The sequence below is a fragment of the Synechococcus sp. CCAP 1479/10 genome, from assembly GCF_019038515.1.
Lineage (GTDB): Bacteria > Cyanobacteriota > Cyanobacteriia > PCC-6307 > Cyanobiaceae > Cyanobium.
The window spans coordinates 1-54590 of the sequence record NZ_JAFKRJ010000026.1 but is presented as its reverse complement, the minus strand read 5'-3'; the positions used below and the strand labels follow the sequence as shown (position 1 = coordinate 54590).

General features: G+C 71.3%; 58 protein-coding genes and 1 tRNA gene (1 of these 59 running past the window's edge). 26 read left to right on the top strand and 33 right to left on the bottom strand.

Annotated elements, in window-relative coordinates; all coding sequences use genetic code 11:
• From KUG39_RS08505 to KUG39_RS08455, 11 genes are all read right to left on the bottom strand, one after another.
• Nucleotides 1-1084, bottom strand: the 5' portion of a protein-coding gene (locus KUG39_RS08505; RefSeq protein ID WP_216914657.1) for a DNA polymerase III subunit alpha. 2447 nt of this gene lie to the left of the window's left edge; only the first 1084 of its 3531 coding nucleotides appear in the window; its start codon is at nucleotides 1082-1084; its stop codon lies off the left edge, out of view.
• A 95-nt stretch (nucleotides 1085-1179) separates the two neighbouring features.
• The gene (locus KUG39_RS08500) at nucleotides 1180-1626 is read right to left on the bottom strand and encodes a hypothetical protein (RefSeq protein WP_216918285.1); all 447 of its coding nucleotides are present in this window, start codon (nucleotides 1624-1626) and stop codon (nucleotides 1180-1182) included.
• Nucleotides 1627-1632: 6 nt separating this feature from the next.
• Nucleotides 1633-2031, bottom strand: a complete 399-nt coding sequence (locus KUG39_RS08495) for a YybH family protein (RefSeq protein ID WP_190609311.1) — start codon at nucleotides 2029-2031, stop codon at nucleotides 1633-1635.
• A gap of 82 nt (nucleotides 2032-2113) precedes the next feature.
• Entirely contained in the window at nucleotides 2114-3586 is a 1473-nt protein-coding gene (gene gatA / locus KUG39_RS08490; RefSeq protein ID WP_216914489.1) for an Asp-tRNA(Asn)/Glu-tRNA(Gln) amidotransferase subunit GatA, read from the bottom strand.
• 44 nt (nucleotides 3587-3630) lie between these two features.
• Entirely contained in the window at nucleotides 3631-3882 is a 252-nt protein-coding gene (locus KUG39_RS08485) for a DUF1816 domain-containing protein (protein ID WP_094584478.1), read from the bottom strand.
• Between the two features lie 63 nt (nucleotides 3883-3945).
• Entirely contained in the window at nucleotides 3946-5769 is a 1824-nt protein-coding gene (gene rlmB, locus KUG39_RS08480; protein ID WP_286193061.1) for a 23S rRNA (guanosine(2251)-2'-O)-methyltransferase RlmB, read from the bottom strand.
• Nucleotides 5766-6173, bottom strand: a complete 408-nt coding sequence (locus tag KUG39_RS08475; RefSeq protein WP_216914487.1) for a Mini-ribonuclease 3 — start codon at nucleotides 6171-6173, stop codon at nucleotides 5766-5768. Before KUG39_RS08475 ends, rlmB begins: the two co-directional genes overlap by 4 nt.
• Nucleotides 6174-6189: 16 nt before the next feature.
• Entirely contained in the window at nucleotides 6190-6573 is a 384-nt protein-coding gene (locus KUG39_RS08470) for an STAS domain-containing protein (protein ID WP_094585891.1), read from the bottom strand.
• Nucleotides 6574-6641: 68 nt separating this feature from the next.
• The gene (gene carA, locus KUG39_RS08465; protein ID WP_286193060.1) at nucleotides 6642-7838 is read right to left on the bottom strand and encodes a glutamine-hydrolyzing carbamoyl-phosphate synthase small subunit; all 1197 of its coding nucleotides are present in this window, start codon (nucleotides 7836-7838) and stop codon (nucleotides 6642-6644) included.
• Nucleotides 7835-8875 (bottom strand): anthranilate phosphoribosyltransferase, encoded by a 1041-nt coding sequence (gene trpD / locus KUG39_RS08460; RefSeq protein WP_216914485.1) that lies wholly within the window; start codon nucleotides 8873-8875, stop codon nucleotides 7835-7837. Before trpD ends, carA begins: the two co-directional genes overlap by 4 nt.
• A 183-nt stretch (nucleotides 8876-9058) precedes the next feature.
• Entirely contained in the window at nucleotides 9059-9367 is a 309-nt protein-coding gene (locus KUG39_RS08455; protein WP_216914483.1) for a DUF3288 family protein, read from the bottom strand.
• Between the two features lie 68 nt (nucleotides 9368-9435).
• Between KUG39_RS08455 and KUG39_RS08450 the strand changes: the two genes are divergently transcribed.
• From KUG39_RS08450 to KUG39_RS08420, 7 genes are all read left to right on the top strand, one after another.
• Entirely contained in the window at nucleotides 9436-11184 is a 1749-nt protein-coding gene (locus KUG39_RS08450) for an ABC transporter ATP-binding protein (protein ID WP_216914481.1), read from the top strand.
• A gap of 98 nt (nucleotides 11185-11282) precedes the next feature.
• Nucleotides 11283-11564 (top strand): hypothetical protein, encoded by a 282-nt coding sequence (locus KUG39_RS08445; protein WP_094585894.1) that lies wholly within the window; start codon nucleotides 11283-11285, stop codon nucleotides 11562-11564.
• A 24-nt stretch (nucleotides 11565-11588) separates the two neighbouring features.
• Nucleotides 11589-12305: a peptide-methionine (S)-S-oxide reductase MsrA gene (msrA, locus tag KUG39_RS08440; RefSeq protein WP_094585895.1), complete on the top strand. Its 717-nt coding sequence runs from the start codon at nucleotides 11589-11591 to the stop codon at nucleotides 12303-12305.
• Between the two features lie 11 nt (nucleotides 12306-12316).
• Nucleotides 12317-12625 carry a hypothetical protein gene (locus tag KUG39_RS08435; protein WP_094585896.1) on the top strand — a complete coding sequence of 103 codons (309 nt, stop codon included), beginning with the start codon at nucleotides 12317-12319 and terminating at the stop codon, nucleotides 12623-12625.
• Nucleotides 12622-12801 (top strand): hypothetical protein, encoded by a 180-nt coding sequence (locus KUG39_RS08430; RefSeq protein WP_094585897.1) that lies wholly within the window; start codon nucleotides 12622-12624, stop codon nucleotides 12799-12801. Before KUG39_RS08435 ends, KUG39_RS08430 begins: the two co-directional genes overlap by 4 nt.
• The gene (locus tag KUG39_RS08425; protein WP_094585898.1) at nucleotides 12798-13154 is read left to right on the top strand and encodes a hypothetical protein; all 357 of its coding nucleotides are present in this window, start codon (nucleotides 12798-12800) and stop codon (nucleotides 13152-13154) included. Before KUG39_RS08430 ends, KUG39_RS08425 begins: the two co-directional genes overlap by 4 nt.
• A 14-nt stretch (nucleotides 13155-13168) precedes the next feature.
• Nucleotides 13169-13242, top strand: a tRNA-Pro gene (locus tag KUG39_RS08420).
• Nucleotides 13243-13361: 119 nt separating this feature from the next.
• Here KUG39_RS08420 and KUG39_RS08415 read toward each other — a convergent pair.
• Both KUG39_RS08415 and KUG39_RS08410 read right to left on the bottom strand, forming a co-directional pair.
• The gene (locus tag KUG39_RS08415) at nucleotides 13362-13616 is read right to left on the bottom strand and encodes a hypothetical protein (protein WP_216914479.1); all 255 of its coding nucleotides are present in this window, start codon (nucleotides 13614-13616) and stop codon (nucleotides 13362-13364) included.
• Between the two features lie 121 nt (nucleotides 13617-13737).
• A complete protein-coding gene (locus KUG39_RS08410; RefSeq protein ID WP_216914653.1) occupies nucleotides 13738-14676 on the bottom strand; it encodes a 3'-5' exonuclease in 939 nt (312 codons plus the stop codon).
• Nucleotides 14677-14810: 134 nt separating this feature from the next.
• Between KUG39_RS08410 and KUG39_RS08405 the strand changes: the two genes are divergently transcribed.
• Nucleotides 14811-15275: a peroxiredoxin gene (locus tag KUG39_RS08405; RefSeq protein WP_094585901.1), complete on the top strand. Its 465-nt coding sequence runs from the start codon at nucleotides 14811-14813 to the stop codon at nucleotides 15273-15275.
• Nucleotides 15276-15309: 34 nt separating this feature from the next.
• Nucleotides 15310-16053, top strand: a complete 744-nt coding sequence (locus KUG39_RS08400; protein ID WP_216914477.1) for a DUF1350 family protein — start codon at nucleotides 15310-15312, stop codon at nucleotides 16051-16053.
• Between the two features lie 24 nt (nucleotides 16054-16077).
• On the opposite strand, the gene acs is transcribed toward KUG39_RS08400, so the two are convergent.
• Nucleotides 16078-18051 carry an acetate--CoA ligase gene (gene acs / locus KUG39_RS08395; RefSeq protein WP_216914475.1) on the bottom strand — a complete coding sequence of 658 codons (1974 nt, stop codon included), beginning with the start codon at nucleotides 18049-18051 and terminating at the stop codon, nucleotides 16078-16080.
• A gap of 79 nt (nucleotides 18052-18130) precedes the next feature.
• On the opposite strand from acs, the gene KUG39_RS08390 reads away from it, so the two are divergent.
• The 3 genes from KUG39_RS08390 (at nucleotide 18131) to KUG39_RS08380 (ending at nucleotide 19684) form a co-directional block, all read left to right on the top strand.
• Nucleotides 18131-18583 carry a TspO/MBR family protein gene (locus KUG39_RS08390; protein ID WP_216914473.1) on the top strand — a complete coding sequence of 151 codons (453 nt, stop codon included), beginning with the start codon at nucleotides 18131-18133 and terminating at the stop codon, nucleotides 18581-18583.
• Nucleotides 18584-18698: 115 nt separating this feature from the next.
• Nucleotides 18699-19010: a hypothetical protein gene (locus tag KUG39_RS08385; RefSeq protein ID WP_094585905.1), complete on the top strand. Its 312-nt coding sequence runs from the start codon at nucleotides 18699-18701 to the stop codon at nucleotides 19008-19010.
• Nucleotides 19011-19024: 14 nt separating this feature from the next.
• Complete coding sequence (locus tag KUG39_RS08380) at nucleotides 19025-19684, top strand: HAD family hydrolase (protein ID WP_216914471.1); 660 nt, start codon at nucleotides 19025-19027, stop codon at nucleotides 19682-19684.
• A 7-nt stretch (nucleotides 19685-19691) separates the two neighbouring features.
• Here the strand turns inward: KUG39_RS08380 and sds are convergent, their stop codons facing one another.
• The 5 genes from sds to KUG39_RS08355 all read right to left on the bottom strand — a co-directional run bounded on the left by sds (nucleotide 19692) and on the right by KUG39_RS08355 (nucleotide 24264).
• Nucleotides 19692-20663: a solanesyl diphosphate synthase gene (gene sds / locus KUG39_RS08375; protein WP_159817217.1), complete on the bottom strand. Its 972-nt coding sequence runs from the start codon at nucleotides 20661-20663 to the stop codon at nucleotides 19692-19694.
• 37 nt (nucleotides 20664-20700) lie between these two features.
• Nucleotides 20701-21525, bottom strand: coding sequence for a glutamate racemase (murI, locus tag KUG39_RS08370; protein WP_094585907.1), 825 nt, complete (start codon nucleotides 21523-21525; stop codon nucleotides 20701-20703).
• Nucleotides 21522-22622, bottom strand: a complete 1101-nt coding sequence (locus KUG39_RS08365; RefSeq protein WP_216914469.1) for an N-acetylmuramoyl-L-alanine amidase — start codon at nucleotides 22620-22622, stop codon at nucleotides 21522-21524. The genes murI and KUG39_RS08365 overlap by 4 nt, the downstream gene beginning before the upstream one ends.
• A gap of 6 nt (nucleotides 22623-22628) precedes the next feature.
• On the bottom strand, nucleotides 22629-23447 hold the full coding sequence (locus KUG39_RS08360; RefSeq protein WP_094585908.1) for a carbon-nitrogen hydrolase family protein: 819 nt from the start codon (nucleotides 23445-23447) through the stop codon (nucleotides 22629-22631).
• A 61-nt stretch (nucleotides 23448-23508) separates the two neighbouring features.
• Nucleotides 23509-24264: a 2-phosphosulfolactate phosphatase family protein gene (locus KUG39_RS08355; protein WP_094585909.1), complete on the bottom strand. Its 756-nt coding sequence runs from the start codon at nucleotides 24262-24264 to the stop codon at nucleotides 23509-23511.
• A gap of 126 nt (nucleotides 24265-24390) precedes the next feature.
• Between KUG39_RS08355 and KUG39_RS08350 the strand changes: the two genes are divergently transcribed.
• Nucleotides 24391-25905 carry a UbiD family decarboxylase gene (locus tag KUG39_RS08350; protein ID WP_216914651.1) on the top strand — a complete coding sequence of 505 codons (1515 nt, stop codon included), beginning with the start codon at nucleotides 24391-24393 and terminating at the stop codon, nucleotides 25903-25905.
• The gene (locus KUG39_RS08345; protein ID WP_094585910.1) at nucleotides 25905-26351 is read left to right on the top strand and encodes an RrF2 family transcriptional regulator; all 447 of its coding nucleotides are present in this window, start codon (nucleotides 25905-25907) and stop codon (nucleotides 26349-26351) included. The genes KUG39_RS08350 and KUG39_RS08345 overlap by 1 nt, the downstream gene beginning before the upstream one ends.
• Here KUG39_RS08345 and ubiG read toward each other — a convergent pair.
• Nucleotides 26320-27105, bottom strand: a complete 786-nt coding sequence (gene ubiG / locus KUG39_RS08340; RefSeq protein ID WP_286193059.1) for a bifunctional 2-polyprenyl-6-hydroxyphenol methylase/3-demethylubiquinol 3-O-methyltransferase UbiG — start codon at nucleotides 27103-27105, stop codon at nucleotides 26320-26322. The genes KUG39_RS08345 and ubiG overlap by 32 nt on opposite strands.
• Here ubiG and KUG39_RS08335 point away from each other — a divergent pair.
• Nucleotides 27080-27823 carry a TIGR04283 family arsenosugar biosynthesis glycosyltransferase gene (locus KUG39_RS08335; RefSeq protein ID WP_216914467.1) on the top strand — a complete coding sequence of 248 codons (744 nt, stop codon included), beginning with the start codon at nucleotides 27080-27082 and terminating at the stop codon, nucleotides 27821-27823. The two genes, ubiG and KUG39_RS08335, sit on opposite strands and share 26 nt — an antisense overlap.
• Nucleotides 27824-27854: 31 nt before the next feature.
• On the opposite strand, the gene KUG39_RS08330 is transcribed toward KUG39_RS08335, so the two are convergent.
• Nucleotides 27855-28541: a DUF547 domain-containing protein gene (locus tag KUG39_RS08330; protein WP_094585913.1), complete on the bottom strand. Its 687-nt coding sequence runs from the start codon at nucleotides 28539-28541 to the stop codon at nucleotides 27855-27857.
• 96 nt (nucleotides 28542-28637) lie between these two features.
• Here KUG39_RS08330 and KUG39_RS08325 point away from each other — a divergent pair, with 96 nt between their 5' ends.
• The 6 genes from KUG39_RS08325 to KUG39_RS08300 all read left to right on the top strand — a co-directional run bounded on the left by KUG39_RS08325 (nucleotide 28638) and on the right by KUG39_RS08300 (nucleotide 33693).
• A complete protein-coding gene (locus KUG39_RS08325; RefSeq protein ID WP_094585914.1) occupies nucleotides 28638-28967 on the top strand; it encodes a DUF2605 family protein in 330 nt (109 codons plus the stop codon).
• A 120-nt stretch (nucleotides 28968-29087) separates the two neighbouring features.
• Complete coding sequence (gene aroA / locus KUG39_RS08320) at nucleotides 29088-30395, top strand: 3-phosphoshikimate 1-carboxyvinyltransferase (RefSeq protein WP_216914647.1); 1308 nt, start codon at nucleotides 29088-29090, stop codon at nucleotides 30393-30395.
• On the top strand, nucleotides 30370-31296 hold the full coding sequence (locus tag KUG39_RS08315; protein WP_216914465.1) for an MnmC family methyltransferase: 927 nt from the start codon (nucleotides 30370-30372) through the stop codon (nucleotides 31294-31296). Before aroA ends, KUG39_RS08315 begins: the two co-directional genes overlap by 26 nt.
• A 29-nt stretch (nucleotides 31297-31325) precedes the next feature.
• Nucleotides 31326-32702 (top strand): bifunctional UDP-N-acetylglucosamine diphosphorylase/glucosamine-1-phosphate N-acetyltransferase GlmU, encoded by a 1377-nt coding sequence (gene glmU, locus KUG39_RS08310; protein WP_216914463.1) that lies wholly within the window; start codon nucleotides 31326-31328, stop codon nucleotides 32700-32702.
• A gap of 47 nt (nucleotides 32703-32749) precedes the next feature.
• Nucleotides 32750-33124: a VOC family protein gene (locus KUG39_RS08305; RefSeq protein WP_094585918.1), complete on the top strand. Its 375-nt coding sequence runs from the start codon at nucleotides 32750-32752 to the stop codon at nucleotides 33122-33124.
• Nucleotides 33121-33693, top strand: coding sequence for a tryptophan-rich sensory protein (locus tag KUG39_RS08300; RefSeq protein ID WP_216914461.1), 573 nt, complete (start codon nucleotides 33121-33123; stop codon nucleotides 33691-33693). Before KUG39_RS08305 ends, KUG39_RS08300 begins: the two co-directional genes overlap by 4 nt.
• Here the strand turns inward: KUG39_RS08300 and KUG39_RS08295 are convergent.
• Nucleotides 33655-35847 (bottom strand): dihydrolipoyl dehydrogenase family protein, encoded by a 2193-nt coding sequence (locus KUG39_RS08295; protein ID WP_216914459.1) that lies wholly within the window; start codon nucleotides 35845-35847, stop codon nucleotides 33655-33657. The genes KUG39_RS08300 and KUG39_RS08295 overlap by 39 nt on opposite strands.
• The gene (locus tag KUG39_RS08290) at nucleotides 35844-37091 is read right to left on the bottom strand and encodes an NAD(P)/FAD-dependent oxidoreductase (protein ID WP_216914457.1); all 1248 of its coding nucleotides are present in this window, start codon (nucleotides 37089-37091) and stop codon (nucleotides 35844-35846) included. The genes KUG39_RS08295 and KUG39_RS08290 overlap by 4 nt, the downstream gene beginning before the upstream one ends.
• 369 nt (nucleotides 37092-37460) lie before the next feature.
• Between KUG39_RS08290 and KUG39_RS08285 the strand changes: the two genes are divergently transcribed.
• Nucleotides 37461-37973, top strand: a complete 513-nt coding sequence (locus KUG39_RS08285; RefSeq protein WP_216914455.1) for a DUF3122 domain-containing protein — start codon at nucleotides 37461-37463, stop codon at nucleotides 37971-37973.
• A gap of 66 nt (nucleotides 37974-38039) precedes the next feature.
• On the opposite strand, the gene KUG39_RS08280 is transcribed toward KUG39_RS08285, so the two are convergent.
• Complete coding sequence (locus tag KUG39_RS08280) at nucleotides 38040-39227, bottom strand: FAD/NAD(P)-binding protein (protein WP_216918283.1); 1188 nt, start codon at nucleotides 39225-39227, stop codon at nucleotides 38040-38042.
• Nucleotides 39228-39437: 210 nt separating this feature from the next.
• On the opposite strand from KUG39_RS08280, the gene KUG39_RS08275 reads away from it, so the two are divergent.
• The gene (locus tag KUG39_RS08275; protein ID WP_286190914.1) at nucleotides 39438-40481 is read left to right on the top strand and encodes a formamidase; all 1044 of its coding nucleotides are present in this window, start codon (nucleotides 39438-39440) and stop codon (nucleotides 40479-40481) included.
• Nucleotides 40482-40512: 31 nt separating this feature from the next.
• On the opposite strand, the gene KUG39_RS08270 is transcribed toward KUG39_RS08275, so the two are convergent.
• The 5 genes from KUG39_RS08270 to thrS form a co-directional block, all read right to left on the bottom strand.
• Complete coding sequence (locus KUG39_RS08270; RefSeq protein ID WP_216914451.1) at nucleotides 40513-42627, bottom strand: M3 family metallopeptidase; 2115 nt, start codon at nucleotides 42625-42627, stop codon at nucleotides 40513-40515.
• A gap of 61 nt (nucleotides 42628-42688) precedes the next feature.
• Entirely contained in the window at nucleotides 42689-44281 is a 1593-nt protein-coding gene (locus KUG39_RS08265) for an NAD(P)H-quinone oxidoreductase subunit 4 (protein ID WP_216914449.1), read from the bottom strand.
• 93 nt (nucleotides 44282-44374) lie between these two features.
• Nucleotides 44375-45349, bottom strand: coding sequence for a homoserine kinase (gene thrB, locus KUG39_RS08260; protein WP_094585926.1), 975 nt, complete (start codon nucleotides 45347-45349; stop codon nucleotides 44375-44377).
• Between the two features lie 36 nt (nucleotides 45350-45385).
• Nucleotides 45386-46417, bottom strand: coding sequence for a glucokinase (locus KUG39_RS08255; RefSeq protein WP_216914447.1), 1032 nt, complete (start codon nucleotides 46415-46417; stop codon nucleotides 45386-45388).
• The gene (gene thrS / locus KUG39_RS08250; RefSeq protein ID WP_286193058.1) at nucleotides 46414-48261 is read right to left on the bottom strand and encodes a threonine--tRNA ligase; all 1848 of its coding nucleotides are present in this window, start codon (nucleotides 48259-48261) and stop codon (nucleotides 46414-46416) included. The genes KUG39_RS08255 and thrS overlap by 4 nt, the downstream gene beginning before the upstream one ends.
• 131 nt (nucleotides 48262-48392) lie before the next feature.
• Between thrS and KUG39_RS08245 the strand changes: the two genes are divergently transcribed.
• Nucleotides 48393-48926 (top strand): TM2 domain-containing protein, encoded by a 534-nt coding sequence (locus KUG39_RS08245; RefSeq protein WP_286193057.1) that lies wholly within the window; start codon nucleotides 48393-48395, stop codon nucleotides 48924-48926.
• A 6-nt stretch (nucleotides 48927-48932) separates the two neighbouring features.
• Here the strand turns inward: KUG39_RS08245 and KUG39_RS08240 are convergent, their stop codons facing one another.
• From KUG39_RS08240 to KUG39_RS08225, 4 genes are all read right to left on the bottom strand, one after another.
• Nucleotides 48933-49583, bottom strand: a complete 651-nt coding sequence (locus KUG39_RS08240) for a glycoside hydrolase family 24 protein (RefSeq protein WP_190609293.1) — start codon at nucleotides 49581-49583, stop codon at nucleotides 48933-48935.
• A gap of 303 nt (nucleotides 49584-49886) precedes the next feature.
• Nucleotides 49887-50924 carry a tryptophan--tRNA ligase gene (gene trpS, locus KUG39_RS08235; RefSeq protein ID WP_216914442.1) on the bottom strand — a complete coding sequence of 346 codons (1038 nt, stop codon included), beginning with the start codon at nucleotides 50922-50924 and terminating at the stop codon, nucleotides 49887-49889.
• Entirely contained in the window at nucleotides 50921-51493 is a 573-nt protein-coding gene (locus KUG39_RS08230) for a DUF8668 family protein (RefSeq protein ID WP_216914441.1), read from the bottom strand. The genes trpS and KUG39_RS08230 overlap by 4 nt, the downstream gene beginning before the upstream one ends.
• Before the next feature lie 15 nt (nucleotides 51494-51508).
• Nucleotides 51509-52093: a hypothetical protein gene (locus KUG39_RS08225; RefSeq protein ID WP_353617362.1), complete on the bottom strand. Its 585-nt coding sequence runs from the start codon at nucleotides 52091-52093 to the stop codon at nucleotides 51509-51511.
• Nucleotides 52094-52231: 138 nt separating this feature from the next.
• On the opposite strand from KUG39_RS08225, the gene KUG39_RS08220 reads away from it, so the two are divergent.
• Together KUG39_RS08220 and KUG39_RS08215 are read left to right on the top strand one after the other, a co-directional pair.
• Nucleotides 52232-53647, top strand: a complete 1416-nt coding sequence (locus KUG39_RS08220; protein WP_353617361.1) for a DUF697 domain-containing protein — start codon at nucleotides 52232-52234, stop codon at nucleotides 53645-53647.
• 170 nt (nucleotides 53648-53817) lie between these two features.
• On the top strand, nucleotides 53818-54590 hold a 773-nt coding region (locus KUG39_RS08215; RefSeq protein ID WP_216914437.1), incomplete at its 3' end, for a photosynthetic reaction center family protein.

Genomic DNA, 54590 nt, shown 5'->3' with positions numbered 1-54590 from the left:
TCTCGCGGGCGAAGCGGATGTAGTCCCACACCACCAGGAAGTAGGTGGGGAAGCCCATCTGCTCCATCACCTGCAGCTCGAACGCCAGCCGCTCCCCGTAGGCCGGATCGATGGCGGCATCGGCAGCGATCCCCAGCCGGTCCCGCAGGCCCTGGTGGGCCACCTCACTGAGATAGCTGACGGCGGTGTGGCCCTCGGGGATCGGGAAGCGGGGCATCTGGTAGCGCCCCAGGATGTCGTAGTCCTCCACCTTTTCGGCCACCCGGGCGGTGGTGGCGATGGCGTCGGCAATCACCTCCGGCTCGAGGTGGTCGCCGAAGAGCCGGGCCATCTCCGCCTCGCTCTTGATGTATTCGGTGCCGGTGTAGCGCAGGCGCTTCTCGTCACTGATCAGCTTGCCGGTGAGCACGCACAGCAGGGCGTCGTGGGCCTCGACGTCGTTGCTGGTGAGGTAGTGGGCGTCGTTGGTGGCGATCAGGGGGATGCCCAGCTCGGCGCTGATCCGGGCCATCTCGACGTTGACGATGCGGTCCTCGAGGCCGCCGTGGTCCTGGATCTCCAGGTAGAAGTCGTCACCGAACACCTCCCGGTACCAGCTCGCCACCTCCCGGGCCACCTCCGGGCGACCGCGCAGGATCGCCTGGGGAATCTCACCGCCCAGACAGGCGGTGGCCACCATCAGCCCTTCGCTGTACTGGCGCAGCAGGGCTTTATCGATGCAGGCCCGCGAGAAGATCCCCCGGCCACGCATGCCGCGCAGGTGGCTGATGCTGGTGAGCTTGACCAGGTTGCGGTAGCCGACGGCATTCTTGGCAAGCACCACCAGGTGGTAGCGACGCTCCTTCTTCGGCTGCGGATCCTCGATCGAGCCGTTGATGACGTACATCTCATTGCCGATGATCGGCTTGATGCCCGCCTTGGTGCAGAGCTTCAGCAGCTCGATGGCGCCGTACATCACCCCGTGGTCGGTGAGGGCCAGGGCCGGCATGCCCAGCTCCACGGCCCGCTGCACCATCGCCGGCAGCTGGGAGGCCCCGTCCAGCAGGCTGTAGTCGCTGTGGTTGTGGAGCGGAACGAAGGCCACGGCGTCGGCGGGCAGCGCCACCACATGAGGTGCCCACCTTACCGGGGGAAACACCAGATCTGGTGCCCCGGCGGAATCAGCTCGCCATGGACGGCCTAGGGCGGTGCCCAGCTGCAGCGGCCGACCTCCAGGACATCGGCATCATCGACGAATCTGACGATCCTTCCATCGTTGTCGATGTAATGGAAATCATCGATCAGGGCGCCTTGGTTGGTGTAGACAAAGCGCCCTGCGGAAGCCGGGGCCGTCACTTCCATCCACTGCGTCTCGAACTCCGATGGCCTTCCCCCTTCGACCCGCCTGAGCTCGGTCACCTTCAACAGTTTCAGGGGGATGGGGCCGGGACTCCCCTGGTAGAGGGCGTAGGCGCTGGAATCACTGTTGGCTCGAAGGCCGAACTGAAGTCTCTGAAGAGGCTCCACCCCGATGGATCGCAGACAGCGGACATTGTCCTGATCAGCCCGGACAGGCGAGGCTGCGGTGAACAGGACCAGCAGGACGGCCAGGCAGCGCTTCCTCTGGATCTCGATGGCGGCTCGCACGATCAATCAGCCTCTTTCGATCGGTTTGGAGACGTGCTGGTGGGCAACCTTCCATTGCCCATCACCCTTGCGCAGGCAGAACGTGATGCGGACGGTATCGCTGAACGTCTGTCCGTCCGGGAGTGTCCCCCCGCATTGGAGCAGACCAAAGGCATAACCCACATCAGCTCCCGCCTCGACAGCGAGATCCTGCAACGCGAAGGTCAGGGGGCCCAGGGCGTCCGGCTGCCAGGACTCCCAGCTGTCCCGGTATTGCGCCGCCGAGGTGTACCGCAGCGGCGACAGGACATCGAAGATCACCAGATCGTCCTGATGATGGGCGAGAACGTCGTCCTGCCGACCTTCGCGGGTGGCCTCGGCCCACCGATCCAGCACGTTGCGGATCGCCGCTTCGTCCGGGTTCATCGCCGGCGACACCCGATCAAGACAGCAACCTTACGGTCGCGTCCCCTGGCCCATCCAGCAGGGTGGGGATGCTGCCTCCCGCTCAGGCCACCAGCGCCGCCGCGGGCCGGGCGTCCATCACCCGGGCCGCCTGCTCGTACTGATGGGCCACCCGCAGCAGCTTGGGCTCCTCCAGCACGCCGGTGATCAGCTGCAGGCCGATCGGCAGGCCCTGGGCGTCGAAGCCGCAGGGCACGCTGATGGCCGGCAGGCCGGCCAGGTTGGCGGGGATGGTGAGCAGATCGGCCAGGTACATGGCCAGGGGATCGCCGGCGTGGGCGCCGCTGGGGAAGGCGGTGGTGGGCGAGGTGGGGGTCAGCAGCACGTCGACGGTCTCGAAGGCGCGGTCGAAATCGCGACGGATGAGGGTGCGCACCTGCTGGGCCTTGCGGTAGTAAGCATCCACGTAGCCGGCGGAGAGGGCATAGGTGCCGATCAGGATGCGCCGCTGCACCTCCTCGCCGAAGCCCTCGGCCCGGCTGCGGGCGGTCATCGCCGCCAGCCCATCGCTGCCGGGCTCGCCGGGAGCGGCCCGGAAGCCGTACTTGACGCCGTCGTAGCGGGCCAGGTTGGCGGACGCCTCCGAGGGGGCGATCACGTAGTAGGTGGCGATGCCGTCGTTGAAACGGGGGCAGCTCACATCCACCAGCTCACAGCCCAGGGCCTCCAGCTGGGCGGCGGCCGCCAGCACCGAGGCCTTCACAGCAGGGTCCAGCCCCTCCTGGTCGAAGCACTCACGGATCAGCCCCACCCGCAGGCCCTTGATGGGCTTCGCCAGGTCGGCGCCGTAATCGGGAACCGGCGCCCGCAGACAGGTGGCATCGCGCGGGTCCTCCCCGGCGATCACCTGCAGCAGCTCGGCGGCATCGGCCACGCTGCTGCTGAACGGGCCCACCTGGTCGAGGGAGGAGGCGAAGGCCACCAGTCCCCAGCGGCTCACCCGGCCGTAGGTGGGCTTGAGGCCCACCACCCCGCAGAAGCTGGCGGGCTGGCGGATCGAACCGCCGGTGTCGGAGCCCAGCGAACCGATGCATTCACCGGCGGCCACGGCGGCCGCACTGCCGCCGGAGCTGCCGCCGGGCACCCGATCCGGATTCCAGGGGTTGCGGCTGGCACCGAAGGCCGAGGTCTCGGTGGAGCTGCCCATGGCGAACTCGTCGAGGTTGGTCTTGCCCAGGAGCACCGCACCGGCCCGCCAGAGCCGCTCGGTCACCGTGGATTCGTAGGGGGGAACGAAGTTCTCCAGCATGCGGCTGGAGCAGGTCGTGCGGATCCCCTTGGTGCAGAGGTTGTCCTTGATGGCCAGGGGAATGCCGGCCAGGGGGGGCAGGGGCTCACCGGCCGCCCGTGCCGCATCGATGCGATCGGCATCGGCCCGCGCCCGCTCGGCGGTGACCTCCAGAAAGGCATGCACGGTGGGATCCACCGCCGCGATGCGCGCCAGGTGGCGATCCGTGAGCTCCCGGGCCGACACCTCGCCCCGCTGAAGCTGCTCCCGCCATTCGGCGATGCCCATCCAACCGCTAGCCAGCTGCGATGGACGCTATCAGTCGGCCAGAATCAGCCGGCCAGATCGGAAAATTCGGTGAACGGCTCGCTGCGACCGGTGCGCAGGCACTGGTGCTCCAGGGAGGCCGGTGACTCCGCCCGAAGGTCGTCCAGGAAGGCGGGCAGCGCCTGCTCCAGCGTCCGCCGACGCACGAAGGGCCCGAACCAGTACACCGCGTCGGGGGAGTGGGTCTCCACCCGCGCCCACCAGGCCAGGCCCAACCCATTGGCGATGCCGCGCGTGGGCCAGAGCAGTGGGTTCATGAAGGGGAGGGGGAGGCGAGGTGGCCATTCTGGGGGGCGGCTGGGCCGCCCCCTCCGGTGCCATCAGAGGCGGATGTCACCGTCGAAGCCCGGCTGGGCCGATGGCAGATAGGGCAAGGGCTCCAGGGGGTTCGCCTGGGGCTCGGCGAGCGGCGCAGGCGACGCTTCCGGCATCACCGGGAGGTCTTCCGGGTCGGGTTCGGCGGCGGTCGGTTCGGCCGACTCGGTGGCTACCGATTCGGCCAGCTCGGTGGCTACCGGTTCGGCCTGAGCCTCCTGGTGGCTCCAGGCAGGGCCGTTGTCACCATCGAGCTCCTCGTCGAGCTCCTCGTCGAGCTCCTCAGCCGCTGCTTCGTCCAGGAACGGGGCATCCAGTTCGGCCATGACCTCCGCGTCCGGGGCACCCTCCACGTCCGGCATGGCCTCCGTCTCCGGCAGCACCACAGCTTCGGGCCGGGTCTCCGGCTCGGGGTCGGGGGGCGCCGGCATCGAGGGCCGCACGATCCTGGGGGCGGGGGCGGTGCCCGTCAGGCCCCGCATCCAGCCGCGCCGAGCGACTTCGTAGAGCAGCAGCGCCGTGGCCACGGAGGCATTGAGGCTCGGAGTGGCGCCCCGCAGGGGAATGCGCACCAGCTGGTCGCAGGAGCGGCGGGTGAGCAGCGACAGGCCGTCCCCCTCCGAACCGGTGACCACCACCAGGGGACCCTCCAGGTCCACCTCCTCCAGGCTGACCGTGCCCTCCTCGGCCAGACCTACCACCCGATAGCCCTCCTGCTTGAGGGTGTCGAGGGAGCGGTTGAGGTTCACCACCCGCGCCACCGGCAGGTGCTCGAGGGCGCCGGCCGCCACCTTCGCCACCGAGCCGGTCAGGCCGGCATTGCGTCGCTGGGGCAGGACCATGCCATGGGCCCCCAGGGCTTCGGCGCTGCGGACGATGGCGCCGAGGTTGTGGGGATCGGTGAGGCCGTCCACCGCGATCAGCAGGGGCGCTTCACCGATGCTGCGGCAGCCTTCGATCAGGCTGGTCAGGTCGAGGGTCTCGGCGGCGGCGGGCTGCAGCACGATGCCCTGATGCACGGCCCCCCCGGTGAGCTGGCCCAGGCGCGCCCAGGTCACCTCCTCCACCAGCACGCCGGAGGCCTTGGCATCCCGAAGCAGCTGCAGGAACCGGGGGTTGAAGCGCATCTCGGGCGTGCACCACACCCGGTGGATCGGCCGGCCGCTCTCCAGGGAGGCCTGGGTGGTGTGACGGCCCCAGATCAGGTCGGTGGGGGCGGAGGCGGCGAAGGCCTCCGCCGCGCCACGGAAATCGACATCGGAGCCGTCGGACTCCGGCCGCTCGGGGCCGCTGCGGCCCTGGAAGGGGCGCGGGGCGCGGTCAGCGTCCCGGAACAGGGCCGGGCCGCGGCGGGCCGGCCCCGTCCGCGACGGGATGGGACGGCCGCTGGTCGGGCGTCCGGCGCCGGAGCGGCCGGGGACGGGGCGGCCGAAGGAGGGGCGGGCGGGGACGAAGCGGTCCCCAGGGCGCCGATCGCGGGTCGGCCGGCCGCCGCCGCCGCGGGAGTCGTCGGGGCGATCGGCGCCGGGGCGGCCCTCAAAGGGTCGACGGCCATAGGGGCTGCCGCCGGCTCGATCGGGGGCACCTGAGCGCTCGCCACCCCGCTCACCGCCCCTCTCAACGCCACGGTCCCGATCGAAGGTGGGCCTGTCACGGCTGTAGCCCTCTCCGGGGCGGCGGGGGCGGGCGGAGCCGGAACCGCGGCTGACGGGGCGCCCGCCGGCACCGGAGCCGAGACGCCGGGGGGTCCGGTCAGCGCCGGGGTCGGAGCGGCGGTCAGGACGACGGTCGGGGCGACGGTCGCCGCGGCGGTCAGGGGAGGGACTCATGGGCTGGCGGATGGGGAACGGGGTTCGGTCTTCTCGAGATGGTCCAGCAGCTCAGCCAGCCGTCTGGGGTCCTGCAGAAAAAGCCATCCCAGCATCGTCTCAAATCCCGTGGCCTGCCCATAGGCCTGGGGCGCGCCGCGGCGGGGACCCCGGCCGGCCTGGTTGCGACCGCGCAGGACCAGGCGGCGCTCCGCGTCGCTGAGCAGGGGATCCAGTCGCTGCAGGGCCTCGGCCTGGGCTTCGGCCTGGACCTCGGCCACCACCGCCCGGTGCAGATCGGCGGCCCGGGCCGGCTGGCGGCAGTGGCGCAGCCGTTGGTGCAGTTCCCAGACCGCATCCCCCAGCCAGGCCAGCTGGGCCGTGGCGAGTTCCGTGGATGGTGCCTGGGGGGGCACGGAGGCCATCCAGTGGCCGGGCCCCTCAGGCGGGGGCGAGGCTGCCAAGGGCGGACTCCAGATCGGGTTGCAGGTGCAGGAAGGCTTCCAGGCGCACCAGCTTGACCGTCTGGACGACCCGGGCGTTGCCGACGACGATGAACTGGCGGGAGCTGTCGTTGAACAGTTTGGCCAGCTGCACCAGGGCGCCGAGTCCGGAGGAGTCGATGAAATCGATCCGGCTCAGGTCGATGACCACCGGGAGGGTCTCTCCCTTGTGGCGGTCCGTGATGAATTCGGTGAACTGCTTGTCGGAATAGGCGTCCAGCTGCCCCGTGAAACTGAACAGCAGGCACGCATCCCGCCGTTCGCTGCCCCCTCTCAGGGAGACGGTCAGTCGCTGCAGGTCGGTGATGGCCCCAGTCCTCAAGGAGTTGAACGCGCCGAACTGTAGAGACCCCGATCCAGAATGCGGGAACCGCAACGAAACGTGCCGATTCAGCGACGTTCCGCCATCAACGCCACGAACCGGGCGAAGTGGTGGTCGGCGTCGTGGGGACCGGGGCTGGCCTCCGGGTGGTACTGGACACCGAAGACGGGCTGGTGGCGCAGGGCCAGGGCCGCCACGGTGCGGTCGTTGAGGTTGAGGTGGGTGATCCGCACCCGCTCGGCCGGAAGGGAGGCCGCATCGAGGGCGAAGCCGTGGTTCTGGCTGGTGATCTCCACCGAACCGGGCGAGCCGCAGGGGTGGTTGAGGCCGCGGTGGCCGTAGCCGAGCTTGAAGCTGCGGCCCCCCAGGGCCAGGCCGAGGATCTGGTGACCCAGGCAGATGCCGAAGACGGGCAGCTGGGGCTGCAGCAGCAGGTCCCTGGCCAGGGCGATGCCCTCGGCCACGGCGGCCGGATCACCGGGTCCGTTGGAGAGGAACACCCCCTCCGGCTCCAGGGCCAGAACCTGCTCCAGGGTGGCGTCCGCCGGCAGCACGGTGACCGCACAGCCATGGGCCACCAGGCGCTCGAGGATGGCGCGCTTGATGCCGAAATCAATCGCCACCACCCGGTAGGGACGGTCGGGAGAGGCCTGGAACCTGGCGTCGAAGGCGGCCGCGCAGCTGCGGTCCCAGGTGTAGGGCTCCCGGGTGCTCACCTGGGCGGCCAGGTTGAGTCCGTCCATCGAGGGGGCGGCCCGCACCCGCTGCAGCAGCGCGGCTGGGTCGGTGCCGTCGCTGGCGATGGCGCCGTTGAGGGCGCCGCCTTCCCGCAGGTGGCGCACCAGGGCCCGGGTGTCGACGCCACGGATGCCCACCACCCCCTGGCGGACCAGCCAGTGGTCGAGGGTCTCCTGGCAGCGCCAGCTGCTGGGCGTGGGGGCGAGCTGGCGCAGGATGCAGCCGCGGGCGTGGGCGTGGTCGGCCTCCAGGTCCTCGCCGTTGACGCCGGTGTTGCCGAGTTCCGGGTAGGTGAAGGTGATCAGCTGGCCGGCGTAGCTCGGATCGGTGAGCACCTCCTGGTAGCCGGTCATGCCGGTGTTGAAGACCACCTCGCCGCAGACGCTGCCGCGGGCGCCGCAGGCCAACCCCCGCAGCACGGTGCCATCGGCCAGAACGAGCACGGCCGGCGTGTCGCCGTCGCTGCGGGGGGTCTCGGGGGCCGCCTGTGGGGTGTCCAGGGGGGCGTCGGCAGGAATCCCGATCATCCTTCAGAACCCGCCAGGGCGCCGCGCAGCGCCTCCAGCCTGGCCCAGGCGCTGCCGTCGCCCAGGGCCTGGCGGGCCCGTTCCAGACCCGCGGCGATGGACGGCTCCAGCCCGGCGGCCCAGAGCACCAGGGCGGCGTTCAGGGCCACCACATCGGCCTGAGCCCGGGTGCCGCCGCCCTGCAGGACCGCCTCGAGGATGGCGCGGTTGGCGGCCACATCCCCGCCCCTGAGGGCCTCCAGATCCGCCGGGGCCAGCCCCAGCGCCGCGGGGTCGAGCCAGTCGCTGCGCACCTCACCGTCCTCCAGCAGGCGCAGCTCGCTGGGACCCGAGAGGGTGGCCTCATCGAGGCCGCCGTGGCCGTGGACGACGACGGCCCGCCGCTGGCCGAGCCGGCGCAGGGCGTCGGCCATCGGATCGAGCAGGTCGGGGCGGGCCACCCCGAGCACCTGGGCCTCGGGCGTCAGGGGATTGACCAGCGGTCCGAGCAGATTGAACACGGTGCGCACACCGAGGGTGCGGCGCAGGGGGGCCATGCCCACCAGGGCGGGATGCCAGCCCGGGGCGAACAGGAAGGTGACGCCGGTGCGCGGCAGGGCCTCCACCACCGTGGCCAGGGGAGCCCCCAGGTCGAGGCCCAGGGCCTCGAGCACGTCGGCCGAACCGACCCGGCCACTGGCGCTGCGGTTGCCGTGCTTGGCCACATGGGCACCGCAGGCGGCCGCCGTGAAGGCCACGGCGGTGGAGATGTTGAAGCTGTCGGCCCCGGCCCCGCCCGTGCCGCAGGTGTCAATCAGCTCCAGGGGCGGCCGCTCGCCCGGCAGGGGGCAGGCCTCCCGCAGGACGGCGGCCATCGCCGCCAGTTCCTCGCCGCTGGTGCCCTTGGCCCGCAGGGCGGCCAGCAGGCCTCCGGTGAGCACCGGATCGATGCTCCCGTCCAGCCAGCCCCGCATCAGGGCGGCGGCCTGGTCGGCCTGGAGATCCCGGCCGTTGAGGAGCTGCTCCAGCAGCTGGGGCCAGGTGGGGGAGGCGGACATCACCGAACGCTGAAGCATCAGCGGCAACTTACGGGAGTCCGGCCAGCGACAGGAACGGGGGACAGGAGCGCAAGAAAAAAGCCCGGGTGCAGAGCACGCCGGGCCGGGTGATGGGGACGCCCCCACTATCGCCCGAAGTGGGCCGTTCTGACCAACGGGGTCCAACCGTCCCGCCGCCGCCCCTCAGCCGGCGTCGTCGGAGGCGGTGTCGAAGCCCGAGCCCACCGCTTCGGCCACCGGTGCGGCACCGGGCCGGAAGCCTGCCGCCCAGATGGCCCGGGTGCGGGCGTGGAGCGCGCCGACCTCCAGACCCCAGAGCCGCAGGACCCGCTCGAGGTCGTCGCGGATGTCGGCGGCTCCGGGGAAGCCCGCGTAGCGCATCTGCAGCCGGGCCGCATCCACCAGGTGGCCGTCCTCAGGCCGCTCCACCGCCAGCAGCCGGTCGACTGTCTCCCGGTCGATGGCATGGAGGGGATGGTTCTGGTCGTCCATGGCCCGGGCGGCCCGGGGGCCAGGGGAGTGATGCCTAGGTTAGGGACCCCCTTGCCCCGCCTTCCTGCATGGCTGCCCTGCGGCTGGATCTGATCGGGCGGTACCTCCGGCCCCACAGACGCACGGTGCTGGTGGGGGCCGCCGCCCTGGTGGTGGTGAACCTGCTGGGGGTGGCGATTCCGCTGGTGGTGCGGCAGTCGATCAACGAGCTCAAGCCCGGCTTCGTGCTGGCGGACGTGCTCGGCGTGGCCGGACTGATCATCGTGATGGCCACGGTGATGGGGGCCACCCGGCTCTATTCCCGGATGCTGGTGTTCGGAGTGGGCCGCCAGGTGGAGGCGAGCCTCAAGGAGCGGATCTTCGACCACGTGCTCACCCAGGACCCGGGCTGGGTGCAGACCACCGGCAGCGGCGAGGTGATCAGCCGGGCCACCAGTGATGTGGAGAACATCCGGCGGCTGCTGGGCTTCGCCCTGCTCAGCCTCACCAACACGGTGCTGGCCTATGCCCTCACCCTGCCGGCGATGCTGGCGATCGATCCGCTGCTGAGCCTGGCGGCGGTCTCCCTCTATCCCGGCATGCTGATGGTGGTGCGCCTGTTCGGCGGCCGGATGATGAAGCAGCAGCGGCGCCAGCAGGAGGTGCTGGCCAACCTCAGTGACCTGGTCCAGGAGGACCTCAGCGGCATCGGCGCCATCAAGATCTACGGCCAGGAGGCCACCGAGGAGAAGGCCTTCGCCGACCTCAACAAGGTGTACCTGGACGCCCAGCTTTCCCTGGCGCGCACCCGCAGCACCCTGTTCCCGATGCTGGAGGGAATCGCCTCCCTGAGCCTGCTGCTGCTGCTGGCCCTGGGCAGCGGCCAGCTGGAGAGCGGTCGGCTCAGCATCGGCGATCTGGTGGCCCTGATCCTGTTCGTGGAGCGCCTGGTCTTCCCGACGGCCCTGCTGGGATTCACCCTCAACACCTTCCAGACCGGTCAGGTGAGCCTGGAGCGGGTGGAATCCCTGCTCAGCCATCCCCCCGCCATCGTCTCCCCCGCCGATCCCCTGCCCCCGGCCCGGCCGGCGCTCGGGGCCGTCTTGGCCCGGGGGCTCACGGTCCGCTACCCGGGGGCGGGGCAACCGTCCCTCGAGAACCTCAGCTTCACGATCCACCCGGGGGAGCTGGTGGCGGTGGTGGGTCCGGTGGGCTGCGGCAAGACCACCCTGGCCCGGGCCCTGGGGCGGATGGTGGAGGTGCCGCCCGACCAGCTCTTCCTCGACGGCGTCGACGTGACGCGGCTGCGGCTGAGCGACCTGCGCCGGCAGGTGGCCCTGGTTCCCCAGGAGGGTTACCTGTTCACCGCCAGCCTGGCCGACAACCTGCGCTACGGCGACCCGGAGGCCGGCATGGACCGGGTCGAGGAGGCCGCCCGTCAGGCCCGCCTGGAGGGGGACATCAAGGGCTTCCCCGACGGCTACCGCACCCTGGTGGGGGAGCGGGGCATCACCCTCAGCGGCGGTCAGCGCCAACGCACCGCCCTGGGGCGGGCCCTGCTGGTGGACGCCCCCCTGCTGGTGCTCGACGACGCCCTGGCCAGCGTCGACAACACCACCGCCGCGGGCATCCTGCGCTCTGTGCGCGAGGAGCAGCGGCGCACGGTGGTGATGATCAGCCACCAGCTCTCGGCGGCGGCGGCCTGCGACCGGATCCTGGTGCTGGAGGCGGGCCACCTGGTGCAGGAAGGCCACCACAACGACCTGCTGCAGCAGGAGGGCACCTACCGCCGGCTGTGGGACCGGGAGGAGGCCGTCCGCCAGCTCCAGGCCGCCTGAGGCGGTTTCTAACAGTTGTTGAGCAGCCCGCATCCAGGGCGCCGGCTGGGCTTATCTGGAAACGCCGTGGTTTCCCCAACGCCTGCCACGCCGTCCCCATGGCCCCCACCCCGTCGTTCCTCAGCCAGCAGCCTTACAACATCCGCTGCACCCTGACCTTCGGTGACATCTACGGCCAGGTGTTGGTCTGGATGGCGGTTATCTTCGTGAGCCTGGCGGCGGGTCTGGCCCTGATGGGGGCGAGCCGGCCCCTGTTCGCCCTGGTGGGGGTGGGGCTGATCCTGGTGCTGTCGCTGCCCTTCCTGCTGTTCGCCTTCATCACCACCCTGCTGAACCACATCGCCCTGGTGCCGCAGCAGGACCAGCAGGGCGCTGCCTAGGCTGGTTTCCCCGCAAAAACCCCCTTGTTCGGCCTCTTCAGCAGCCCTGCGAGCGACACCAGCCCAGCCGGCAGCGGCAGCCTGCATGCGGTTCTCGGCACCCCCCTGACGGCCCCGCCGGCGGCGGGCCAGGCGGAGGCCCAGTTCGGCTGCGGCTGCTTCTGGGGGGCGGAAAAGGGCTTCTGGCGGCTTCCCGGGGTGGTCAGCACCGCCGTGGGATATGCGGGCGGCCAGCTCGCCTCCCCCACCTACGAGCAGGTCTGCAGCGGCCGCAGCGGCCACGCCGAGGTGGTGCGGGTGGTCTGGGACACCGCCCGGGTCTCCTTCGCCGACCTGCTGAAGCTGTTCTGGGAGTGCCACGACCCCACCCAGGGCAACCGCCAGGGCAACGACCGGGGCAGCCAGTACCGCTCGGCCATCTACGTCGACGACCCGGCACTGCTCGCCCTGGCCGAAGCCAGCCGCGGTGCTTACCAGGCCGCCCTCGCGGCCGCCGGCGGAGGCACCATCACCACGGAGATCGCCAGCGGCCAGCGCTTCCACTTCGCCGAGCCTTACCACCAGCAGTACCTGGCCAAGCCCGGCAGCCGGCCCTACTGCTCCGCCCAGCCCACCGGGATTCCCCTGGGCGACTTCCCCGGTGCCACCTACCTCCTTCCCGCCCGCGTGTGGGAAAGCTATGACTGGGCCATCCCCCATTGCGTCCTTCGCGGCGACAATGCGCCGATCGCCCTCGCCTGACCGGTTCCGCCATGGCCGCCCCCCCGCTGCTCGCGCTCGGACTCCTGCCGCTGCTGGCGATGCAGTCCCCGTGGTGGGAGAACTACGACATCCGCGAACGGTTCCTCTGCGGTGACCGTTTCTCGGTGGTCCTGGAGCGCAACGCGTCCCAGGCGTCCCTGATCGCCGGCCGCACCCGCGCCACCCTGTTCCGGGAGGCGTCCGACGCGCCGGGCCTGCGCTACCAGAACGAGTCCCTGCGGGTGATCCTGCGGGGCGATGAACTCACCCTCGAGCAGCTGCCCACCAAACGGGTCTGCGTACGCAGCGAACAGGTATGAAGCCCCTCTCCGATCGGGTCGTGATCGTGGCCCTGATCGCCGCGGTGGGGATCTGTTTCGCCCTGGCCTTCTGGACCGTGCGCCTGAACCCCTCCGGCGAGCCTCCGCTGCAGTGGCGCCAGGGGGGCCCCAGTGCCCTGCTGCCGGGAGCCCCGGCGCCGGCCTTCCTTTCGTGAGAGACCCCGCCGAGGAGCAGGAGCAGCCGAAGCGCCAGTTGCATCCGCTGCCCAGGGGGCTGGTGGAGCTCTACGGGCTGCTGGCGGTGCTGTTCGTCCTGGTGCCCGAGTGGATGGCCGGTGGGGCCCTGAAGGGCTTCCCGGAGGGGCGTGAAGGCTCCGAGCTGCCCCTGCCGTCGATGGCCTGGCAGCGGCTCCCGGAACTGCAGCTGGCCTCGATGGGGCTGGCGGAACTGCGGCTGCTGGCCCGTCGCGAGCGCCTGCGGGGGTACACCACCATGGGTCGCCAGCGGCTCACGAACCGCCTGATGCGACGGCTCTCCAGGCGGCGCGGGACCCCCAGGACGCTGTGATAGCTTCATTCCGCCGGGGCGTAGCGCAGCTTGGTAGCGCACCACTTTGGGGTAGTGGGGGTCGTGGGTTCAAATCCCGCCGCTCCGATTCAGCCGGTCCTCCGAACGTTCGCCTCCCGCGAACACCGGTGGTTTTCCTTCCCGTCAGCTGATCCTGTCAGCTGATTTTTTTTGCCCATCTCCAGTGTCCCGGGGCCTCGCCGGGCCTCAGCGCAGGCGGGTGACCACGTTGAAGCGCACCAGCCAGAGGTTGACCCGGCGCCGCAGCCGGGGGGGCACCTCCTGGACCAGCTGGAACAGCTCCTGGGAGGCCAGCCGACGCAGGGCCCGCACATCGACCCGCCAGAGGGCTTCCGCCTCCCGGATCAGCCGGGCCCACGTGCGGGCCGTCTGCCAGCGGCGCACACTCTGCTGGGCGGGGTCAACGCCATCCACGGAGCCGATCGGCGGCCGGGTGACCATGACTCCGACGCCGAAGAACACTCCAAGGGTGGGGAGGCTGGGCTGGAGCGCCCAGGATCCCCGGTTCTGCTTCAAGCATCGAAACAAAAACGGAAGATTCCCGGCCGAACGGCCGCCGGCCTCAGGCGCTGTGGGCCAGCCCCTCGGCGGCGATCGGGTCCGCCACCAGTTGGACGGGGAAGGGCAGCGCCTCCGCTTCGCGCCGGCTCAACCGGCGGCTCCAGGCCCGCGGCACCGCCTCGTTCCAGCGGAAACCGGCCTCCCTGGCCCGGTGGCGCTCGGCGTAGGGAAGGTCCGCCCGGTAAAGGCTGCGGGGCTCCAGGGCGGTCAGCAGCAGCGCCTCCAGGTCGCCGCAGCGCTCGAACACCTGGGCCAGGTAGATGCAGTCGGTGAGGGCCCGGTGGGCGGCCCACACCGGCACCCCGTAGGCCAGGGCCAGATCACGGACCGAGGGGGCACTGCGCAGCTGGCGCTCGGCCGGCCAGCGGATGTCCTCCATCGAGCAGATCCAGGGGCGATCCAGGGACGGCAGGGGCCCCAGACCGAACCACTGGCGATCGAAGGCGGCGTTGTGGGCCACCAGGGCGTCACAGGCGGCAACCATCGCCAGGAAACAGTCCAGGGCCTCCTGCCGGGGCTGCTCCAGCCGGGTCACGGCGGCGGGAATGCCGTTGATGGCCTCGGCGGCGTTGGCCGGGCAGGGCAGCAGGAAGGACACCTGGGAGAGCACCGCCCTGTGGGGCACGTGGAACAGGATCGCCCCCACTTCGATGCACTGCCCCTGGAGGGTGGAGAGGCCGGTGGTCTCCGTGTCCAGGATCAGCAGGGTCTCGGGCCCCCGCGGCAGGGCCCGCTGGGGACGGCCTGCGCAGGCGGGAAGGGAGATGGGCACCGGGCGAGGCGGTTCGATGGGGACCTGGGGGGCCTGGGAAGCCGATGGGGCTGGCGGAGGCCCGGGGGGCGGCACCGGGGCAGCCGCGGGCGCAGGGGCAGCTGCGGGCTCCGGGGCGGCCAGGCCCAGCAGGTCGTTCTGCTGCCAGAGACCGGGTTGCTCCTGCATCGGCGTCATGCGCTCGCTGATCCATGGTCGCAAGCCGGGCAAGGTCCCATCGCCCCCATCCCCCCGACCCCGTGCCCGTCCTCGCCGGTGCCGGCTTCCTAGGGTTGGCGGATCCTGCCTGCGTCCCCCGCTCCGTGGCCCCAGCCCTCGCCCCCGGCGACACCGCCCCCCTGATCGCCCTCCCCGACCAGGACGGCAGCGAACGCCGCAGCGACCGGCTGGAGGGCAAGGCCCTGGTGCTGTTCTTCTATCCCAAGGACGAGACCCCCGGCTGCACGATGGAGGCCTGCGCCTTCCGGGACAGCTACGCCGACCTGCAGGCGCTCGGGGCCGAGGTGTGGGGCGTCAGCGGCGACGATGCCGCCAGCCACCGGCGCTTCGCCAACCGCCACCGGCTGCCCTTCCCGCTGCTGGTGGATGGGGGCAACCGGCTGCGCAAGGCCTTCGGTGTGCCCAGCGTGCTGGGGCTGCTGCCGGGCCGGGTCACCTACGTCATCGACGGGACGGGGGTGATCCGCCACGTGTTCAACAACCTGCTGGACGGGCCGGCTCACCGGCGCGAGGCCCTCGACGCCCTGCGCGGCCTCCAGGCCTCCTGAGGCCGCTCGCGATCCAGCACGGGGGGAGAGGACGATGACGGCGTGGCGACAGCAGGGGGAGCTCTGGCGGCTGGAGCCCACGGGCCGGCCCCGGGGGCTGATCGAGTTCATCGGCGGCAGCTACCTGGCGGCCTCCCCCCAGCTGAGCTACCGCCGCTGTCTCGAGGCCCTTGCAGCCCGGGGCTGGCGCATCCACGCCTGGAGCTACGTGCCCGGCTTCGACCACCAGGCCCAGGCCAACGCCGCCTGGCGGCTGTTCCGCCAGCAGCGGGAACGGGAGCTGGAGCCGCTGGCCCCCGACGGGGCCGCCTCCCCCCTGATCCGGCTGGGCCACAGCCTCGGTTGCAAGCTGCATCTGCTCGCCCCCGACGGCGGCCGCCGCTGCGATGGCCTGGTGGCGCTCAGCTTCAACAACTTCTCGGCCGAGCGGTCGATCCCCTTCCTGGCGGAGCTGGGCCAGCAGTTCCGCTTCCGCAGCGAGTTCAGCCCCTCCCCGGAGGACACCCTGCGGCAGATCGGCAGCAGCTACAGCCAGCCCCGCAACCTGGTGGTGCGCTTCAGCCGCGACACCATCGACCAGAGCGGCCGCCTGATCGGCGTGCTGCAGGCCAGGGCCGGTGATGCCTCCACCCTGCTGGAGCTGCCGGGGGACCACCTCACCCCGGCCAGCGGCGGCCTGCGCAAGCAGTTCCTGGGGGAGTGGGCCGATGATCCGGCCCGCCAGCGGTCCATGGAGCGGCTGGCGGAGCAGATCAGCGCCTGGTCCGGGACGGCCTGAGGCCACCCGGCCAGGCCAGGGCGCTCACACCCTCAGGGCATCGAGCACCGAACGGTCCTCCAGGGTGGAGGTGTCGCCGCTGACGTCCTCCCCCGCCGCCAGGGACCGCAGGATGCGGCGCATGATCTTGCCGCTGCGGGTCTTGGGCAGGGCATCGGTGAAGCGGATCACGTCCGGCCGGGCGATCGGACCGATCTCCAGCCCCACGTGGCGGCGCAGCTCGGCCTCCAGGGCCGCATCGCCGTCCACCCCCACATCCAGGGTGACGAAGGCGACGATCCCCTCCCCCTTGAGCTCGTCGGGCCGGCCCACCACGGCCGCCTCCGCCACCGAGGGGTGGCTCACCAGGGCCGATTCGATCTCCATCGTGCCCAGCCGGTGGCCGGAGACGTTGATCACGTCATCGACCCGGCCCATCACCCAGAAATAGCCGTCGGCGTCGCGGCGGGCGCCGTCGCCGGCGAAGTAGAGCCAGCTGCCGTCGGCGGGGCGGATGTGCTCCCAGTAGCTGCGCCGGAAACGCTCCGGGTCGCCGTGGACGGTGCGCATCATGCCCGGCCAGGGCCGCCGCACCGCCAGATAGCCCCCCTGCCCCGTCGGCACGCTGTTGCCCTCCAGATCCACCACGTCGGCGGCGATGCCGGGCAGGGGCAGGGTGGCGGAGCCGGGCTTGGTGGGGGTGGCCCCGGGCAGGGGGCTGATCATCACCCCACCGGTCTCCGTCTGCCACCAGGTGTCCACCACGGGGCAGCGGTCGCCGCCGATCACATCCCGATACCACATCCAGGCTTCGGGATTGATCGGCTCACCGACGGTGCCCAGGATCCGCAGGCTGCCCATGTCGTACTGGTCGGGCACCGCGCGGCCGCTCTTCATGAAGGCGCGGATGGCGGTGGGGGCGGTGTAGAAGATCGTCACCCGGTGCTTCTCGATCACTTCCCAGAAGGCCCCGGGCCTGGAGGGGCGCGGCGCCCCCTCGTACATCAGCGTGGTGGCGCCGTTGGAGAGGGGCCCGTAGACGATGTAGCTGTGGCCGGTGATCCAGCCGACGTCGGCGGTGCACCAGTGGATGTCGTCCTCACGGATGTCGAAGATCCACTGAAAGGTGAGGTGGGCCCAGAGGTTGTAGCCGGCGGTGGTGTGCACCACCCCCTTGGGCTTGCCGGTGGAGCCGGAGGTGTAGAGCACGAACAGCCGGTCCTCGCTGGCCATGGGCTCGGCCTGGCAGTCGGCGCTCTGGCCGTCCACCAGCTCGTGCCACCAGACATCGCGGCCGGTCTCGAAGCCGGTGGCCTCGCCGGTGCGTCGCACCACCAGCACGTGCTCGACGCTGGGGCACCCCTCCGCCAGGGCCTGGTCCACGGCGGGCTTGAGCGCCACCGCCTTGTCCTTGCGGAAGCCACCGTCGGCGGTGATCACCAGCTTCACCTGGCCGTCGATCAGGCGGTCGCGCAGGGCCTCGGCCGAGAAACCGCCGAACACCACCGAGTGGGGGGCACCGATGCGGGCGCAGGCCAGCATGGCGATGGCCGCCTCCGGCACCATCGGCATGTAGAGGGCCACCAGATCGCCCTTGCCGACGCCGAGGGCCTTGAGGGCGTTGGCGGCGCGGCAGACCTCGGCGTGCAGCTCGCGGTAGGTGAAGGAGCGGCCGTCGCCCGGCTCCCCCTCCCAGATCAGGGCCGTCTTGTCGGCGCGGGGGCCGTCCAGATGGCGATCCAGGCAGTTGTAGGAAAGATTCGTTGTGCCCCCCTCGAACCAGCGGGCGAACGGGGGGTTGCTCCAGTCCAGCACCGTGTCGAAGGGCTCGAACCAGTGCAGCTCCCGGCGGGCCGCCTCGCCCCAGAAGCCGTCCGGATCGGCCGCGGCTTGCGCCGCCAGGGCGTCGTAGGCCGCCATCGAGCCGATGCGGGCCTCGGCGGCCAGCGCCGGCGGCGGGGCGAACTGCCGCTCTTCCTGGAGCACCGACTCGATGGTGGGCGAGGAGTCCTGGGTCATGGCAAGGCCTGCCGGGCAGGCTGGGGCATGGTGCATTCAACCGCAGCCGGGCCACGCTGGAGGACTCCGCCCCCCTCCCATGCCCGCCTGGCTGACGATCCTGCTGGTGATGGGCCTGGTGATCGCCGTCCTCACCCCGAGCCGCCAGCAGTTCGCCTGGTTCCTGCGGCTGCGGCGCCCCCGCTGGCTCACCTTCGAGCGCTGGATCCCGCTGATCTGGTCACTGATCTACCTCTGCTTCTACGCCTCGGCCCTGCTGCGCTGGAGAGCCGGGGGGGCGGCGGCGCCGCTGGCCATGGCCGCCTACCTGGTGCTGCTCGTCCTGGTGCAGAGCTACACGCTGCTGATCTGCCGCACGCGCCGAGTGGCCTGGGGAACGGCGGCGGGCCTGGCCGGCTGGATCTGGGGGCTGGCCCTGACCCTGGCGACGCTGACCATTTCCCCGACAGCCGCGCTGCTGCTGGTTCCGTTCCTGCTCTGGAGCCCGATCGGCACGTTCGTCACCTGGCGGATGCAGCGGCTGAACCGCTGAACACGGGGCGTTCAGGAGCGCCTGGCCGGGCGATCAGGGCTGCTCATCCCTGCTTGGCAAGATCGGCCGGCGGCGTTAGCCAGGGAACGACCCCACGGGACTGGAGCGGAAGGCCATGGAGGAGCAGCCGATCACGCCCCATGCCGGCCCGACGCTCGACGCCGACGGCAACCTCACCTACGTGGGGGACGACGGTCGCCGCTACGTGGTGGGTCTGCCGCCGGACATCGATGAGGACAACGTCGAGAAGGTGATGACCCTGCTGCGGGGCGGCACGGCCCTGTTCCAGCAGATCGAGGGGCTCTGCCAGCGCTGGATCAGCGAGGTGAGCGGCAGCGAACTCGATGAGCGGGCCGCCCTGGTGCTGCTGCTCACCACCCTGGAGACCGCCCTGGAGGATCGCTACCCCGAGACCGATCCGTCCTGATGCAGGCTGGTGGGATGCCCCAGCGACCCGCCGCCTGCCTGTTCGATCTCGACGGTCTGCTGCTGGACACCGAGCCCGCCCATGCCCAGGCCTGGCAGGCGGCGGCCAGCCGCTTCGGCCGGCCCCTCGATGACGCCGAACTGCTCAGCCTGCGCGGCCGCCGACGCCGCGACTGCGCCGGCCAGGTGCGCCAGTGGATCTCCGCCGCGGGCGGGCCCCGCCTGAGCGAGGAGGAGCTGCTGGCGGTGCGCCAGCCCATCGCCGAGGCCCTGCTGGCCTCCGCCCCGGCCATGCCCGGTGCCGAGGCCCTGGTGCGGCGCTGCCGGGCCCTGGGCATCCCGATGGCGCTGGCCACCAGCAGTGCCCTCCCGGCGGTGGCGATCAAGGTGGCCCCCCACCCCTGGATGGACCTGATCGACGTCAGGGTCCATGGCGACGATCCGGAACTGGGGGACGGCAAGCCCGCCCCGGATGCCTTCCTGCTGGCGGCCCGGCGCCTCGGTGTGGCAGCGACCGCCTGCTGGGCGTTCGAGGACTCCAGCGCCGGTGTGGCCGCCGCCCTGGGGGCCGGCTGCCGGGTGCACGTGCTGCCGCCGCCGGGGGTGAGCTGCCGGGCCTATCCCGAGGGGGTCATCTGCCTGAACTCGCTGGAGGAGGTCCGGCTGGATCCCTAGAGCCGGATCAGTAGAGGCGGCTGAGGACGAATTCCGGCAGGGCCCGCAGGGCGCTGCGGGGCTCGGAGGGGGGCAGCCACTCGATCGCCTCGTGGGCCTCCCGGGCGAAGCCTTCGGCCAGGGCCCGGGAACGGCCGATGGCCTCGCAGCCGCGCACCATCGCCAGGGCCTGGTCGAGGTCGCCGGCCTCGCAGAATTCGCGCTCGATCAGCCCCGCCAGGGCGGGCCGCTCCTCGAGCGCATAGAGCACCGGAGCGGTGAGGTAGCCGGAGGCCAGGTCGCTGGCGGCGGGCTTGCCGAGCTGCTGGTCGCTGGCGGTGAAATCGAGGATGTCGTCGACCACCTGGAAGGCCAGGCCCAGCTGGCGCCCGAAGCGGTAGAGGGCATCCAGGCGCGGCTCGCTCAGGCCGGTGAGCACCCCGGCCGCCCGGGCGCTGTTGGCAATCAGGGAGGCGGTCTTGCAGTAGCTCTTCTCGAGGTAGGTCTCGAAGCTCTGGCCCGTGTCGTAGCGGAACAGGCCCTGGCGCACCTCACCATCGGCGAGGTCCATGATCACGCGCGAGAGCAGCTTGACGACATCGAGGTCGTCGAGGTTGGCGAGGTGCCAGCTGGCCTGGGCGAAGAGGAAATCACCGGCCAGCACCGCCACGCGGTGATTGAAGCGGCTGTGCACCGTGGCCACCCCCCGGCGGGTGGCTGCCCCGTCGACCACGTCGTCGTGGACGAGGGAGGCGGTGTGGATCATCTCGGTGATCTCCGCCAGCCGCCGGTGGCGGGGGCTGAGCCCACCGTCGGGAGCGATGGCCCGAGACAGCAGCAGCACGATGCCCGGCCGCAGCCGCTTGCCGCCGGCCGCGAACAGGTGCTCGGCGGCCGCCTGCAGAATCGGATGGCCGGCGCCGATCAGGCTGCGCAGGTCGGCCAGCAGGGCATCGAGGTCGGACTCCACCGGCTGGAGCAACTCTGCAACCGTCGCCACGTCACCTCCACGATGAAAGGATCCTAGGGGCCGTGCCTCAATAGGCGCGGGTGGGCGACTGGAGGCTGACGCTGCGCACCGCCGGCCGGCTGCCAAGCCAGGCGGCGGCCGCGCTGGCAAAGGCGTCGGCGGGGCCGGTGACACAGAAGCGGGTGCGCTGCAGGGGCGGCCGCACCGACTCCCCCGCCTGGTCCACCTCGGGGGAATCCCCCAGGCTGGCCAGCAGCGGTCCGAGGCGCTGGGCGGCCGCCAGGGCCGGGTCCACCAGCTGCACATCGGGGGGCAGCAGCTCGGCCAGCAGCGCCCGCAGCAGCGGGTAGTGGGTGCAGCCGAGCACGATCGTGTCCACGTTCGCCGCCAGCAGCGGGGCCAGGTAGCCGGTGGCGGCGGCCCGCAGCTCCGGAGCCTGCAGGTCGCCCGCCTCGATCAGGGGCACGAAGGCGGGGCAGCCCACCTCCAGCACCCGGGCCGAGGGGCGGCAGGCCTGGATCGAGCGCCGGTAGGCACCGCTGGCGGCGGTGGCCGGGGTGGCCAGCACCCCGACGTGATCGCTGGTCAGCTCGCTGGCCAGGCTGTCGATCAGCCCCACCACCGGCACGCCCGCTTCCGCCACCGCCACGTCGAGGGCCAGGGCGTTGGAGGTGTTGCAGGCCATCACCAGCACCCCCACCCCCTGGAGCCGCAGCCAGTGCACCACCTCCGAGGCGATCGCGCGGATCTCCTCCTTCGAGCGCTGACCGTAGGGGACCCGGGCCGTGTCGCCCAGGTAGAGGCAGGGGGAGTGGGGGTAGAGGGCATGGACCTGGCGCAGCACCGTGAGGCCCCCCAGGCCGCTGTCGAACAGGCCGACGAGGAGGCTCAAGAGGCCCCCTGGAGAAAATCGAGGATGCCGGCGCTGATCGCCACGGCCATCCGGCGCCGGAACCCGGGATCGGCCAGGCGCGGGGCGTCGATGCGTCCGGTGACGAAGCCCATCTCCGCGAGGGCCGCCGGCATCACCGTGCGGCGGATCACGAAGAACCGCCCCGGTCGGGCGCCCCGGTCGGGCGTGCCCGGCGAGATCGCCATGATCCGGGACTGGATCGCCTGGGCCAGCCGCTGGGAGCTGCCCGACTGGAAATAGAACGTCTCGACGCCGTTCACATCGGGGCGGGCCATGCTCAGGGCGTTGGCATGGATGCTGACGAACACGTCGGCATTGCTGCTGTTGGCCAGCGACACCCGCGGCGGCAGGTCGACGTCCACTTCCGACGTGCGGGTCAGGAGCACCTGCACCCCCCGGGCCTGGAGCAGCTGGGCCACCTGCAGGCTCACGTCCAGCACCACATCGGTCTCCCGCAATCCGCCGATCCCCACGGCCCCCGGATCGGGGCCGCCGTGGCCGGGGTCGATCACCACCCGGAAGCGGCCCCGGGGCACCACCGGCAGCCCGTCAGGGGAGATGGGGCGGCCGGAGGTGGCCCGGCCGCTGCTGCCGAAGCCGGAGGGGCGGGAGGCGGTCCAGCTGGAGGTGGGCGCCTCCATGTCGCCCTCGCCGACGTTGCGGGTGAAGCCGCTCAGGGGCAGGCCGGTGAGGGAGAGGCGCCAGCGGTCACGGGATGTGCCCACCAGGCGCAGCTGACGGGGATCAAGGCGGGTGCCGGGCCTGAATTCCAGCACCAGCCGGGTGGTGCCGGGATCGGGCCGGCCGATGCGCACCTCCCGCACCAGGCCGCCGACGGGGACCGAGCGGCTGCGCTGGGGGGCACCCGGCAGATCCACCCACACCCGGGGCCCGGTGACGCCGGTTCCCTCCTCGTAGAAGGCCTGCAACCGCACCCCCGGGGAGGTGCGCAGCTCCAGCACCCCCTCCCGGCTCAGGCGCCAGGCGGACAGGGCACTCGCCGCCCTGGCCGGAAGGGCCCCGAGCACCAGGGGCAGGGTCAGCAACCAGGCGAATCGCGCCGCACGCACTCCCATCACCACTCAGAACAACGCCGGATGGCGGTGCTGGAGGCTCGGCATCTGGGCACGGACCCTGGCCTCGTGGGCCATGTCGACCGGGGCCATCGCCAGGCCCGGCTCCACGCCGGCATCCGCCATCACGGTGCCCCAGGGGTCGATCACCAGGGCATGGCCGTGGGTCTGGCGGCGGCCGTAGTGGAGGCCCGTCTGGGCGGGGGCGAGCACGTAGGCGGTGTTCTCGATGGCCCGGGCCTGGAGCAGCACCTGCCAGTGGTCCTTGCCGGTGTAGGCGGTGAAGGCCGCCGGGATCATCAGCAGCTGGGCCCCGGAACCGGCCAGCTGGCGGTAGAGCTCGGGGAAGCGCACGTCGTAACAGATCGAGAGGCCGACCCGGCACAGGCCCGGCACGTCGACCACCGGCGGCGGCTCGTGGCCGGGCTGCACCGTGGCCGACTCCCGGTAGGTGATGCCGTCCGGCAGGTCCACATCGAAGAGGTGGATCTTGTCGTAGCGGGCCAGGAGCTGACCCTCCCGCCCCACCAGCTCGGCGCGGTTGAAGGTCTGGCCCTCGCCGGCCGGCACCGGGAAGCCGCCCCCCAGCAGGGTGACCTGGTAGCGGCGCGCCATCGTGACCAGGAAGCGGCTGCAGCGCTCGGCCAGGATCGGTGCCAGCTCCAGCCGGCGGGCGTCATCGCCCATGAAGGCGAAGTTCTCCGGCAGGCCGACCAGGTCGGCGCCGCGGCGGGCGGCCAGCTCGATCAGCTCCTCGGCCGCCGAGAAATTGGCGTCCGGGTCCGGCGTGCTGGTGAGTTGCAGGGCCGCCGCCAGAAAACTGCTCACCGCCGGACCGCTCCAAGACCGGCGAATCGTAAGGGACCCGCCAAGGGGGGCAAGGAGAGGTTCAGCTTGCCCTCAGCACCCCGGGTTCGGCCTGGATCGGCACGATCTCGAGGCTGTCGACGGCGGCGCAGCAGGCGAAGTCGGCGTCGTGGTTGCCCAGCCCGATCAGGCGCTGGCCATGGCTGGCGCTGCGCAGGCAGGTCTCGGTGTCATGGCGCCACTGCTGCCAGAGGGCGAGGGCCGCCAGCATCTCGTCGTTGGCGCAGCGGACCCCCATGTGGGGCGCCACCGCCTGCTCGATGGCCGCCGAGGCCACCGCCCCCGCCGCCAGGCTGTCCTCGAGGGAGTAATCCCCCTCCCAGCCGCTGCCCACGATCCAGACCCGCAGGGCCTGGCGTTCGATCAGCCGCCGGGCCACGGCGGTGCGGTTGGGCAGGCAGGCGGTGAGCAGCAGGGGCACGTCCCGGACCCGGTCGAGGGAGCGGGTGCCATTGGTGGTGCTGAGGAAGATGCGCTTGCTCTCCACCCGCTCCCGGGTCACCGCCAGGGGGGAGTTGCCCAGGTCATAGCCCTCCACCCGCTTGCCGCCGCGTTCACCGGCCCGCAGTCGCCGGGCCGCCGGCCAGTCGGCGGCGGCGGCTTCGAGGCTGCCGAGGTCGGCGAAGGCCTGGATCGCCTCGGCCCCGTTCTCCAGGGCCCAGGCGATCGTGGTGGTGGCCCGCAGCACGTCGATGACGACGGCGGCGTCCGGGCCGTCCTCTTCGGGGGGCAGCAGGGGGGGAACCGCTTCGGAGGTGTGGAAATAGGAGAGCAGCACGGAACGCGATCGTCACGGGGGTGCGTCACAGTAGGCAGCAGCTCGACGGCGCAGGACGACGTGGCGGGGGTGGTGGCAGACGGGATCGGCAAAGCCCTGGGGCGGCAGCGCAATCTGCGCGATTTCATGGGCCTGCTGGAAAGGCGCGGCCAGCTGCGGCGCATCACGGCGCCGGTGGATCCGGACCTGGAACTGGCGGCGATCGCCGACCGGGTGCTGGCCATGGGCGGGCCGGCCCTGCTGTTCGAGAACGTCATCGGCTCCCCCATGCCGGTGGCGGTGAACCTGATGGGCACCGTGGAACGGGTGCTCTGGAGCATGGGCATGGAGCGGCCCGAGGAGCTCGAGGCCCTCGGGGAGAAGCTGGCCCTGCTGCAGCAGCCCCGGCCCCCCAAGGGCCTCAAGGAGGTGATGAAGTTCGGCGGGGTGTTCTGGGACCTGGTGCGGGCCCGGCCCGACCTCGACCTCACCCCCCCCTGCCACCAGCAGGTGCTGAAGGGCGAGCAGGTGAACCTCGATCAGCTGCCCCTGCTGCGCCCCTGGCCGGGGGACGCGGGCGGGGTGATCACCCTCGGGCTGGTGATCACCAAGGACCCGGAGACCGGGGTCCCGAACGTCGGCGTCTACCGGCTGCAGCGCCAGTCGATCAACACGGCCACCGTCCACTGGCTGAGCGTGCGGGGCGGGGCCCGGCACCTGCGCAAGGCGGCGGCCCTGGGCCGCAAGCTCGAGGTGGCGGTGGCGATCGGCGTCCATCCGCTGCTGGTGATGGCGGCGGCCACGCCGATTCCGGTGCAGCTGAGCGAATGGCTGTTCGCCGGCCTCTACGCCGGCGAGGGGGTGCGGCTGGCCCGCTGCAAGACCCTCGATCTGGAGGTGCCCTCCCACAGCGAGGTGGTGCTGGAGGGCACGATCACGCCCGGGGAGGTGCTCCCGGACGGCCCCTGCGGCGACCACATGGGCTTCTACGGCGGCGAGGAGGACTCGCCCCTGGTGCGCTTCCACTGCGTCACCCAGCGCCGTGACCCCATCTTCCTGACCACCTTCAGCGGCCGCCCGCCGAAGGAGGAGGCGATGCTGGCGATCGCCCTGAACCGCATCTACACGCCGATCCTGCGCCAGCAGATCCCGGAGATCGTCGATTTCTTCCTGCCGATGGAGGGCCTCAGCTACAAGCTGGCGGTGATCGCCATCGACAAGGCCTATCCGGGCCAGGCCAAGCGGGCGGCCATGGCCTTCTGGAGCGCCCTGCCCCAGTTCACCTACACCAAGTTCGTGGTGGTGGTCGACAAGTCGATCGCGATCCGCGACCCGCGCCAGGTGATCTGGGCGATCAGCGCCCAGGTGGATCCCCAGCGGGACCTGTTCGTGCTGGAGGACACCCCCTTCGACTCGCTCGACTTCGCCAGCGAGCGGCTGGGGCTGGGCGGCCGGCTCGCCATCGACGCCACCACCAAGATCGGCCCGGAGAAACGGCACGACTGGGGCCAGGCACTGGGCCGGGATGCCGCCCTGGAGGCCCGGGTCGATGGCCGCTGGAGCGAGCTGGGCCTCGATGATCTGGGCCATGGCGAGCCCGATCCCGCCCTGTTCGGCTACACCCTGGAGCACGTGCTGGAGCGCCTCGCGGCCGGCCGCTGATGCTGCGCCGCAGCGGCATCTACGCCCTCAAGGCCCTGCTGGAGCTGGCCCTGGACCCACCGCGCTGGCAGTCGGTGAGCGCCCTGGCCGAGGCCCAGGACCTGCCCGGCCCGATGCTGGAGCAGCTGATGCTCAAACTGCGCCGGGCCGCCCTGGTGGAGGCCCGTCGGGGCCGGCAGGGGGGCTACCGGCTGCGGCGTCCGCCCGCGGAGGTGCCCCTGGCGGCGATCCTGGCGGCGGTGGAGGCCCCGGCCGGCAGCCTGATCGCCCTGGGTGAAGGGGAGGAGGACCCCCGCCCCAGCGACCGGGTGACCCGGGTGCTCAACCGCCGGCTGGTGCAGGCCCTGGAGCGGGAACTGGACCAGCTCACCCTGGAGGACCTGCTCTTCGACCTGCGCAGTGCCAGGGCCGCCTTCAGTGAATCGGGTGGCCTGCTGCTGGGCTGAGGCCGGCCACACCGATGAACATGACGGCTAGGTCCTGGTCGAAGCCCACCTGGAAACCGCCGGTGCGGCGGTAGTGGATCAGCCGGCCGAGGGTGCGCAGCGGACCGCGGCCGAACAGGTCCATGCCCCGCATCGTGATGGCGCTGAAGCCGCTGGCCTCCAGCCAGCGCCGCAGCTCCGCCGGGGGCACGAACCGCCGCCAGTCGTGGACGCCGGCAGGGATCAGCCGCAACAGCGTCTCCAGCAGCCAGATCATGGTGAGCCTGGAGCGGAAGGTGCGGTTGATGGTGTCGAAGCAGACCGTTCCTCCGGGGGTGAGCACCCTGGCGATCTCGGCGATCACCGCCTCGGGCCGATCCACGTGCTCCAGCACATCGACGCAGACCACCACATCAAAGCTGCCGGCGGCGAAGGGGAGCTCTTCGGCGATACCCACCTGATAGGCGATCTCCAGACCCGAGGTGGCCGCATGGCTGCGGGCCGCCGCGATGCAGGGGGCGGAGCGGTCGATGCCCGTGACAAGGGCGCCCCGACGGGCCAGGAATTCGCAGGTGTAGCCACCGCCGCAACCCACATCCAGAACCCTCAGATTCCGCCAGTCGGAAACGAACTGATCGAAGAAGAGAAAGCGAAGCGGATTGAGTTGGCTGAGGGGAAAGATCGTCGCCGACTCTTCCCACCAGCAGGCCGCCTGCTGATCGTAGAATGCAAGATTGTTGCGCAGCAAGGTGACGGCAAGGTCGGTCTCGATCATTATCCCGACCCTCAACGAAGCCGGCCATCTTGGGCGCACCCTGCAGCAGCTGGAGGTCCTCGATCCGGCGGCCGCCGAAGTGATCGTGGTGGATGGCGGCAGCACCGACGCCACCCTGGCCAGGGCCCACGTGCACGGCTGCCGCGTGATCCGTTCGCGACGGCCGGGACGGGCGGTGCAGATGAACCAAGGGGCGGCGGCGGCACGCGGCGAGATCCTCTGCTTCCTCCATGCCGACACCCTGGTGCCCTCGGATCTGGTGCAACTGGTGAACGCCACCCTGGCCGACCCGACCATCAGCGGCGGCGGCTTCCTGGCCCTGATGCGGGGCGGTGACCGCACCCGCTGGGGCGTGAGCCTGCACAACGCCCTCAAGACCCACTACGCGGCCCTGCTGTTCCGGCCCCACCGCTATCTGCTGAACGGCTTTCGGGTCCTGTTCGGCGACCAGGCGATGTTCTGCCGCCGCAGCGACTTCGTGCGCTGCGGCGGCTTCGACGAGCGCCTGCCGATCATGGAGGACGCCGATCTCTGCATCCGGCTGGGAGGGCTGGGCCGCATCCGGCAGCTCAACCGGGTGGTGGAGACCTCCGACCGTCGGGTGGCGCGCTGGGGCTCCTGGAAAGCCACCGGCATTTACCTGGCGATCGGCCTGCTCTGGGGCCTGGGGGTGCCGGCAGCGCGGCTGAAGGGCATTTACGGCGAGATCCGGGATTGAGGCTCAGCGTCTGGCGGCCGGTGACTGACGCTCAGCCGTTGAGGGCCCAGTCGTAGGGGAGCCAGGCGATGCGGACATCGGCCGGCAGATCCAGGTCCGGCCGGTGGCGGCCCACGTAGGCGGCGATCGAGGGGGCCTCCGCCAGGAAGTCCCGGCGATACCACTGGAAGATCCGGCTGCAGTGCAGGGTGCGGCGGGCCGGTTCGAAGCGCAGCTTCAGCGGGTTTCCCAGGAACCGGCGGGCGTCCTCTTCCAGCTGCGCCGCGATCCGCTCGGGGCGATAGGCCTCCGGCCGCAGCAGGGGGCAGCCCCTGGCGGCGCAGACCAGGGCGAAATGGAGGCGGGGGTCAGCGAAGCGGGGCCGCAGCAGGCCGTGCTCGATCCGATCGAGGCTGAGGGACTGCCCCTGCAGGGTGATCACCGGCCGGGAGAAGAAGGCCAGGAACGCCGGCCAGTTGGGCACCCCGGCGACGCTGGGGCGGATCGAGGCCAGCGGCAAGCGGGCCAGCACCTGGCGGATCACCAGGGCGTTGTAGAGGTTGATCCAGAGGGCGAACGCCTCGGGCCCGGCGCCGGGATCCGGATCGAAGGGGCGCTGCGCCGCCAGCCAGCCCTCCAGCTCCTCCGCGCCCTGCCGTTGCCAGGCGGCGTAGTCCACCCGGCCCTCCCCATCGACATGGCGGCGCAGCAGGCCATCCCAGACGGCGACGTCGATCATGGGGTGACCCGTTCGGGCCCCATCGTTCCACGGCCTTGCCCGGGGGCTGGTGATCCGCACCCGAACGGCCAGGGAGAGGATTCCTAGGCTGAAGCGATGGCTCCCGCCCCCTCCCTCCCTGATCCCACCGGCCCCCTGCTGGAGGAGATCCTGGTGCCGCTGCTGCAGGACTACGCCGAGTCCTTCGATCGCGGCCTTCTGCTGCTCGACCACTGCCCGGAGACGGTGCTGTCCCTGGCCGACCAGCACCAGCTGCGGGTACGGCTCGACGAAGCGCGCCGGTCCCTGGCGGCGGCGCGGGCCCTGCGGGCCGCCGCCCCCAGCCCCATGGGCCTGGCCATGGAGACGATCACCCCCTGGCACCGGCTGGTGGTCGAGGTCTGGAGCCTGTCGGCCAGGCTGCGGGCCGTCGGCATCCGCCCCTGACTGAGGGCCCTGGCTGAGGACCCTGGCCGTGGGCCCTGAACCGGCCGCTCCATAGGATCGCTCCAGTTGGCGCCTCCGCTGTTGTCCTCCTCCGTGAGCGTCGATGTCAGCGCAGCCGCGTTGCCGGAGCAACTGCTGCTGCGCGCCGGCGGCAGCCTGCGGGGCCACGTGACGGTGCCCGGCGACAAATCGATCTCCCACCGCTCGCTCCTGTTCGGGGCCATCGCCGAGGGCACCACCCGCATCGAGGGGCTGCTGCCCGCCGAGGACCCCCTGAGCACCGCCGCCTGCCTGCGGGCCATGGGCGTCACGGTCTCGCCCATCGCTGACGGCCAGGTGGTGACCGTCGAGGGGGTGGGCCTGGACGGGCTGCGGGAGCCCGCCGACGTGCTCGACTGCGGTAATTCCGGCACCACCATGCGGCTGATGCTGGGATTGCTGGCCGGCCGGGCGGGGCGCCACTTCGTGCTCACAGGCGATGCCTCCCTGCGCTCGAGGCCGATGCGCCGGGTGGGAGCCCCCCTGGCCCAGATGGGCGCCCGGATCCAGGGGCGCGAGGACGGCAACCTGGCCCCCCTGGCGGTGCTGGGGCAGACCCTGCACGGCAGCGTCATCGGCACGCCGGTGGCCTCGGCCCAGGTCAAGAGCGCCCTGCTCCTGGCCGCCCTGACGGCGAACGGGCCCACCACCGTGATCGAGCCGGCCCCCACCCGCGACCACAGCGAGCGGATGCTGCGGGCCTTCGGCGCCGACCTGGAGGTGGATGGCGACGGGGGACGGTTCATCACCGTGCGACCCGGACCCGCCCTGCAAGGCCAGACCGTGGTGGTGCCCGGCGACATCAGCTCCGCCGCGTTCTGGCTGGTGGCGGCGGCGATCACCCCGGGGGCCGAGCTCACGGTCGAGAACGTGGGGCTCAACCCCAGCCGCACCGGCATTCTCGATGTGCTGGCCGAGATGGGCGCCCGGATCACGGTGCTCAACAGCCGTGACGTGGCCGGCGAGCCGGTGGGGGATCTGCACGTCCAGCACGGTCCGCTGCGGGCCTTCCGCATCGAGGAGCCGATGATCCCCCGCCTGGTGGATGAGATCCCCGTGCTGGCGGTGGCGGCCTGCTGCGCCGAAGGGGTGAGCCGCATCAGCGGCGCTGCGGAACTGCGGGTGAAGGAGACCGACCGCCTGGCGGTGATGGCCCGCCAGCTGACGGCGATGGGGGCCCGGCTCGAGGAGCACGCCGATGGCCTCAGCATCGAAGGCCCCACGCCGCTGCACGGGGCGGAGGTGGACAGCGAGACGGATCACCGGGTGGCGATGAGCCTGGCGGTGGCCTCCCTGGTGGCCCGGGGCGACACCCGCCTGGGGCGGGCGGAGGCGGCCGCCGTCTCCTACCCCGGTTTCTGGGATGACCTGGCCCGCCTGCGGCACTGAGTCGGCAGAGCCGGAACCGGGGCCCGAGCTGCTGCCCCGGCGGGGGCGCGACGGCAGCTTCAGCCTCTACAGCCGCGACTGCGACGAGGGCTTCCACAGTGCCGCCGGAGCCCTGCGCGAGGCCAACGAGAAGTTCGTGGTCCCGGCGGCGCTGGAGCGCTTCGCCCCGGGCCGGGAGCTGGTGGTGGCGGAGGTGGCCGTCGGCACCGGCACCAACACCGCCGCCCTGCTCGCCGCCGCCACCGCCGCCGGCCTGGAACTGGACTGGTGGGGCCTGGACCTGGACCAGCGGCCCCTGGCCCTGGCCCTGGCGGACGCCGGCTTCCGGGGCCAGTGGCCCGCCGCGGTGATCGGCCGGCTGGAGGAGCTCAGCGGCGGCGACCGCCTGCGGCTTGGCGATGCCCGCCACCGGCTGCCGGAGCTGCTGGACACGCTGGCGGGTCGCTGCGACCTGGTGCTGCTGGATGCCTTCTCCCCGCTGCGCTGCCCCCAGCTCTGGAGCGTGGAGTTCCTGGGGCGGCTGGTGCGACTGCTGCGGCCCGACGGCCGGCTGCTCACCTACAGCTCCGCAGCGGCGGTGCACCGCACTCTGCAGGATCTGGGCCTGCAGCTGGGAGCGATCCGGCCGTCCGCCGACGAGCCGGAACGCTGGAGCGCCGGGACGGCGGCCAGCCTCACCCCCCTGGCCCCCCATCCATCCCTGCGCCCCCTGGAGCCGTTCGAACGGGAGCACCTGGCCAGCCGCGCCGGCGTGCCCTACCGGGACCCCACCGGCACCGACACCACCGCCGAGATCCTGGCCCGGCGCCGCCGGGAACAGGAGCGGAGCGACGCCCCGCCGGCCCGGCTGCCGCGGCGCCCGGGCGCCGGCGGACTGGGCCGCACCGAAGGGCACCGGTAGATTCCGGCGCAGTCACCCCGCCGCCGCCGATGCTCGCCGTTGCCGTTCTGGCCGCCGGGAAAGGGACCCGCATGAAGAGTGCCCTGCCGAAGGTGCTCCAGCCCCTGGCCGGCGCCACCCTGGTGGAGCGGGTGCTGGGCAGCTGCCACCGGCTCGCCCCCGACCGCCAGCTGCTGGTGGTGGGCCACCAGGCCGATCGGGTGGAGCGCACCCTCGCCGGCATCGAGGGCCTGGAGTTCGTGCTGCAACAGCCCCAGAACGGCACAGGCCATGCGGTGCAGCAGCTGCTCGGGCCACTGGAAGGCTTCGAGGGCGAGCTGCTGGTGCTCAACGGCGACGTGCCGCTGCTGCGGCCGGAGACCCTGGAATCCCTGCTCTCCACCCATCGCACCAGTGGCGCCGCGGTGACCCTGCTCACCGCCCGGCTGGCGGACCCCAGCGGCTACGGCCGGGTCTTCGCCGATGCGGCGGGCCAGGTGAGCGGCATCGTGGAGCACCGCGACTGCAATGCCGAGCAGCTCGCCAACACCCTCACCAATGCGGGGATCTACTGCTTCGACTGGGCCCGCCTGGCCACCGTGCTGCCCAGCCTGAGCACCGACAACGACCAGGGGGAGCTCTATCTCACGGACACCGTGGCCCTGCTGCGGCCCGCCATGCACATGGAGGTGGGCGACCCGGACGAGGTGGCCGGCATCAACGACCGCCAGCAGCTGGCCCACTGCGAGGCGGTGCTGCAGGACCGGCTGCGCCGCCACTGGATGGCGGAGGGGGTGAGCTTCACCGATCCCGCCAGCTGCACCCTGTCCGAGCACACCCGCTTCGGCCGCGACGTGCTGGTGGAGCCCCAGTGCCACTTCCGTGGGGCCAGCAGCATCGGCGACGGCTGCCGCATCGGCCCCGGCTGCCTGATCGAGAACAGCCAGCTGGGCTCCGGGGTGGAGGTGATCCATTCGGTGCTGCGCGACAGCCACGTGGAACCCGGCTGCGCGATCGGCCCCTTCGCCCAGCTGCGGGCCGGCAGCCACCTGGGCGCCGACTGCCGCATCGGCAACTTCGTGGAGGTGAAGAACAGCCGGCTGGGGGAGGGCTGCAAGGCCAACCACCTCAGCTACCTGGGCGATGCCGACCTGGGCGCCGAAGTGAATATCGGGGCAGGCACGATCACCGCCAACTTCGACGGGGTGCGCAAGCACCGCACCGTGATCGGCAGCGGCAGCAAGACCGGGGCCAATTCGGTGCTGGTGGCGCCGATCACCCTCGGGGCGGGGGTGACGGTGGGGGCCGGCTCCACCCTCACCAAGGACGTGCCCGCCGGGGCCCTGGCCCTGGGCCGGGCCCGCCAGCTGGTGAAGGAGAACTGGACCCCGCTGGCGCCGCGCCAGCAGCAGGGCGTGGCGGGCTGAATCGAGAATTTCAGGCCTAATCTTGGCCCCAAAATCACCTCGCAGCCATGGCCGTCAACCCCGTCATCTGGTTCGAGCTCTACGTCGACGACATGGCCCGGGCCCGGGCCTTCTACGAAGCCGTGTTCGAGGTCACCCTGGAATCCATGGGTGATACGGGCATGGAGTACTACGCCTTCCCGATGCAGGACGACAAGGTGGGGGCCGGCGGGGCCCTGGCCAAGATGGAGGGCATGGCCCCGGGCGGTGGTGGTGGCACCTTGATCTATTTCCACTGCGACGACTGCGCCGTGGAGGAGAGCCGGGTGGCGGGCGCCGGCGGCACCGTGATCAAGCCGAAGATGTCGATCGGCGCCTACGGCTTCATGAGCCTGGTGCTCGACACCGAAGGCAACACGATCGGGCTCCACTCCCAGGCGTGAGCGCCACGGCCCCGGCACCGCGCTTCCGCTGGTGGCACGGCGCCGCGATCCTGGTGGCCGCCAATGCCGTCAGCTTCTGGCCGGCGGGGGTGCTGGGTGACGCCGCCTTCTACACCAGCTTCCGCCTGCCCCCCTACGCCCCGCCGGACTGGCTGTTCGCGCCCCTGTGGCTGGTGCTGAACATCACCTCCCTGGTGGCCCTGGCGCGGGTGGCCAACCTCCATACGGAGGACGGTGCTGGCAGGCTCCAGGGGGACACGGCCGGCCGGCGCCGGGGGCTGGTGCTGGTCTCGGAAGCGGTGGGCTGGCTGCTGTTCGCCGTGTTCACCACGTTTTTCTTCTGGCTGCACAGCCCGGTGCTGGCGGCGGCGGACACGGTGGCGGGCCTGCTGGTGGCGGTGGTGAGCGTGGCGGCGGCGGCGTCCCTCGATCGGCCCGCCGCCGGCCTGATCGGCCTGCGGCTGCTGTGGCTGCTGCTGGCCAGTGCCGTGGCGGTGAGCGTGGCCCTGCACAACCCCGACCCGTTCCTGTCAGCCGCCCCGGCGCCAGGTGTGGAAGCGCTCCAGTAGGGCCAGGGTGCGCTGGGGGGCGTGGGCCTTCTTCCAGCTTCCGGCGACGTACTTGTTGGCTTCGGCCAGGGTGGGATAGGCGTGCATCGTGCCCAGCACCTTGCCCAGGCCCAGGTTCCAGCGCATCGCCAGCACGAATTCGGCCAGCAGCTCCCCGGCCTGCTCGGCCACGATCGTCACCCCCAGGATCCGGTCCCGGCCGGGAACCGTGAGCACTTTCACGAAGCCGGTCTCGGCCGATTCGACGATGGCCCGATCCAGCTCGGCCAGGGGGAATCGGGTGACCTCGAAGGCCACGCCCCGGGCGGTGGCCTCGGTTTCGTTGAGCCCCACCCGGGCCACCTCCGGGTCGGTGAAGGTGGTGCGCGGGATGACGCGGCCGTCGACGGCGAAGCGCACCGGATCGAACAGCCCGTTCACGGCCGCATACCAGGCCTGGTGGGCCGCCGTGTGGGTGAACTGCCAGGGACCGGCGGCGTCGCCGGCGGCATGGATGTTGGGGTACAGGGTCTGGAGATAGGCGTCGGTGTCGATGGTGCGGCCAGTGGGGATGCCCAGGGCCTCGAGGCCGTGGCCCTCCAGCCGGGCCTGGCGGCCCACGGCGCAGAGCAGCTCGTCGGCCACCAGGCTCAGGGAGGCGCCACCCACCGCCACCTGCACCTGCACACCACCCGAGGCGGCGGGTCCCACCCGCTCCACCCGGCAACCGGTGTGGACCCGCACCCCGTCACGCTCCAGCACCTCGCGCAGCAGCGCCCCCACCTCGGGATCTTCCCGGGGTAGCAGGCGGTCGTTGCGCTGCAGCAGGGTCACCGGCAGGCCCAGCTGGGCCAGGGCCTGGGCCAGTTCGCAGCCCACCGGGCCGCCCCCCAGCACCACCAGGCTGGGTTTCGGGGAGGGGTGCTCGGCCAGGGCGTCCCAGAGGGTCTCGCTGGTGAGCACCCGCACCGTGTCGATGCCCGGCAGGGCCGGGATCACCGGCGCGGCGCCGGTGGCCAGCACGATGGCGCGGGCCGTGAGCACGGTCTCGATGCCATCGGCGGCGGTGATCGCCACCGCCCAGGGGCTGATCAGGCGGGCCTGGCCAAGGCGCACGTCCACCCCGAGGGCGGTGTAGCGCTCGACGCTGTCGTGGGGGGCGACGGCCGCCACCTTCTGGCGCACCCGCTCCAGCACCCGGTGCAGCTCCACCAGGGGCTCCTGGGGGGTCAGGCCATAGCGGTCGGCGTGGCGCAGGCGAGCGGCGAGGCGGGCGGAGCTGATCAGGGCCTTGCTGGGAACGCAGCCGGTGTTGAGGCAGTCCCCGCCCATGCGGTCCCGCTCCACCAGGGTCACCTTCGCCCGCACGGTGGCGGCGATGTAGGCGGTGACCAGGCCCGCCGCCCCGGCACCGATCACGATCAGGTTGCGGTCGAAGTGGCGGGGGCGGGGCCAGGGGCGGTAGAGGCGCCAGAGCCGCCAGCGGCCCAGCAGCAGCTTCACGATCCACGGCAGCAGTCCCAGCAGGGCGAAGGAGGCCAGCAGGGCCGGCGAGAGGAGGCCGCTCAGGCTGGTGAGCTGGCCCAGCTGGGTGCCGGCATTCACGTACACGAGGGTGGCCGGCAGCATGCCCAGCTGGGAGACGAGCGCGAAGGGCAGCAGGGGCATGGGGGTGAGGCCCATCAGCAAGTTGACGAGCACAAAGGGAACCACCGGCACCAGCCGCAGGCTGAGCAGGTAGGCGGTGCCGTCGCGGCGGACGCCCTCCTCGATCGGCCCCAGGCGCTGGCCGAACCGGCGCCGCACCGGCTCCCGCAGCAGGGTGCGGGCCAGCAGGCAGGCCGCCGTGGCCCCCAGGGTGGAGCCGATCGACACCAGCACCGTGCCCTGGAGCAGGCCGAAGATGGCGCCCCCCGCCAGGGTGAGCACGGTGGCGCCGGGCAGGGACAGCCCCGTCACCAGCACGTAGACGACCACGAAGGCGACGGCGCTGGCCAGCGGAGCGGCCTGACGCCAGGCCAGCAGCTGCTCGCGGGAGGCCTGCAGCGCGGCGAGATCCAGCCGGTGCTGCCAGCCCTGGCTGAAGAAGAAGCCCACCCCAGCCAGCAACAGGGCGATCGCCAGGAGGCGCCCTATGGGTGCGCCGGTGGGCTTCTCCTTGGCTGGGGAGCTCATGGCTGGCCCTCTTGGGGCTCTAACGGTGGTGGGCGCTGGATCACCGGCGCCGCGGCGGCCAGGATCGCGGCCCGGTCGCCGTTCAGGGGGGGATAGATGCGCTGGCCGTTGATCAGCCGCTTGGTGCGCTTGGCCGCCTCCCCTGTCGCGACGACCCGGCGCTCCCAGCCTTCGGTGTACAGGGCCCCCCAGGGACCCAGATCGAGGATGGTGGTGTACCAGTCGATCCGCAGCGGCAACAGCGGCAGCCCCAGCAGATCGCAGACCGCGTTGTGGCCGGCGAACCGGCCCATGGGACGGCCGTGCTGACAGGACATGACCGTGGTGTGGCCGTCCTCCAGGGCGAGGCGTGCGCTGTCGCCGGCGGCGAACACACCGCTCAGCCCCTCGACCCGCAGATCGGCATCGACCGGCAGCCGGCCAAGGGCATCGGTGGGCACACCACAGACGGCGGTGAGCGGACTGGCACGCATCCCGGCACACCAGACCACCGTCCGGGTGGCGATGGCCTCACCGGAGTCGAAGCGGATCTCGCTGCCATCCAGGAAAACCACCCGCACACCGAGGCGGCACCCCACCCCCAGGGCCGCCAGGGCCTCCTCGATCACGGGCCGCGCCCCATCCCCCATGTCGGAGCCCACCCGGGGGTTGTGGTCCACCAGCACCACCCGCCCCGGCCCCGCCAGACCGGCACGCTCCCGGACGGCCTGGAGCCGGGCCGGCAGCTCGCAGGCGGCCTCGATCCCCGTCAGACCCGCTCCCACCACCACGGCCGTGAACCGACCGGGGCCGTCGGAGTGCTCCGTCAGGGCCTCCAGGTGCCCCGCCAGCCGGGAGGCGCCGCCGTAGGTGTCGACATCGAAGCCATGGGTGGCCAGGCCGGGGACCCGGGGCCGGCGCAGCTCACTGCCGAGGGCGAAGACCAGCCGGTCGTAGGCCAGCACCTGCGGACCGGCCGCGGTGTGCACGGCCACCGTCCGGCCCGTCGGATCGATGTCGCCGACCTCCCCCTCCAGCCAGCGGACGCCAGCGGGCGCGAGCACCGTCTCCAGGGGCACCCTCAGGGGCGCCAGATCGGGTTCGTAGTTGCGCACGCGGATGGCGTGGAAGGCGTCGCGGTTGACGAGCAGCACCTCAACGGCGTCGGGGCCGAGGCCGAGCTGATCGAGCTGGCGGGCGGCGGCCAGGGCACTCCAGAGCCCGGCAAAGCCACCTCCGAGCACCAGGATCCTCTGGGCTCCCATCAGGTCGTTCCGGCAAGGGGCGCAGGCGTCACCGGGAGCGGATCAACCGGAGCTCAGGCTATCGAGGGCCCGGGCCTGAAGGCGGGCGGCAAGAGACGTCTCCCGGGCGACCTGCCTCTGGTTGTGGCCCCGGCCGGAGGGTTGCCGCCCGGGTGCCGGGACGGTCGGGGGCTGCCGCTCCGTGGAGCCGGGGTAATGAGGGACTGGAAAGAGATGGATATGAGGCGCGTAATAATGAGAAGAGAAGGTAGCGCTCCTGCTGGAGATGTCAGGGGATGGTTTCCGTCTTCACCGGATCATTTCAGGTGCATAGGTTGAACAGGCTCAAACGAGAAGGACAGGACATTGAAGACACACTTTATCGTCACGATGCAGAATTTACGTCGACATCTGCATCGCTTTTTCAGTATCGGAACGGCATGGATCGTTGCGGCCGGGCTTCTTTTTCTCGCCCCCGTCTTCAACCCAGCCTCCGCCCTTGCCGATGACACGGGCAACTGGTATCTGGATGACGGCTCGGGGCACCAGCTGGGGGCCGTCCTGTTCGAGCGCTCGGACATCAACGCACCCTCCGGTCTGCGGCTGCGGCTGAACGCGGAAACGGCCGGGCTGAAGCTGGATCATGTCCGTCCCATGGTGATGAGCGACGGCGGCCAGCAGGCCTGGAGCCTCGACAACCGCAGCCAGGAACTTCTGGGCGCCGCCAACGGGGCCATCCCGGTGGGCTCCTCCCAGTACGACGCCGGCTGCCTCGATCCGATCCCTGCCGACGGCATGGCGATGCGGATCACCGTGCCCAGCTCCGCCGGTGACCTGACCTTCGCCCTGGCCCCCGGCCAGGTTCAGACCATCCACTCCCTGTCGCAAGCCTGCACCAACTAGGACCCCGGCGGTCCCACGGCCCTCTGCCCCGGTTCCCCTGCAAGGGGGGCACGGGGTACGGCCTGTTCAGGACTTGAGGGCGGCGCGGCAGATGCGGTGCGCCGCTTCCCGCCCCCCGAACAGGTTGCGGGCCGCGGGTCCCAGCTGCAGCGCGGAGAGTCCCCCCATGACGTGCACCCGGGTACCGGGCCAGCGCAGGTCGCCGCTGAGCACCGGCCAGTCCTCGACCAGCGCCAGGGGACGCTGTTGCTGCAGCTGGCGCAGCAACGGGTGGTGGCTCACCCCCAGGCTGTGGCCGGTGGCCAGCCAGAGGCGGTCGGCCCGGTGCTGGCTGCCATCGCGGCATTGCAGTTGCCACTGGCCCTGGCGCCACCGGGCCGAGGCGATCTGACAGCCCTCGTTCAGCTGCAGCGCTCCGGCGGCCTGCGCCTGATGCAGCCGGCAGGCCAGCTCGGGGGTGATCGAGCCGCCGTCGCGGGCCGCCAGAACCTGCTGACGGCGGCGGTGCCAGCAGGGTTCCGCCCGGAAGTCCTTGAGATACCGGGGCCCCAGCCAGCCCGGGTCGGCATCGAAGGGCTTGCGGCGCAGCGTCCGCCGGCAGAACAGGCTGACCCGGGCGCCCCGCCGGATGGCCCCCAGGGCCAGATGGGCGCTGGTCAGGCCGCCGCCGACGATCACCAGATGCTGCCCCGCCAGACCCCGGCAGGCGCCGAGGTCGAGGCTGTGGCTGTGCTGCAGGGCCGCCGCCGGGTAGGGGCCCTCGACGGCCCTGACCCACCCCGGCAGCACCGGCGCCTCGGCCCCTGTGGCGATGACCAGCCGCTGGGGGGCCAGAACCGAACCATCGCTCAGATCCAGCTCCAGGGCGTCGTCCCCGGCGGGAGCGAGCCGGATCCGCTCGACCGCCACGGCCTGCACCCGGTCAGCCAGCTGGAAGTCGGCCACGACGCTGCGGCAGAAATCGGCGAACAGCTCCGTGTGGGGAAGGCCGTAGGGACCCTCAAGCTCGGCCCCGCGCTGGCGCTCCTGGGCGAAACGGCGCAGGGCGTGGGGATTGGGATGGGGATGGTGGGGGGAGGGGGAGCGCAGCCATGGAATCTCGTAGCGGCGCATCTGGGTGTTCCAGCGCTCCAGCCAGGTGCCACTGGGGTCGAGCACCCGCAGCCGCCGGCGCCACTGGGGCCGCTTCTGCAGCAGCAGACAGCAGAGGGTGAGGGCCTGGGGACCGGACCCGGCGACCACCAGCTCAGCCACGGCGGTCGCGGGCGGCCCGCGCCAGCGGAGACAGGGGCCCCGGCGGGGAGGTCAGGCGGTGACGGGGAATGGTGGGATGGCACGGAATGACAACCATTCTCACACCCTTGCTCCCCGTGACGCCCCGCCCGGCGCGTCAGGCAGGGGCACAGGCGCGAATTCGGTGGCCGAGGCGACAGCTTCGGTGCGTAAGCGGCCTCAAGAATGAGAATGACTTTCATTCTTGACTTCATGGGCAGCACCGGCAGCGTCAGCGCCTGGGAAGAGGCTCTCCTCGTGGCGATGATCCAGTACCCCGTCCCCGTGATCAAAAGCCCCGCGGACATCCAGACCCAGGTGGATCAGATCTGCAAGGCGGTCGCCACCACCAAGGCCGGCTACCCCGATCTCGACCTGGTCGTGTTCCCTGAGTACTCCACCCAGGGACTGAACACCGCCATCTGGACCTACGACGAGATGCTGCTGCGCATCGACTCCCCCGAAATCGACCGCTTCCGCGAGGCCTGCCGGAACAACGACGTCTGGGGGGTCTTCTCGCTGATGGAGCAGAACGACGACCCCAGCCTGCCGCCCTTCAACACGGCCATCATCATCAATTCCCAGGGTGAGATTGCCCTGCACTACCGCAAACTGCAGCCCTGGGTGCCGATCGAACCCTGGTCGCCGGGCAACTACGGCATGCCGGTCTGCGAGGGCCCCAAGGGTTCCAGGCTGGCGGTCTGCATCTGCCATGACGGCATGTTCCCCGAACTGGCGCGGGAGGCCGCCTACAAGGGGGCCAATGTCTACATCCGCATCTCCGGCTATTCCACCCAGGTCAACGACCAGTGGATCTGGACCAACCGCACTAACGCCTGGCAGAACCTGATGTACACCATCTCGGTCAATCTGGCCGGGTATGACGGCGTCTTTTACTACTTCGGGGAAGGCACCGTCTGCAATTACGACGGCAACGTGCTGCAACAGGGCCACAGAAACCCGTGGGAGATCGTCACCGCCGAGCTGTTCCCCCGCCTGGTGGACAAGGCACGGGAGAACTGGGCTCTGGAGAACAACATCTTCAACCTGGGCTGCCGCGCCTATGTGGGCAAACCCGGTGGGGAGAAGGAGAACTACCTCACCTGGGTCAGGGATCTGGCCAACGGCTGCTACAAGCTCCCCTGGGACGAGAAGATCAGGATCCGGGACGGCTGGAAGTACTACCCGGAGGGCGTCAAGCTGGGGCCCATCAGCCAGGCCGGTCTGCCCGGCTGACGCGGCCCCGGTCGGCCATGGCGGAGGAGCCTCAGCCCCCTGCCGCCACCAGCCCCGAGTGCCGGATCAGGGCCTCCGGGCTGGGGGGCCGGCCCCGGAAGGTCTCGAACACCTCGCCGGGGTGGCGGCTGCCGCCGAGGCTGAGCACCGTCTCGCGGAAGCGGCGGCCGGTGGCCTGGATCGCCGCCTCGTTCTCCAGCCCCACCTCCTCGAAGGCGCTGAAGGCATCGGCGCTGAGCACCTCGGCCCACTTGTAGGAGTAGTAGCCGGCGGAATAGCCGCCGGCGAAGATGTGGCCGAAGGAGCAGAGGAAGGCGTCCTCCTCGATCGGCTCCAGCACCGTGGTGGTGACGGCGATCTCCCGGCGCAGCTGCTCCGGGGTCCGGCCGCACTCCGGCGTCCACTGGCTGTGGAGCCGCAGGTCGGTGAGGGCGAAGTGCACCTGGCGCAGGGTGGCGGCACCGCCCATGAAGGTGCGGGCGGCCTGGAGCTTGGCGAACTCCGCCTCCGGCAGCGGTTCGCCGCTCTGCCAGTGGCGGGCCATGCCCATCAGGGTGGCGTGGTCGTAGCACCAGTTCTCCATGAACTGGCTGGGCAGTTCCACCGCATCCCATTCCACGTTGTTGATGCCGGCCGCCTGGGGGCGCTCCACCGTCGTGAGCATGTGCTGGAGGCCATGGCCGAACTCGTGGAAGAGGGTCTCCACCTCCTCGAAGGTCATCAGGCTGGGGGTCTCACCCACCGGCGGGCTCTGGTTGCAGACCAGATAGGCCACGGGCAGCACGGGCGCACCGGCGGCGTCCACCGAGCGCACCAGGCATTCATCCATCCAGGCGCCGCCGCGCTTGCTGCCGGGCCGGCTGTAGGGGTCCAGGTAGAAGGCCGCCAGGGGCTCGCCGCTGCCGGCGTCATCGACGCGGAAGAAGCGCACGTCCGGATGCCAGACGGGCGCCTCCCCATCGGCGGGGTGGATGCGGATGCCGAACAGGCGGTCGCAGAGCCCGAACAGCCCATCGAGCACCTGGGGCAGGGGGAACCAGGGCCGCAGGGCCTCGCTGTCGAGATCGAAGGCCTCCTGGCGCCGCACCTCCGCCCAGAAACTCACATCCCAGGGCTTGAGATCCGCCGCCTCGGCCGCCCCCTCGCGGGCCGCACAGGCGCGCAACGCCTCAAGTTCCTGGAGGGCCACCGGATAGGCGGCGGTGCGCAGGTCCTCCAGCAGGCCCTCCACCTCCGCCACCGAACCGGCCATCTTCGCGGCCAGGCTCACCTCGGCCCAGGACCCGTAGCCCAGGCGCTGGGCCTGCTCCCGCCGCAGGGTGAGGATCCGCTCGATCGCCGGCCAGTTGCCGTCGGTCTTGCCCGAGGCCCGGCTCACGTGGGCCTTGTAGGCGATCTCCCGCAGGTCGCGGCGACGGCTGTACTTCAGGAACGGGCCGAAGCGGGGCATGTCGAGTCCCAGCAGCCAGGGCCCCTCAGCCGCCGTGGCCTCGCCATCGCCGGCGTCACGGGCGGCCTGGGCCAGCTGCTCCTTGAGGCTCTCGGGCAACCCCTCCACCTCGGCCGGATCGCTGAGCCGCAGGGTCCAGGCGTTGGTGGCATCGAGCACCCGGTTGCCGAACGCGGTGGCCAGCTCCGCCAGTTCCTGGCTGGCGGCGTTGAAGGCCTCCTGGTCCTCGCCTTCCAGGCCCACGCCCCGCAGCTCCATGTCGCGCAGTTCCGCCGTCAGGATCCGCTCCTGGGTGGGATCGAGTCCGCCCTGGGCCTGGAGGCTGCGCAGCGCCTCGAACAGGACCCGGCTCTGGCCGGCCCGGTTGCCGAAGGCCACCACCGCCGCCTGCTGGCTGGCATGGGCCTCCCGCAGTTCCGGGCTGTTGCAGACGCCGTTGAGGTGGCTGACCACCCCCCAGCTCCAGCGCAGCCGCTCCCCGAGCCGGTGCAGGGGATCCATCACCTCGGCCCAGGCCAGGTTGCGGCCCGCCGCCGCCGCCGCCGCCAGATCCGCCTCCAGCCGATCGAGCTCCGCCTGGAGCGTGCTCAGCAGCGCCGGGATGTGGGCGACCACCTGGTCGGGGGTGATGGCCTCGAAGCGGGGGAGGCCCTCGCCGGCCAGCAGGGCGGGGGGGCTCTGGAGGGTGGTGGTCATCGCCGGGCTGCCGCTTCGATGGAAGACCCCATTTCAGCCCACCCGGGCGCCGGACGGCGGCTCAGCCCAGGGCGGCCATCCGTCCCATGGCAACGGCCCCGGTGCTGGCCAGTTCAGCGGCCAGACCGTTGGTGCTGGCTTCGTAGAGATCGATCGCCACCCGCGGCCAGAAGCCGATCACCAGGGTGGGCACCAGCAAGGTGAGACCGATCAGCAGCTCCCGGGGCTTCATGTCACCCACCACCGCCAGGGCCGGGATCCTTGGACCGAAGAACACCCGGCGGCAGAGGGACAGCAGATAGACCGGGGTGAGCACCAGGCCGATGGCGGCCAGCACGATGGTGATCACCCGGAAGCCGACCGTGAAGCCGTCGTAGGAGGTGACCCCGAGGAACACGGTGATCTCACTGATGAAGCCGCTCATCCCGGGCAGGGCCAGGGAGGCCATGGAGCTGGCCAGGAAGAAGGCGAAGGTGATCGGCAGCACCTTGGCCAGACCGCCCATGTTGGGGATCGAGAGGGTCTCGGTGCGCTCGTAGAAGACGCCGGTGACGAAGAACATCGCCGCGGCGATCAGCCCGTGGCTGATCATCTGCAGCATGGCGCCGCTCATCCCCAGGGCATCGACGGCGCCGATGCCCAGCAGCACGAAGCCCATGTGGCTGACGGAACTGCAGGCGATGCGGCGCTTGACGTTGTCCTGGGCGAAGGCGTTGAGGGCCCCGTAGATGATGTTGATGATCCCCAGAACGATCAGGGCCGGGGCCAGCCGCAGGTGCACCTCCGGCAGCATCTGGACGTTGAAACGAAGCAGGGCGTAGCCCCCCATCTTGAGCAGCACCCCCGCCAGCAGCATCGACACCGGCGCATTCGCCTCGCCGTGGGCATCGGGCAGCCAGGTGTGCAGCGGGAACATCGGCAGCTTGACCCCGAAACCGACCAGGAAGCCCAGGTAACAGAGCAGGCCGAAGGTGCCGCCGGGGGAGCGGGCCGCCAGTTCGCTGAGGTTGAGGGTGAAGGTGTCGCCGGAGAGGGCCAGCGCCAGGCCGCTGATCAGGATCAGCAGGGAAGCCGTGGCCGTGTAGAGGATGAACTTGGTGGCGGCGTACTGGCGCTGCTTGCCGCCCCAGATGGCGATCAGCAGGTAGACCGGCACCAGCTCCAGTTCCCAGGCCAGGAAGAACAGCAGGAAGTCCTGGGAGAGGAACACCAGGCTCTGGGCCGTGGCCTGCACCAGCAGCAGGGCGAAGTAGAGGCGGGTCTTGAGGCGGATGTTCCAGCTGGCCGCCACCGAGAGCAGGGTGACCAGGCCGCTGAGCACCACCAGGGGGGCGGACAGACCATCGGCGGCGAGGGACCATTCCAGGCCGAGGGCCGGCACCCAGGCCACGCGCTCCACCAGCTGCAGGCCGCCGAGGCTGGCGTCGTAATGGCGGGCGAAGACCCAGAGAATCAGGGCCAGATCCACGCCGAGCACCCCCAGGGCCAGGGTGCGGGGAAGGCGGGGGTCGCTGCCGTCACCGGGCAGCAGGGGCATCACCAGGGCGGCGGTGGCGGGCAGCAGCACGATCAGGCTGAGCCACGGAAAACCCGCCTCGGTGAGTCCGGAAGGTAAGGAAGAGGACGCGAGCGAAAGAGGCAGGCTGGCGTCCATCACTGTGGGGTGCTCCAGGCAGGAAGTATGACGGCAGACGCTGCCGCTTCGGGACGATGTCCCCGGGCGGCAGAGCCTATCAACTGGGTAGTTCTACTCACCGAGAACGGTCTGTGGGTGGCTCCCCTCCGGCAGGGTGGCCCAGGTGCTGCCGCCCTCCTGGAGTCCAAGCACGGCGCTGTGGCTGCTCACCCCTTCCCCCAGCCAGGCGTGGGTCATGGCCTCCCCCACCGCCGCCGCCCGCTCCTCGGGGGCCAGGGCCAGCAGACTGGGCCCGGCGCCGCTGATCACGCAGCCCCAGGCCCCGGCCTCCATGGCGGCCTCCCGCACGGCCCTCCCCCCCTGGATCAGTCCCCAGCGGTAGGGCTCGTGGATGCGGTCGTGCATGCCATCGGCGATCAGATCGCCGTTGCCCGTGCGCAGCCCCTGCAGCAGCAGGGTGAGGGCCCCCAGGTTCATCACGGCGTCGCTGATCGGGATGCTGCGCGGCATGGCGCGGCGCGCCTCGCTCGTGCTCAGCCGGATGGTGGGGATGGCCACCACGGCCTTCACGGCCGGGTTCCACTCGCAGCGCACCACCCGCCAGCGGTGGGAGGCGGCCCGCGCCGTCAGGCACAGCCCGCCGAGCAGGGAGGGAACCACGTTGTCGGGATGGCCCTCGATGTCGATGGCCAGCTCCAGCAGCTTCTCGCGGCTGAGGGGCTCCCCCACCAGGGCATTGGCGCCGATCAGGCCCGCCACGATGGCGGTGGCGCTGCTGCCCAGACCCCGGGCGGGGGGCACCGCCAGCTGCACCCGCGCCTCCAGGGCCACCGCCTCCACCCCCACCTCGCGCCAGACCCGCTGGGCCGAGCGGTAGACGAGGTTGTCGGGGCCGCCGCGCAGGTGGGCCCCCTCGGGTCCCTCGATGATCAGCTCGAACCGCTCACCGCCCCCCTCGATCACCCGCAGCTCGAAGCGGTTGCCGAGATCCAGGGCGGCGCCGAGGCAATCGAAACCCGGGCCGATGTTGGCGGTGGTGGCGGGTACCGCCACCACCACCCCCTGGCCGATCTGGGGCCGGACCATAAATGACCTGTCGTTGGGCTCAGTGTTGCAGCCGACTCAGCCCAGCAGCATCCGGGCCCGGCAGGCGGCGCTGAAGGTGCCGACCCCCGGATCCACCACGGCGGTGATGGGCATCGGCTCCAGGGTGGAGCGCAGCCGGCCCTTGTTCAGAAACGGGCCCAGGAAAGCTTCGGAGCGCAAGCCGTCCAGCAGCTTGGCGGCCGTGCCCCCCGCCAGCCAGAGTCCGCCGCGGCTCAGGCAGGCCAGGGCGAGATCGCCGCAGACACTGCCATAGGCACCCAGCCAGAGCTCCAGGGCCCCAGCCGCCAGGGGATCCCCGGCGGCGGCGGCGAGGGCCACCGCCGCCGGCAGGTCGGCCCGGTCCGGCCCATCGCCGGCCTCGCTCCAGAGCCGGGCAGGGCCGCTGAGGGGGTGGTCGCCGCCGGGGTGGTGCCGGTCGAGCAGCCAGCGGGCCACGTGCCCCAGACCGGTGCCGCTCACCACCCGCTCGATCGAGATCCGCTCCAGGGCCAGATCGGCCCTGAGCCACTGCTTCAGATCCCATTCCGCCGCGGAACGGGGGGCGAACTCCCCGTGGGCCGCTTCGCTGGGGATGGCCCGCAGGCCCGCGGCGGTGGGCAGGCCCATGGCCACCCCCAGGCCGGTGCCGGCCCCCAGCACCAGCAGAGGCGCCTGGGGATCCCGCTGGCCCTCGCGCACAGGAGCCGTCTGGGCCGCATCGAGATGGGGCAGGCCGTAGATCAGCACGGCGAAATCGTTGACCAGCTCCACCAGCGGCAGCCCGCAGCTGCGGGCCAGGCCGGCGCTGTCGAGCACCCAGGGAAGGTTGGTGAGCCGGGCCCGCCCCCCCTCCACCGGACCGGCCACCGCGAAGCAGGCGGCGGCCGGAACACCGCCGGCCACCGGCCCGGCGACGGCCAGGAAGTGGCGCACCATCGGGGCCAGGTCCTGCCAGTCCGCCGAGGCGAACCGCTCCTCCAGCACCAGCTCGGGCCGCTCCCCACCTGGCCGCCAGAGGCTGAGCAGGGTCTTGGTGCCACCGATGTCGCCCGCCAGCAGGAGGCTCATGCCAGGGCCAGGGTGGCCAGCCGGCCAGCGTTGGCCGTGGCAGCGGCGGCCAGCAGAGCGTCGGCGGCCACGCTGCCCAGATCCCCCTGGCGGCGGCTGCGCAGGCTGACCGTGCGGGTTTCGGCTTCCCGGGCGCCGATCACCCCCAGCACAGGGATCTTCATCTGCTCGCCGTTACGGATCAGCTTGCCGAGCCGATCCCCGCTGTGGTCAATGCCGGCGCGGATGCCGGAGGCCGCGAGCAGGCCCCTGAGTTCTTCGGCCCAGGGGAGGGCCTCATCGGTGACGGGCAGCAGCCGCACCTGCTCGGGGGCGAGCCAGAAGGGGAAATCGCCGGCGTAGTTCTCCACCATCACGCCGAAGAAGCGCTCCAGGGAGCCGAAGATGGCGCGGTGGATCATGATCGGCCGGCAGCGGCTGCCGTCGGCGGCCACGTAGTTCAGATCAAAGCGTTCCGGCAGGTTGAAATCGAGCTGGATCGTGGAGCACTGCCACAGCCGGCCGATCGCATCCTCGATCTTGAGGTCGATCTTCGGGCCGTAGAAGGCGCCACCCCCCTCGTCCACCTTGTAGGCCCAGCCCTTGCGCTCCAGGGCCTCCACCAGGCCGGCGGTGGCGAGCTCCCACACCGCGTCCTCGCCGATCGACTTCTCGGGGCGGGTGGAGAGATGGATCTCGTAACTGCGGAAATCGAAGGTGGAGAGGATGCGCTCGGTGAGGTTGAGCACCCGCAGGATCTCATCGGAGATCTGCTCCGGCAGACAGAACACGTGGGCGTCGTCCTGGGTGAAGCCGCGCACCCGCATCAGGCCGTGCATCACCCCGGGCCGCTCGTAGCGGTAGACGGTGCCGAGCTCGGCCCAGCGGATCGGCAGCTCCCGGTAGGAGCGCAGCCGGCTGGCGAAGGTGAGCACGTGGAACGGGCAGTTCATCGGCTTGAGCTGGTACTGCCGCTCGTCCACCGCCATGGGCCCGAACATGCTCTCGCTGTAGAAGTCGAGGTGGCCCGAGGTCTTCCAGAGGCTCAGGTCGGCCACGTGGGGGGTGTAGAGGAGCTCGTAGCCGTCCTCGAAGTGGGCCGCGCGCCAGAAGTCCTCGATCAGCAGCCGCATGCGGGCACCGCGGGGGTGCCAGAACACCAGGCCGGCGCCGGCCTCCTCCTCGATCGAGAACAGGTCCAGGTCGGTGCCCAGCCGTCGGTGGTCACGGCGCAGGGCCTCCTCCTTGCGCCGCTTGTGCTCCGCCAGCTGCTCGGGCGTTTCCCAGGCCGTGCCGTAGATGCGCTGCAGTTGGGCGCGCTTCTCATCACCCCGCCAGTAGGCCCCGGCCACGCTTTCGAGGGCGAAGGCCTTGGGGTTGAGCTCGCCGGTGTTGGCCACGTGGGGACCGGCGCAGAGGTCCCACCACTGGTCGCCCAGGGTGTAGAGGGTGATCGGCTCGTTGAGTCCCTCCAGGATCTCCAGCTTGTAGGGCTCGTTCTGGGCCCGGATCCGCCGCTCCGCCTCCTCGCGGCTCACTTCGATGCGCTCCAGGGGCAGCTTGCGGGCAATGATCTTGCCCATCTCCTTCTGGATGGCCTTGAGATCGGCCTCGGTGAAGGGATCCGGGTTGTCGAAGTCGTAGTAGAAGCCGCTCTCGGTCCAGGGACCGATGGTGACCTGGGCCCCTGGGAAGAGCTTCTGCACCGCCATGGCGAGCACGTGGCTCATCGAATGGCGGATGCGCAGCAGCTGGGGGCTTTCGCTCGTCTTCGGCAGCACGATGGCGGCAGCCTCGGTGGCGACACCACTGGAGGCGGCGGGGCTGGAGGCCGGTGGCACCGGTGAAGGGGGCGCGGACGTCATGGAGGCAACCTGTTGAAGGCATGGTATCCAGGCCCACCGATGGCCCCCCGGCCAGCGCCGGTACCGGGGGTCGGTACCGGGGGCCGGTGCGACCGTCGATCGGCCCTAAGTTGGAGGGGCTGAGCACTCTGATGGCCGCCCGACCCACGCCAGGACCCGTCCAGAGCGCAGTGCAGCGGCCAGCCCCCGTTGTCCCGGAGGGATCGGGGCTGAACCGGGCGGCCGAACGGCGCAGCGTCGCCCTCAGCTACCTGCTGTGGTGCACCTGCCTGGTGGGGCTGTGCGGCCTGCCGCGCTTCTACAACCGCAAGCCCCTGAGCGGCACCCTCTGGCTGCTCACCTTCGGCCTCTGCGGCATCGGCCAGCTGCTGGATCTGGTGCTGCTGCCCGAAATGGTGCGCCAGGCCAACCAGTCGCTGCTGCTGGAGGAGGCCCTGGCGGGCCGCGAGACGGCGTCCTACCCGCCGATCGAACGCCAGCTGCTCCAGCTCGCCCGCCGCACCGGCAAGGCCGGCTTCACCCTCAACGACGCCCTGCTGGAGCTCCAGCTGCCCCCCCAGGCCAACAGCAGTGTGGTCAGCGCCGAGATCGAGCGGCTGCTGCTCAACCACCTGCTGGACGTGGGCAATGACGAACGGGGCCGGGTGGTCTACCGGGAACCGTGAGGCCGATCAGGCACTGGTGAGGCGCCGCTGCCGCTCCAGTTCCCGGTCGTAGAAGCGTTGCAGCTCGGTGCGGCACTTCACCGGCTGGCCGTAGTGGCTGTCGCCCGCCAGGTTCGGCAGGGAGGCCCATTCCGGTGCCAGCCGTGCCAGCACCTCGGGCGTCAGGCCCTGGCGGTCGAAGCTCCCCAGGGCACCGCGCTGCTGGATCAGATGCAGGGCGGCCTGGTCCTGGCTGGCGGGACCGAAGTCCCGGAGTCCAAGGCGTTCAGCCGCCCGATCCCAGGTGGTGGGCAGGAACTGGTAGGCACCGGCGGCGGCACTGGCATAGCCGCGCCGCACCACGGTGTCGGGGTGACGGCTGAGGTCGCCGAAGCGGTCCCCGCCGAAGAGCACCCGGTAGCCGTCGTCGCTGCCGCCCAGCCAGGTGCCTTCGGCGTAGCGGATCGTGTTGAGCAGGGCGCGCCGCTCGGGGGTGATCCCGTAGGGGCCGGGGGCGCTCGCCACCACCGGCCGGGCGGCGGGCTGGGGGGCGGGACGGACCACCTGTGGGGGGACGGGGGCGGCCGGGCGTTGCACCATCGGCAGCATCAGGAGCAGCACCAGGGTGAGGGGGCCACGCTGGAGCGGCTTCGGCGGCGACGGGAGGGGGCGACGCAAGGGCAAGCGGTCGTCAGGGATCCATGACCCTGCTCAGGCCCGGGCCCTGGACGCGAGACCCCGTCGCCCGTACTGGACAGACCGGGGCCCGGTGTGCTTGCGAACCCCCTCCAGAAGGCGGGCTTTCAGGAAATATTCAGTCGGGAGCAGCGAGGCGCGGGAAACCGGCGGCCGCTGGCCGCCCCCACCGGGCAACCGGCAGGTGCCGGTACACCCACAGCAAACGATCAGCTGTCGTGATCAATACATAACGATTGATTCACGCTTTTCCCGGGCCCCTTGCCGCCAGAACCGCGCCCCGGTTCAATCCTGAGCCAGGAAACCGAGGGCACCCCGGACCCGCTGCAGGGTCGTGGCCGCCACGGCCGAAGCCCGCTCCCGCCCGTCCCTGAGCACCGCCTCGAGGTGGCCAGGGTCGCTGCGCAGCTCCGCGTAGCGCTGCTGCAGGGGCCGCAGGGCCTCCACCGCGGCATCCGCGAGCAGGGGTTTGAAGGCCCCCCAGCCCATGGCGGCGCAGTCCGCCGCCGCCCGCTCGCGGCCCACGCCGGAGAGCAGGGCATAGAGGCTGAGAAGGTTGTCGGCCTCCGGCCGCTCCGGGTTGCCGAACTCCAGGCCCATGACCGGGTCGGTCTTGGCCCGCTTGATCTTGCGGGTGATGAGCTCGGGCGGGTCCAGCAGGGTGATGCGGGAGCCCTCGTTGGGGTCGCTCTTGCTCATCTTGCTGCTGCCGTCGGTGAGGCTCATCACCCGGGCCCCCTCCTTCAGGATCAGGGGCTCGGGCACCTTGAGGACGGGGTGCTCAGGATCCGGGGCGTAGCGGGCGTTGATGCGCTGCTGGGCGATGTCGCGGGCCAGCTCCAGGTGCTGCTTCTGGTCTTCCCCCACCGGCACCCGATCGGCGTCATAGAGAAGGATGTCCGCGGCCATCAGCACCGGGTAATCCAGCAGGCCAGCCGAGACGTTGTCGCCCTGCTTGAGCGCCTTCTCCTTGAACTGGATCATCCGCTCCAGCCAGTTGAGCGGCGTGACGCAGTTGAGCAGCCAGCAGAGCTCGCTGTGCTGGCTGACGTGGCTCTGAACGAACACCGTCGAACGCTGCGGATCGATGCCGCAGGCCAGGTACAGGGCCGCCGTGGTGAGGGTGTCCTCGGCCAGGCGCTTCGGATCGTGGGGCACGGTGATCGCGTGCAGGTCGACCACGCAGAAGAAGGTCTCGTGGCTGTCCTGCAGGGCCACCCAGTTGCGGATCGCCCCCAGCCAGTTGCCCAGGTGCAGGGCCCCGGTGGGCTGCACGCCGGACAGCACCCGGGGCCGCGCCGTCCTGGCGCCGGTGTCGCTCACGCTTCGGGAGTGGCGTCGCCCTCGGTGTCGGCGGAGGCCGTCGCCCCCTCAGCCGCCTCAGGGGCGGCCTCCGCGGCCTCGGCGGAATCAACGGGCTCCTGGGCTTCAGCCTCGGCCTCGGCCTCCGGCGCTTCAGCCCGGGCTTCGGCTTCGATCACCGCCACCGGGGCAGCGGGCCGGCTGGGCCGGGCGAAGGGGTCGATCCGGGCACCGCCCTGGCCGCCACGGCCCACCTGGCGGGGCTGGCCATCGCCACCGCCCCGTCGGGGCTCACCCCCCCGGGGAGCGGGGACGCGGGATCCCGCCTGGGCCCGGTGCTCGGCCACCAGGGCCTCGAGCTGTCCCTTCTCCAGCTGGTCGGCGAGGGTGCGGAGGGCAAAACCCAGCACCGCGACGGTGGAGCGCAGGCCGAAGGCCTCCTGCAGGGCGCGGGCGGCCTGCATCTCGTTGTCGCTGAGGCGGATGCGGAAGCCGCCGGGCTCCCGGTTCGGCCCCGAACGGCCGCCCCGCTCGGGGGCATCCCCGCGGCCGGAGCCCACGGGATGAGGGGTGTTGGTGTCGTCCGCCATGGCCGCAGCCCGCAATCAGGGGCAAGTGTCGCGCATCGACGTCCGGCCGGCGGCGACGTCAGGACCCAGCCACAGCAGCCGGTGCCTGCCCAGGCGGGAGCTGCCATCCCGCCGGGCCAGCACCAGCAGCGGCACGGGCCGGGGCCCGCCGGCGGCGAAGCGCAGCCGGTACTGCTGGAGCAGGTCCAGGTAGGTCTCGAGCGTCCAGCCCTGGGTGCCGCGCTCCTGGGCGGCCCAGAACTTCCGCAACGCCTCCCGGCAGGCCTCCGCCCCGAAGTCTTCCCAGCAGAGCCGCTCGGCCTCCCAGGCCGGACGACCGGCGGCCACCAGCTCCCGGTAGCGCCGCAGCTCGGGGGCCTCCTGGCTGCAGTCCGGCGGCAGGCGGCTGGCCAGGTGTTCCACCGGGACCCGGCTCAAGCGCAGCCAGCAGCGCTCCAGCAGCAGCACCGGCAGGCCGCCGTGCCAGTGGTCGCTGCCCTCCAGTTCCTCCAGGGCGCGACGCAGCTCCTCGAGGTGGGGGTCCAGCAGGAACAGGCCGTCCAGCGTCGCAGCCGGGCCGGACGTCACAGCCTTGCCGTAACGGGCATCGGAAGACGGCACGGAGGGGACCCGGACGACAGAACGAATCATGCTGGGTCCAGCAGGGATCTGCAGGGACGGTGTCTTAAGGGAGGTGGACGCGGGGGTGTGAGCCCCGTCACTTCTGAGCTAGAGAGGCATCGCCGCCGGTACCCACCCGTGACGCCCCCGGACCCCCTGCGCCCCGCCGCCCTGGCCTCCCTGCTGCCCGCCGGCTGGGGCAGGCAGGCCCTGCTGCTGGCCGGGGGGGTGATCGGGGGCGAACTGCTGCTGCGGGCGTTGCCCGGCGAAGGACTGGGTCTGGTGGGGATCGCCGGGGTGGCGGCGGGCTGGTGGTGGCTGGGCCGGCGACCCGCCCGCCTGGCACCGCCCCGCTTGCCCGCCAGCTTCGACGCCTGGGTGCGGCGCTGCGAGGAGCTGCTGCTCCAGTTCGAGCATCTGAAGGAGGAGACGGCCGAGGGCGAGCTGGGCGAAGGCCAGATCCAGCGCCGCGCCGGCCTTGCCGCCCTGCGGGAGGAGGGGGCCCGGCCCGGTCTCCAGCTCGCCCTGGTGGGCTCCGTCGCTCCCGACGCCTCCTGGGCCCCCCAGCTGCAGCAGGCCCTCCGCGGCCGGCTGGCCCTGAGCCTGCGGTGGGGTGAGGCCCTGCCGGCAGTGAGCCAGGAGCGCCAGTGGCCGGAGGGCTTCGCCGCCGCCGATGTGGTGCTTTTCCACCTGGTGACCCCCCTGCGGGCCGCCGATCTGCGCTGGCTGGAGGCGGTGCCCAAGGGCCAGCCCCTGTGGCTGCTGGTGCAACCGGAGGCCCCCTGCGATCCGGCCGACCTGGCGGCCGAACTGGCCTCCCAGTGGCCCGGCGCCGCCGCTGACCGGCTGCTGCCGTGGGACGGCTGCCCCGAAGCCCTGACCGCCAGCCTGCAGCCCCTGGCCCGCTGGCTGGCGGCCGAGGGAGTGTCCCTGCGCCGGGCCACGCCCCTGCGGCGCATCGAGGCCCTGCACCGGCTCTGGCAGGCCGATCTGGAACGGCTGCGGCGGCAACGGCTGGACCAGCTGCAGCAGCGCACCCAGTGGATCGTGGCGGCCGGCGTGTTCGCCGCGCCCCTGCCCTCCCTCGATCTGCTGGTGCTGGCGGCGGCCAACGGCCTGATGCTGCAGGAGATGGCCCGTCTCTGGGGCTGCCCCTGGAGCACCGAACAGCTCAAGGCCGCCGCGGTGGAACTGGGCAAGGCCTCCCTGCTGCTGGGGGTGGTGGAGTGGAGCAGCCAGGCCCTGATCGCCGCCGCGCGCCTCCACGGCGCCACCTGGCTGGTGGGCGGGGCGGTCCAGGCCCTGAGCGCGGCCTACCTGACCCGGGTGGTGAGCCATGCCATGGCCGATGTGCTGGCCCTCTCCGTCGGCGTCGAGGCTCCGGACCTCGAGCGGATCAAGCGGGAAGCCCCCCTGCTGGTGGCGCGGGCGGCCGAGGCGGAGAAGCTCGACTGGTCCGGTTTCCTGCAGCAGGCTCGGACCTGGATCAGCCAGCAGATGACAACACCATCCCCGTCATCACTGGCCGCGCCATCCCTGCCGCCCGCGGTGTGACGCTGTTTTCACGACGTGTTTTCATGAAGTCTCTTCATGAATATTCATTGCGAAGCGGAGCGATTGGCTGAAGGATCGTTGCGCTCAGGTTCCGGATCCCAGGAGATTTCTTAGTGTGAACGCACCTCCCTTGTGGAGGTATCACTGCGTCTTCCTACCGTCTTACTTCCATGACCACTGCCATTCGCAGCGGCCGCTCGGAAAGCTGGGAAAGCTTCTGCGCCTGGGTCACCTCCACCAACAACCGCATCTACGTCGGTTGGTTCGGTGTGCTGATGATTCCCTGCCTCCTGGCCGCCGCCATCTGCTTCATCGTCGCCTTCATCGCGGCCCCCTCCGTCGACATCGACGGCATCCGTGAGCCCGTCGCCGGCTCCCTGATCCAGGGCAACAACATCATCTCCGGCGCCGTTGTTCCCTCCAGCAACGCCATCGGTCTGCACCTCTACCCGATCTGGGAAGCCGCCAGCCTCGACGAGTGGCTGTACAACGGTGGCCCCTACCAGCTGGTGGTCTTCCACTTCCTGATCGGCATCTCCGCCTACATGGGCCGCCAGTGGGAGCTCTCCTACCGGCTCGGCATGCGCCCCTGGATCTGCGTCGCCTACTCGGCCCCCCTCTCGGCGGCCTTCGCGGTGTTCCTGATCTACCCCTTTGGTCAGGGTTCCTTCTCCGACGGCATGCCCCTCGGCATCAGCGGCACCTTCAACTTCATGCTGGTGTTCCAGGCTGAGCACAACATCCTGATGCACCCCTTCCACATGCTGGGTGTGGCGGGTGTATTCGGTGGCTCCCTGTTCTCCGCCATGCATGGTTCGCTCGTCACCAGCTCCCTGGTGCGTGAGACCACCGAGACCGAGTCCCAGAACTACGGCTACAAGTTCGGCCAGGAGGAAGAGACCTACAACATCGTGGCTGCCCACGGTTACTTCGGTCGCCTGAT

Bases quoted from the DNA above. Each gene is read 5' to 3' on its own strand.
- KUG39_RS08495 (WP_190609311.1), bottom strand. From the start codon at position 2,031: ATGAACCCGGACGAAGCGGCGATCCGCAACGTGCTGGATCGGTGGGCC.
- gatA (WP_216914489.1), bottom strand. From the start codon at position 3,586: ATGGGCATCGCCGAATGGCGGGAGCAGCTTCAGCGGGGCGAGGTGTCG.
- KUG39_RS08485 (WP_094584478.1), bottom strand. From the start codon at position 3,882: ATGAACCCACTGCTCTGGCCCACGCGCGGCATCGCCAATGGGTTGGGC.
- rlmB (WP_286193061.1), bottom strand. From the start codon at position 5,769: ATGAGTCCCTCCCCTGACCGCCGCGGCGACCGTCGCCCCGACCGTCGT.
- KUG39_RS08475 (WP_216914487.1), bottom strand. From the start codon at position 6,173: ATGGCCTCCGTGCCCCCCCAGGCACCATCCACGGAACTCGCCACGGCC.
- carA (WP_286193060.1), bottom strand. From the start codon at position 7,838: ATGATCGGGATTCCTGCCGACGCCCCCCTGGACACCCCACAGGCGGCC.
- trpD (WP_216914485.1), bottom strand. From the start codon at position 8,875: ATGTCCGCCTCCCCCACCTGGCCCCAGCTGCTGGAGCAGCTCCTCAAC.
- KUG39_RS08455 (WP_216914483.1), bottom strand. From the start codon at position 9,367: ATGGACGACCAGAACCATCCCCTCCATGCCATCGACCGGGAGACAGTC.
- KUG39_RS08450 (WP_216914481.1), top strand. From the start codon at position 9,436: ATGGCTGCCCTGCGGCTGGATCTGATCGGGCGGTACCTCCGGCCCCAC.
- KUG39_RS08445 (WP_094585894.1), top strand. From the start codon at position 11,283: ATGGCCCCCACCCCGTCGTTCCTCAGCCAGCAGCCTTACAACATCCGC.
- KUG39_RS08435 (WP_094585896.1), top strand. From the start codon at position 12,317: ATGGCCGCCCCCCCGCTGCTCGCGCTCGGACTCCTGCCGCTGCTGGCG.
- KUG39_RS08430 (WP_094585897.1), top strand. From the start codon at position 12,622: ATGAAGCCCCTCTCCGATCGGGTCGTGATCGTGGCCCTGATCGCCGCG.
- KUG39_RS08415 (WP_216914479.1), bottom strand. From the start codon at position 13,616: ATGGTCACCCGGCCGCCGATCGGCTCCGTGGATGGCGTTGACCCCGCC.
- KUG39_RS08410 (WP_216914653.1), bottom strand. From the start codon at position 14,676: ATGCAGGAGCAACCCGGTCTCTGGCAGCAGAACGACCTGCTGGGCCTG.
- KUG39_RS08400 (WP_216914477.1), top strand. From the start codon at position 15,310: ATGACGGCGTGGCGACAGCAGGGGGAGCTCTGGCGGCTGGAGCCCACG.
- acs (WP_216914475.1), bottom strand. From the start codon at position 18,051: ATGACCCAGGACTCCTCGCCCACCATCGAGTCGGTGCTCCAGGAAGAG.
- KUG39_RS08390 (WP_216914473.1), top strand. From the start codon at position 18,131: ATGCCCGCCTGGCTGACGATCCTGCTGGTGATGGGCCTGGTGATCGCC.
- KUG39_RS08385 (WP_094585905.1), top strand. From the start codon at position 18,699: ATGGAGGAGCAGCCGATCACGCCCCATGCCGGCCCGACGCTCGACGCC.
- KUG39_RS08380 (WP_216914471.1), top strand. From the start codon at position 19,025: ATGCCCCAGCGACCCGCCGCCTGCCTGTTCGATCTCGACGGTCTGCTG.
- KUG39_RS08365 (WP_216914469.1), bottom strand. From the start codon at position 22,622: ATGGGAGTGCGTGCGGCGCGATTCGCCTGGTTGCTGACCCTGCCCCTG.
- KUG39_RS08350 (WP_216914651.1), top strand. From the start codon at position 24,391: ATGGGCCTGCTGGAAAGGCGCGGCCAGCTGCGGCGCATCACGGCGCCG.
- KUG39_RS08345 (WP_094585910.1), top strand. From the start codon at position 25,905: ATGCTGCGCCGCAGCGGCATCTACGCCCTCAAGGCCCTGCTGGAGCTG.
- ubiG (WP_286193059.1), bottom strand. From the start codon at position 27,105: ATGATCGAGACCGACCTTGCCGTCACCTTGCTGCGCAACAATCTTGCA.
- KUG39_RS08330 (WP_094585913.1), bottom strand. From the start codon at position 28,541: ATGATCGACGTCGCCGTCTGGGATGGCCTGCTGCGCCGCCATGTCGAT.
- KUG39_RS08325 (WP_094585914.1), top strand. From the start codon at position 28,638: ATGGCTCCCGCCCCCTCCCTCCCTGATCCCACCGGCCCCCTGCTGGAG.
- KUG39_RS08315 (WP_216914465.1), top strand. From the start codon at position 30,370: ATGACCTGGCCCGCCTGCGGCACTGAGTCGGCAGAGCCGGAACCGGGG.
- glmU (WP_216914463.1), top strand. From the start codon at position 31,326: ATGCTCGCCGTTGCCGTTCTGGCCGCCGGGAAAGGGACCCGCATGAAG.
- KUG39_RS08305 (WP_094585918.1), top strand. From the start codon at position 32,750: ATGGCCGTCAACCCCGTCATCTGGTTCGAGCTCTACGTCGACGACATG.
- KUG39_RS08295 (WP_216914459.1), bottom strand. From the start codon at position 35,847: ATGAGCTCCCCAGCCAAGGAGAAGCCCACCGGCGCACCCATAGGGCGC.
- KUG39_RS08290 (WP_216914457.1), bottom strand. From the start codon at position 37,091: ATGGGAGCCCAGAGGATCCTGGTGCTCGGAGGTGGCTTTGCCGGGCTC.
- KUG39_RS08285 (WP_216914455.1), top strand. From the start codon at position 37,461: ATGCAGAATTTACGTCGACATCTGCATCGCTTTTTCAGTATCGGAACG.
- KUG39_RS08275 (WP_286190914.1), top strand. From the start codon at position 39,438: ATGACTTTCATTCTTGACTTCATGGGCAGCACCGGCAGCGTCAGCGCC.
- KUG39_RS08270 (WP_216914451.1), bottom strand. From the start codon at position 42,627: ATGACCACCACCCTCCAGAGCCCCCCCGCCCTGCTGGCCGGCGAGGGC.
- KUG39_RS08265 (WP_216914449.1), bottom strand. From the start codon at position 44,281: ATGGACGCCAGCCTGCCTCTTTCGCTCGCGTCCTCTTCCTTACCTTCC.
- thrB (WP_094585926.1), bottom strand. From the start codon at position 45,349: ATGGTCCGGCCCCAGATCGGCCAGGGGGTGGTGGTGGCGGTACCCGCC.
- KUG39_RS08255 (WP_216914447.1), bottom strand. From the start codon at position 46,417: ATGAGCCTCCTGCTGGCGGGCGACATCGGTGGCACCAAGACCCTGCTC.
- thrS (WP_286193058.1), bottom strand. From the start codon at position 48,261: ATGACGTCCGCGCCCCCTTCACCGGTGCCACCGGCCTCCAGCCCCGCC.
- KUG39_RS08245 (WP_286193057.1), top strand. From the start codon at position 48,393: ATGGCCGCCCGACCCACGCCAGGACCCGTCCAGAGCGCAGTGCAGCGG.
- KUG39_RS08230 (WP_216914441.1), bottom strand. From the start codon at position 51,493: ATGGCGGACGACACCAACACCCCTCATCCCGTGGGCTCCGGCCGCGGG.